The organism is Streptomyces sp. NPDC048338 (genome assembly GCF_043201055.1).
Classification (GTDB): Bacteria; Actinomycetota; Actinomycetes; order Streptomycetales; family Streptomycetaceae; genus Streptomyces.
Map to the genome: position 1 here is coordinate 1 of NZ_JBICYQ010000023.1, position 56449 is coordinate 56449.

At 68.6% G+C, this 56449-nt stretch carries 55 protein-coding genes, 1 tRNA gene and 2 pseudogenes (1 of these 58 cut by a window edge); 13 read left to right on the forward strand and 45 right to left on the reverse strand.

Annotation, left to right across the window (positions count from 1 at the left end; all coding sequences use genetic code 11):
* Positions 1 to 188 precede the first annotated feature (188 nt).
* The 25 genes from ACGFZF_RS36325 to ACGFZF_RS36445 all read right to left on the reverse strand — a co-directional run bounded on the left by ACGFZF_RS36325 (position 189) and on the right by ACGFZF_RS36445 (position 26183).
* A complete protein-coding gene (locus ACGFZF_RS36325) occupies positions 189 to 635 on the reverse strand; it encodes a DUF2550 domain-containing protein (protein WP_393561425.1) in 447 nt (148 codons plus the stop codon).
* A gap of 144 nt (positions 636 to 779) precedes the next feature.
* Complete coding sequence (locus tag ACGFZF_RS36330; protein ID WP_147981248.1) at positions 780 to 1154, reverse strand: F0F1 ATP synthase subunit epsilon; 375 nt, start codon at positions 1152 to 1154, stop codon at positions 780 to 782.
* A gap of 111 nt (positions 1155 to 1265) precedes the next feature.
* Entirely contained in the window at positions 1266 to 2708 is a 1443-nt protein-coding gene (gene atpD / locus ACGFZF_RS36335; protein ID WP_393561428.1) for a F0F1 ATP synthase subunit beta, read from the reverse strand.
* Positions 2708 to 3625, reverse strand: a complete 918-nt coding sequence (locus ACGFZF_RS36340) for a F0F1 ATP synthase subunit gamma (protein WP_147981246.1) — start codon at positions 3623 to 3625, stop codon at positions 2708 to 2710. The genes atpD and ACGFZF_RS36340 overlap by 1 nt, the downstream gene beginning before the upstream one ends.
* Before the next feature lie 20 nt (positions 3626 to 3645).
* Positions 3646 to 5244 carry a F0F1 ATP synthase subunit alpha gene (gene atpA / locus ACGFZF_RS36345; RefSeq protein WP_147981245.1) on the reverse strand — a complete coding sequence of 533 codons (1599 nt, stop codon included), beginning with the start codon at positions 5242 to 5244 and terminating at the stop codon, positions 3646 to 3648.
* Between the two features lie 134 nt (positions 5245 to 5378).
* Positions 5379 to 6194 (reverse strand): F0F1 ATP synthase subunit delta, encoded by an 816-nt coding sequence (locus ACGFZF_RS36350; protein WP_393561431.1) that lies wholly within the window; start codon positions 6192 to 6194, stop codon positions 5379 to 5381.
* Complete coding sequence (locus tag ACGFZF_RS36355; RefSeq protein ID WP_147981243.1) at positions 6191 to 6736, reverse strand: F0F1 ATP synthase subunit B; 546 nt, start codon at positions 6734 to 6736, stop codon at positions 6191 to 6193. Before ACGFZF_RS36355 ends, ACGFZF_RS36350 begins: the two co-directional genes overlap by 4 nt.
* A gap of 42 nt (positions 6737 to 6778) precedes the next feature.
* Entirely contained in the window at positions 6779 to 7036 is a 258-nt protein-coding gene (atpE, locus tag ACGFZF_RS36360; protein ID WP_093874070.1) for an ATP synthase F0 subunit C, read from the reverse strand.
* A 90-nt stretch (positions 7037 to 7126) separates the two neighbouring features.
* On the reverse strand, positions 7127 to 7936 hold the full coding sequence (atpB, locus tag ACGFZF_RS36365; RefSeq protein ID WP_356607742.1) for a F0F1 ATP synthase subunit A: 810 nt from the start codon (positions 7934 to 7936) through the stop codon (positions 7127 to 7129).
* Positions 7937 to 8161: 225 nt separating this feature from the next.
* A complete protein-coding gene (locus ACGFZF_RS36370; protein WP_393561434.1) occupies positions 8162 to 8599 on the reverse strand; it encodes a hypothetical protein in 438 nt (145 codons plus the stop codon).
* Between the two features lie 270 nt (positions 8600 to 8869).
* Positions 8870 to 10213 (reverse strand): MraY family glycosyltransferase, encoded by a 1344-nt coding sequence (locus ACGFZF_RS36375; protein ID WP_393561436.1) that lies wholly within the window; start codon positions 10211 to 10213, stop codon positions 8870 to 8872.
* Positions 10214 to 10320: 107 nt separating this feature from the next.
* On the reverse strand, positions 10321 to 11568 hold the full coding sequence (glyA, locus tag ACGFZF_RS36380; protein ID WP_393561439.1) for a serine hydroxymethyltransferase: 1248 nt from the start codon (positions 11566 to 11568) through the stop codon (positions 10321 to 10323).
* Positions 11569 to 11716: 148 nt separating this feature from the next.
* Complete coding sequence (locus tag ACGFZF_RS36385) at positions 11717 to 12361, reverse strand: protein-tyrosine-phosphatase (protein WP_393561441.1); 645 nt, start codon at positions 12359 to 12361, stop codon at positions 11717 to 11719.
* Positions 12358 to 13005 (reverse strand): L-threonylcarbamoyladenylate synthase, encoded by a 648-nt coding sequence (locus tag ACGFZF_RS36390; protein WP_147981236.1) that lies wholly within the window; start codon positions 13003 to 13005, stop codon positions 12358 to 12360. Before ACGFZF_RS36390 ends, ACGFZF_RS36385 begins: the two co-directional genes overlap by 4 nt.
* Before the next feature lie 53 nt (positions 13006 to 13058).
* On the reverse strand, positions 13059 to 13904 hold the full coding sequence (gene prmC / locus ACGFZF_RS36395; protein ID WP_393561443.1) for a peptide chain release factor N(5)-glutamine methyltransferase: 846 nt from the start codon (positions 13902 to 13904) through the stop codon (positions 13059 to 13061).
* 44 nt (positions 13905 to 13948) lie between these two features.
* A complete protein-coding gene (gene prfA / locus ACGFZF_RS36400) occupies positions 13949 to 15025 on the reverse strand; it encodes a peptide chain release factor 1 (RefSeq protein WP_356779492.1) in 1077 nt (358 codons plus the stop codon).
* A gap of 114 nt (positions 15026 to 15139) precedes the next feature.
* Positions 15140 to 15358, reverse strand: a complete 219-nt coding sequence (rpmE, locus tag ACGFZF_RS36405) for a 50S ribosomal protein L31 (RefSeq protein WP_147981233.1) — start codon at positions 15356 to 15358, stop codon at positions 15140 to 15142.
* Between the two features lie 242 nt (positions 15359 to 15600).
* Positions 15601 to 16695: an LCP family protein gene (locus tag ACGFZF_RS36410; protein WP_393561519.1), complete on the reverse strand. Its 1095-nt coding sequence runs from the start codon at positions 16693 to 16695 to the stop codon at positions 15601 to 15603.
* A gap of 216 nt (positions 16696 to 16911) precedes the next feature.
* Positions 16912 to 18927 carry a transcription termination factor Rho gene (rho, locus tag ACGFZF_RS36415; RefSeq protein WP_393561446.1) on the reverse strand — a complete coding sequence of 672 codons (2016 nt, stop codon included), beginning with the start codon at positions 18925 to 18927 and terminating at the stop codon, positions 16912 to 16914.
* A 382-nt stretch (positions 18928 to 19309) separates the two neighbouring features.
* On the reverse strand, positions 19310 to 20227 hold the full coding sequence (gene thrB / locus ACGFZF_RS36420; protein WP_393561448.1) for a homoserine kinase: 918 nt from the start codon (positions 20225 to 20227) through the stop codon (positions 19310 to 19312).
* Between the two features lie 312 nt (positions 20228 to 20539).
* Positions 20540 to 21610 (reverse strand): threonine synthase, encoded by a 1071-nt coding sequence (gene thrC / locus ACGFZF_RS36425; RefSeq protein ID WP_393561450.1) that lies wholly within the window; start codon positions 21608 to 21610, stop codon positions 20540 to 20542.
* Between the two features lie 6 nt (positions 21611 to 21616).
* Entirely contained in the window at positions 21617 to 22909 is a 1293-nt protein-coding gene (locus ACGFZF_RS36430) for a homoserine dehydrogenase (protein WP_187282894.1), read from the reverse strand.
* A 105-nt stretch (positions 22910 to 23014) separates the two neighbouring features.
* A complete protein-coding gene (gene lysA, locus ACGFZF_RS36435; protein ID WP_393561453.1) occupies positions 23015 to 24406 on the reverse strand; it encodes a diaminopimelate decarboxylase in 1392 nt (463 codons plus the stop codon).
* Between the two features lie 10 nt (positions 24407 to 24416).
* Positions 24417 to 25547 (reverse strand): ArgS-related anticodon-binding protein NrtL, encoded by a 1131-nt coding sequence (nrtL, locus tag ACGFZF_RS36440; protein WP_393561455.1) that lies wholly within the window; start codon positions 25545 to 25547, stop codon positions 24417 to 24419.
* Between the two features lie 111 nt (positions 25548 to 25658).
* Positions 25659 to 26183: a response regulator gene (locus ACGFZF_RS36445; RefSeq protein ID WP_393561456.1), complete on the reverse strand. Its 525-nt coding sequence runs from the start codon at positions 26181 to 26183 to the stop codon at positions 25659 to 25661.
* A 110-nt stretch (positions 26184 to 26293) separates the two neighbouring features.
* Between ACGFZF_RS36445 and ACGFZF_RS36450 the strand changes: the two genes are divergently transcribed.
* Positions 26294 to 26365: transfer RNA gene (locus ACGFZF_RS36450), tRNA-Arg, on the forward strand.
* 199 nt (positions 26366 to 26564) lie between these two features.
* Here ACGFZF_RS36450 and ACGFZF_RS36455 read toward each other — a convergent pair.
* From ACGFZF_RS36455 to ACGFZF_RS36510, 12 genes are all read right to left on the reverse strand, one after another.
* A complete protein-coding gene (locus ACGFZF_RS36455) occupies positions 26565 to 27452 on the reverse strand; it encodes a nuclease-related domain-containing protein (RefSeq protein WP_393561458.1) in 888 nt (295 codons plus the stop codon).
* A 76-nt stretch (positions 27453 to 27528) separates the two neighbouring features.
* Complete coding sequence (locus ACGFZF_RS36460) at positions 27529 to 28902, reverse strand: tyrosine-type recombinase/integrase (RefSeq protein ID WP_393561460.1); 1374 nt, start codon at positions 28900 to 28902, stop codon at positions 27529 to 27531.
* Positions 28899 to 29069: a helix-turn-helix transcriptional regulator gene (locus tag ACGFZF_RS36465; RefSeq protein ID WP_393561521.1), complete on the reverse strand. Its 171-nt coding sequence runs from the start codon at positions 29067 to 29069 to the stop codon at positions 28899 to 28901. Before ACGFZF_RS36465 ends, ACGFZF_RS36460 begins: the two co-directional genes overlap by 4 nt.
* Positions 29070 to 29080: 11 nt before the next feature.
* On the reverse strand, positions 29081 to 30484 hold the full coding sequence (gene repSA, locus ACGFZF_RS36470; RefSeq protein WP_393561462.1) for a replication initiator protein RepSA: 1404 nt from the start codon (positions 30482 to 30484) through the stop codon (positions 29081 to 29083).
* A complete protein-coding gene (locus ACGFZF_RS36475; protein WP_393561464.1) occupies positions 30481 to 30720 on the reverse strand; it encodes a hypothetical protein in 240 nt (79 codons plus the stop codon). The genes repSA and ACGFZF_RS36475 overlap by 4 nt, the downstream gene beginning before the upstream one ends.
* A gap of 279 nt (positions 30721 to 30999) precedes the next feature.
* The gene (locus tag ACGFZF_RS36480) at positions 31000 to 31548 is read right to left on the reverse strand and encodes a GGDEF domain-containing protein (RefSeq protein WP_393561466.1); all 549 of its coding nucleotides are present in this window, start codon (positions 31546 to 31548) and stop codon (positions 31000 to 31002) included.
* A 5-nt stretch (positions 31549 to 31553) separates the two neighbouring features.
* The gene (locus tag ACGFZF_RS36485) at positions 31554 to 31874 is read right to left on the reverse strand and encodes a SpdD-like protein (protein ID WP_393561468.1); all 321 of its coding nucleotides are present in this window, start codon (positions 31872 to 31874) and stop codon (positions 31554 to 31556) included.
* An 11-nt stretch (positions 31875 to 31885) separates the two neighbouring features.
* Positions 31886 to 32044 (reverse strand): hypothetical protein, encoded by a 159-nt coding sequence (locus ACGFZF_RS36490; RefSeq protein WP_393561470.1) that lies wholly within the window; start codon positions 32042 to 32044, stop codon positions 31886 to 31888.
* Between the two features lie 19 nt (positions 32045 to 32063).
* Entirely contained in the window at positions 32064 to 32252 is a 189-nt protein-coding gene (locus ACGFZF_RS36495; RefSeq protein WP_393561472.1) for a mobile element transfer protein, read from the reverse strand.
* A 20-nt stretch (positions 32253 to 32272) separates the two neighbouring features.
* Positions 32273 to 32944 carry a DUF2637 domain-containing protein gene (locus ACGFZF_RS36500; RefSeq protein WP_393561474.1) on the reverse strand — a complete coding sequence of 224 codons (672 nt, stop codon included), beginning with the start codon at positions 32942 to 32944 and terminating at the stop codon, positions 32273 to 32275.
* 77 nt (positions 32945 to 33021) lie between these two features.
* On the reverse strand, positions 33022 to 34371 hold the full coding sequence (locus ACGFZF_RS36505) for an FtsK/SpoIIIE domain-containing protein (RefSeq protein ID WP_393561477.1): 1350 nt from the start codon (positions 34369 to 34371) through the stop codon (positions 33022 to 33024).
* 2 nt (positions 34372 to 34373) lie between these two features.
* The gene (locus tag ACGFZF_RS36510; RefSeq protein ID WP_393561479.1) at positions 34374 to 34703 is read right to left on the reverse strand and encodes a hypothetical protein; all 330 of its coding nucleotides are present in this window, start codon (positions 34701 to 34703) and stop codon (positions 34374 to 34376) included.
* A gap of 153 nt (positions 34704 to 34856) precedes the next feature.
* Here ACGFZF_RS36510 and ACGFZF_RS36515 point away from each other — a divergent pair, with 153 nt between their 5' ends.
* The 5 genes and pseudogenes from ACGFZF_RS36515 (at position 34857) to ACGFZF_RS36535 (ending at position 40038) form a co-directional block, all read left to right on the forward strand.
* The gene (locus ACGFZF_RS36515; protein WP_386542454.1) at positions 34857 to 35723 is read left to right on the forward strand and encodes a GntR family transcriptional regulator; all 867 of its coding nucleotides are present in this window, start codon (positions 34857 to 34859) and stop codon (positions 35721 to 35723) included.
* Entirely contained in the window at positions 35710 to 36402 is a 693-nt protein-coding gene (locus ACGFZF_RS36520; RefSeq protein WP_393561482.1) for an HAD family hydrolase, read from the forward strand. The genes ACGFZF_RS36515 and ACGFZF_RS36520 overlap by 14 nt, the downstream gene beginning before the upstream one ends.
* Positions 36403 to 36723: 321 nt before the next feature.
* The gene (locus tag ACGFZF_RS36525; protein WP_393561484.1) at positions 36724 to 37998 is read left to right on the forward strand and encodes a DUF262 domain-containing protein; all 1275 of its coding nucleotides are present in this window, start codon (positions 36724 to 36726) and stop codon (positions 37996 to 37998) included.
* Between the two features lie 2 nt (positions 37999 to 38000).
* Positions 38001 to 39086: an MAE_28990/MAE_18760 family HEPN-like nuclease gene (locus ACGFZF_RS36530; protein ID WP_393561486.1), complete on the forward strand. Its 1086-nt coding sequence runs from the start codon at positions 38001 to 38003 to the stop codon at positions 39084 to 39086.
* A 260-nt stretch (positions 39087 to 39346) separates the two neighbouring features.
* Positions 39347 to 40038: pseudogene (locus ACGFZF_RS36535) on the forward strand (transposase).
* Between the two features lie 247 nt (positions 40039 to 40285).
* Here the strand turns inward: ACGFZF_RS36535 and ACGFZF_RS36540 are convergent.
* Both ACGFZF_RS36540 and ACGFZF_RS36545 read right to left on the reverse strand, forming a co-directional pair.
* A complete protein-coding gene (locus ACGFZF_RS36540) occupies positions 40286 to 42400 on the reverse strand; it encodes a DNA methyltransferase (protein ID WP_393561488.1) in 2115 nt (704 codons plus the stop codon).
* Positions 42401 to 42404: 4 nt separating this feature from the next.
* On the reverse strand, positions 42405 to 43283 hold the full coding sequence (locus tag ACGFZF_RS36545) for a hypothetical protein (RefSeq protein ID WP_393561490.1): 879 nt from the start codon (positions 43281 to 43283) through the stop codon (positions 42405 to 42407).
* A 649-nt stretch (positions 43284 to 43932) separates the two neighbouring features.
* On the opposite strand from ACGFZF_RS36545, the gene ACGFZF_RS36550 reads away from it, so the two are divergent.
* On the forward strand, positions 43933 to 44310 hold the full coding sequence (locus ACGFZF_RS36550) for a hypothetical protein (RefSeq protein ID WP_393561492.1): 378 nt from the start codon (positions 43933 to 43935) through the stop codon (positions 44308 to 44310).
* 176 nt (positions 44311 to 44486) lie between these two features.
* Positions 44487 to 45326 (forward strand): hypothetical protein, encoded by an 840-nt coding sequence (locus ACGFZF_RS36555; RefSeq protein ID WP_393561493.1) that lies wholly within the window; start codon positions 44487 to 44489, stop codon positions 45324 to 45326.
* 67 nt (positions 45327 to 45393) lie between these two features.
* Here the strand turns inward: ACGFZF_RS36555 and ACGFZF_RS36560 are convergent, their stop codons facing one another.
* The 3 genes from ACGFZF_RS36560 to ACGFZF_RS36570 all read right to left on the reverse strand — a co-directional run bounded on the left by ACGFZF_RS36560 (position 45394) and on the right by ACGFZF_RS36570 (position 47827).
* A complete protein-coding gene (locus tag ACGFZF_RS36560) occupies positions 45394 to 46506 on the reverse strand; it encodes an endonuclease NucS domain-containing protein (RefSeq protein ID WP_393561495.1) in 1113 nt (370 codons plus the stop codon).
* 131 nt (positions 46507 to 46637) lie between these two features.
* The gene (locus ACGFZF_RS36565) at positions 46638 to 47060 is read right to left on the reverse strand and encodes a hypothetical protein (protein WP_393561497.1); all 423 of its coding nucleotides are present in this window, start codon (positions 47058 to 47060) and stop codon (positions 46638 to 46640) included.
* A gap of 8 nt (positions 47061 to 47068) precedes the next feature.
* The gene (locus tag ACGFZF_RS36570; protein WP_393561499.1) at positions 47069 to 47827 is read right to left on the reverse strand and encodes a hypothetical protein; all 759 of its coding nucleotides are present in this window, start codon (positions 47825 to 47827) and stop codon (positions 47069 to 47071) included.
* 234 nt (positions 47828 to 48061) lie between these two features.
* On the opposite strand from ACGFZF_RS36570, the gene ACGFZF_RS36575 reads away from it, so the two are divergent.
* From ACGFZF_RS36575 to ACGFZF_RS36595, 5 genes and pseudogenes are all read left to right on the forward strand, one after another.
* Positions 48062 to 49651: an aldehyde dehydrogenase family protein gene (locus ACGFZF_RS36575; RefSeq protein ID WP_393561501.1), complete on the forward strand. Its 1590-nt coding sequence runs from the start codon at positions 48062 to 48064 to the stop codon at positions 49649 to 49651.
* A complete protein-coding gene (locus ACGFZF_RS36580; protein ID WP_393561503.1) occupies positions 49648 to 50175 on the forward strand; it encodes an SRPBCC family protein in 528 nt (175 codons plus the stop codon). Before ACGFZF_RS36575 ends, ACGFZF_RS36580 begins: the two co-directional genes overlap by 4 nt.
* Positions 50176 to 50274: 99 nt before the next feature.
* Positions 50275 to 52197, forward strand: a complete 1923-nt coding sequence (locus tag ACGFZF_RS36585; RefSeq protein ID WP_393561505.1) for an NAD(P)-binding domain-containing protein — start codon at positions 50275 to 50277, stop codon at positions 52195 to 52197.
* 49 nt (positions 52198 to 52246) lie between these two features.
* Positions 52247 to 52447 (forward strand): annotated as a pseudogene (locus ACGFZF_RS36590) (YdeI/OmpD-associated family protein); the annotation flags it as partial.
* 285 nt (positions 52448 to 52732) lie between these two features.
* A complete protein-coding gene (locus tag ACGFZF_RS36595) occupies positions 52733 to 53338 on the forward strand; it encodes a DNA-binding response regulator (RefSeq protein ID WP_393561507.1) in 606 nt (201 codons plus the stop codon).
* A 14-nt stretch (positions 53339 to 53352) separates the two neighbouring features.
* On the opposite strand, the gene ACGFZF_RS36600 is transcribed toward ACGFZF_RS36595, so the two are convergent.
* The 3 genes from ACGFZF_RS36600 to ACGFZF_RS36610 all read right to left on the reverse strand — a co-directional run.
* Entirely contained in the window at positions 53353 to 54546 is a 1194-nt protein-coding gene (locus ACGFZF_RS36600) for a histidine kinase (RefSeq protein ID WP_393561509.1), read from the reverse strand.
* A 148-nt stretch (positions 54547 to 54694) separates the two neighbouring features.
* Positions 54695 to 56305: a SagB family peptide dehydrogenase gene (locus ACGFZF_RS36605; protein ID WP_393561511.1), complete on the reverse strand. Its 1611-nt coding sequence runs from the start codon at positions 56303 to 56305 to the stop codon at positions 54695 to 54697.
* A 30-nt stretch (positions 56306 to 56335) separates the two neighbouring features.
* On the reverse strand, positions 56336 to 56449 hold the 3' end of the coding sequence (locus ACGFZF_RS36610) for a TOMM precursor leader peptide-binding protein (protein WP_393561513.1). The gene runs 2160 nt beyond the window's last position; the window shows 114 of its 2274 coding nt (coding positions 2161-2274); its start codon lies beyond the right edge, outside the window; its stop codon occupies positions 56336 to 56338.

Genomic DNA, 56449 nt, shown 5'->3' on the forward strand with positions numbered 1-56449 from the left:
GGGGGGGGGGCCGGTGTCGACCCCCGGCACGGGCCCTTGGGCCCGCGTTTGGTATACGGCGTTAGCCTATCTAGGGGCCGGGGCCGGGGGCGGGGGGGGGGGGGCGGGCCCCCCCCCCCGCCCCCCGCTTCTCGCACGTCCGTGTCCGTACCGGGCGACCACCGAGCCCCTTCGGGCGAGGTGGAGCCTCAGGCGACGTTCACCCGCTGGCCGGGCGGCGCCGCTTCCAGCCAGGCCAGGAAACCGGTGAGGGCGTCCTCGCTCATGGCCAGCTCCAGCCGGGTGCCGCGGTGCATGCAGCCCTGGATCACGGCGTCGGAGAGGAGCGCGAGCTCCTCCTCGCCCTCGGGCATCCGGCGCTCCAGGACCTCGATCGCGGAGCGCTCCAGGATCCGGCGCGGGCGCGGCGCGTAGGAGAACACCCGGAACCAGGAGACCTGGTCCCCGCTGTAGCGCGCGACGCCGTAGACCCAGCCCTTGCCGGAGGGGTCCGGCTCCTCGGAAACGTTCCAGCGCAGCGAACAGTCGAAGGTGCCGCCGGCCCGCTGGATCAGTCTGCGGCGCAAACCGAAGACGAAGAGCCCGATCACCACCAGTGCGACGACCAGGCCGCCCAGGAGCAGAGCGAGGAACATCTTCACCGACCTCCTCGCTGCGTCCCGTGACCGGCTCCGCCGGCGTAACCGAATACGACCTGCATCTGCATCGCCTCAGCCGCGACACGGTCTGGAGAATTCCAGCCGTGCCGCGGCTGAGGGCACAACTCTCGGTGCGGTCCGCTAGTGGACCGCTACCGCACGCAACCGGACATCGGCGCGTCGCTCGGCGGCGGCGTCCGACTCCGACTTGGCGCGCTCCAGCGCGCGCTCGGCGCGCTGGGCGTCGATCTCGTCCGCCAGCTCGGCGATCTCCGCGAGCAGAGAAAGCTTGTCGTCGGCGAACGAGATGAATCCACCGTGCACGGCGGCGACGACGGTGTTGCCCTCGCTCGTACGGATGGTCACCGGGCCCGACTCCAGCACACCGAGCAGCGGCTGGTGGCCGGGCATGACGCCGATGTCGCCGGAGGTGGTACGCGCGATGACCAGGGTGGCCTCGCCGGACCAGACACTCCGGTCCGCGGCGACCAGCTCGACGTGCAGCTCAGCAGCCAAGGGTGGCTCCTCGGGTCACCACCCGGCGGTCGTGCCGGGTGTTGGGGTCAATTCTAAGGGGCGTGAAGAGGGGGACGGGACGAACCCGCCCCCCTCACGAGAGCACGGGGCTCAGGAGACGCCGAGCTCCTTGGCGTTGGCCTTGAGGTCCTCGATGCCACCGCACATGAAGAACGCCTGCTCGGGGAAGTGGTCGTACTCACCGTCGCAGATCGCGTTGAACGCGGCGATCGACTCGTCGAGCGGAACGTCCGAACCGTCCACACCGGTGAACTGCTTCGCCGCGTGGGTGTTCTGGGACAGGAAGCGCTCGACACGGCGGGCGCGGTGGACAACGAGCTTGTCCTCCTCGCTCAGCTCGTCGATACCGAGGATCGCGATGATGTCCTGGAGGTCCTTGTACTTCTGCAGGATTCCCTTGACGCGCGTGGCGGCGTCGTAGTGGTCCTGCGCGATGTAGCGCGGGTCCAGGATCCGGGACGTGGAGTCCAGCGGGTCCACGGCCGGGTAGATGCCCTTCTCGGAGATCGGACGGGAGAGAACCGTCGTCGCGTCGAGGTGGGCGAAGGTGGTGGCCGGAGCCGGGTCGGTCAGGTCGTCCGCGGGGACGTAGATCGCCTGCATCGAGGTGATCGAGTGACCACGGGTCGACGTGATGCGCTCCTGGAGGAGACCCATCTCGTCGGCCAGGTTCGGCTGGTAACCCACCGCGGAGGGCATGCGGCCGAGCAGGGTCGAGACCTCGGAGCCGGCCTGCGTGAAGCGGAAGATGTTGTCGATGAAGAACAGCACGTCCTGCTTCTGCACATCGCGGAAGTACTCCGCCATGGTCAGACCCGCGAGGGCCACGCGCAGACGGGTGCCCGGGGGCTCGTCCATCTGGCCGAAGACCAGGGCGGTCTTGTCCAGAACGCCGGCCTCTTCCATCTCGACCATGAGGTCGTTGCCCTCACGGGTGCGCTCGCCGACGCCCGCGAAGACGGAGACACCGTCGTGCAGCTTGGCCACACGGACGATCATCTCCTGGATCAGAACGGTCTTGCCGACACCGGCGCCACCGAACAGACCGATCTTTCCACCCTTGACGTACGGGGTGAGGAGGTCGACGACCTTCAGGCCGGTCTCGAACATCTCGGTCTTGGACTCGAGCTGGTCGAAGGCCGGGGCCTTGCGGTGGATCGTCCAGCGCGGGGCGTCCGCCACGGTGGAGGCGTCGTCGTTCAGCACCTGGCCGAGCGTGTTGAACACGCGACCCTTGGTGACGTCGCCGACGGGCACGGTGATGCCGGCGCCGGTGTCGACCACCGGGGCCTGGCGGACCAGACCGTCGGTGGGCTGCATCGAGATGGTGCGGACGAGGCCGTCACCGAGGTGCTGGGCGACCTCGAGGGTCAGCGTCTTGGTCGCGCCCTCCTCGGCCGGGTCCGGAACCTCGACGTTCAGCGCGTTGTAGATCTCCGGCATCGCGTCGACGGGGAACTCCACGTCGACGACCGGGCCGATGACCCGGGCGACGCGGCCCGTGGCGGCGGCCGTCTCAACAGTGGTCGTCATTACTTGTCACTCCCCGCGGTCGCGTCGGCCAGGGCTGCGGTGCCACCGACGATCTCGCTGATTTCCTGGGTGATTTCGGCCTGGCGGGCCGCGTTGGCAAGTCGGGAGAGGTTGTTGATCAAGTCTCCCGCGTTGTCGGTCGCCGACTTCATCGCACGACGCGTGGCGGCGTGCTTGGAGGCAGCCGACTGGAGCAGCGCGTTGTAGATCCGGCTCTCGACGTAGCGCGGCAGAAGGGCGTCGAGGACGTCCTCCGCCGACGGCTCGAAGTCGTACAGCGGACGGAGCGTGTCCTGCTCGCCCGCCTCCTTCGCCACCTCGTCGAGGCTGAGGGGCAGCAGCCGGGCCTCGACCGCCGTCTGCGTCATCATCGAGACGAACTCGGTGTAGACGATGTGGAGCTCGTCCACGCCGCCCTCGGCCGTGTCCTTCTCGATCGCCTCGATCAGCGGAGCCGCGATCGTCTTGGCGTCCGCGTACTCCGGCTGGTCCGTGAAACCGGTCCACGAGCCGGCCAGCTTGCGCTCGCGGAAGTTGTAGTGCGCGATGCCACGTCGGCCGACGACATAGATGTCGACCTGGCGGCCCTCGCCCTCCAGCTTCCTCGTCAGCGCTTCCGCCGCCTTGATGGCGTTGGAGTTGAAGGCACCGGCCAGACCACGGTCGCTCGAGAGGAGCAGGACCGCGGCGCGGGTCGGGTTCTCCGCCTCGGTGGTCAGCGGGTGCTTGTCGTTCGCACCCGTGGCGACCGCGGTGACCGCGCGGGTCAGCTCGGTCGCGTACGGGGTCGACGCCTGCACCTTGCGCTGCGCCTTGACGACGCGCGAGGCGGCGATCATCTCCATCGCCTTGGTGATCTTCTTCGTCGCGGTGACGGATTTGATGCGACGCTTGTAGACCCGGAGCTGCGCTCCCATGAGTCAGGTCCCTTCCGTCGTCACTTCGAGACGTTGACGGCAGCGGAAGCGTCGTCGCCCAGCAGCTTCCCGTCAGAGGTCTCGAACTGCTTCTTGAACTCCGCGATGGCGTCGGCCACGGACTGCAGGGTGTCGTCCGACAGCTTGCCGCCCTCACGGATGGAGCTCATGAGACCGGAGTGGCTCTGGCGCAGGTACGCCAGGAGCTCGGCCTCGAAGCGGCGGATGTCGGACACCGGGACGTCGTCCATCTTGCCGGTGGTGCCGGCCCAGACCGAGACGACCTGGTTCTCCGTGGGCATCGGCTGGTACTGAGCCTGCTTGAGCAGCTCGACCATCCGCTGGCCACGCTCCAGCTGCGCCTTCGACGCGGCGTCCAGGTCGGAACCGAAGGCGGCGAACGCCTCCAGCTCACGGAACTGGGCCAGGTCGACACGGAGGCGACCGGAGATCTGCTTCATCGCCTTGTGCTGGGCGGAGCCACCGACACGCGAGACCGAGATACCGACGTTCAGGGCCGGACGCTGGCCGGCGTTGAACAGGTCGGACTCCAGGAAGCACTGGCCGTCGGTGATGGAGATGACGTTGGTCGGGATGAACGCCGAGACGTCGTTGGCCTTCGTCTCGACGATCGGCAGACCGGTCATCGAGCCCGCGCCCATCTCGTCCGAGAGCTTCGCGCAGCGCTCGAGGAGGCGGGAGTGCAGGTAGAAGACGTCACCCGGGTAGGCCTCACGGCCCGGCGGGCGGCGCAGCAGCAGCGACACGGCGCGGTAGGCGTCGGCCTGCTTCGACAGGTCGTCGAAGACGATCAGGACGTGCTTGCCCTGGTACATCCAGTGCTGGCCGATGGCGGAGCCGGTGTACGGCGCCAGGTACTTGAAGCCGGCCGGGTCGGACGCCGGGGCGGCGACGATCGTCGTGTACTCGAGCGCACCGGCCTCCTCCAGCGCGCCGCGCACGGACGCGATGGTGGAGCCCTTCTGGCCGACGGCGACGTAGATGCAGCGGACCTGCTTGTTCACGTCGCCGGAGCGCCAGTTGTCACGCTGGTTGATGATCGTGTCGACGGCCAGCGCGGTCTTGCCGGTCTGACGGTCGCCGATGATCAGCTGACGCTGACCGCGGCCGACCGGGGTCATGGCGTCGACGGCCTTGTAGCCGGTCTCCATCGGCTCGTGGACCGACTTGCGCTGCATGACGCCGGGCGCCTGCAGCTCGAGGGCGCGGCGGCCCTCGGTCGCGATCTCGCCGAGGCCGTCGATCGGGTTGCCGAGCGGGTCGACAACGCGGCCGAGGTAGCCCTCGCCGACACCTACGGAGAGGACCTCACCGGTGCGCTGCACCGGCTGTCCCTCCTCGATACCGCTGAACTCGCCGAGGACGATCGCACCGATCTCGCGCTCCTCGAGGTTGAGGGCGAGACCGAGGGTGCCGTCCTCGAACTTCAGCAGCTCGTTCGCCATGGCGGAGGGCAGGCCCTCCACCTTCGCGATGCCGTCGCCGGCCAGGCTGACCGTTCCGACCTCCTCGCGCGAGGCCGCGTCCGGCTGGTACGACTGGACAAAGTTCTCCAGCGCGTCCCGGATCTCCTCCGGCCGGATCGTGAGCTCCGCCATCTGGGTTCCCTGCTCTCCTTGTTGGGCCCGAAGTTTCTTAGGGGTCTGGGGGCCGACCCCCAGGAATCTTCTGCAATCTCTGCACGGCCCAACCGGGCCGCTGGTCATGCTTGTTCTTTTGGTGGCTGCTGCCGTCAGCCGGCCAGTCGCCGGGTCGCCTCGTCGAGGCGCTCCGCGATGGTCCCGTTGATGACCTCGTCGCCGACCTGCACCGCGATCCCGCCGAGGACCGAGGGGTCCACGTCGAGGTTCAGGTGCATCTCGCGGCCGTACAGCTTGGCCAGGACGGCACCGAGGCGCTGCTTCTGCTGGTCGGACAGCGGCACCGCCGTGGTGACGACCGCGACCATCCGGTCCCGGCGCGCCGCGGCGAGCTTGGAGAGGGACTCGAGTCCCGCTTCCAGGCTACGTCCACGCGGCTGCGTCACGAGACGGACGACCAGACGCTCGGTGACCGGGTTGGCCTTGCCGCCGAGCAGGCTGCGCAGCAGCTCGCTCTTGGCGGACGCCGTGGCGGCCTTGTCCGTCAGCGCCGAGCGGAGCCCGGTGCTGGAGGAGACGATCCGGCCGAACCGGAACAGCTCGTCCTCGACGTCGTCGAGCGCGCCGGCCTGCTGCGCCGCGGTGAGGTCGGCGGTGTTCGCCAGCTCCTCGACCGAGTCGACCAGGTCACGCGACTGCGACCAGCGGGAACGCACCATGCCGGACACCAGGTCGACGGCCGGGCCGTCCACCTGACCGCCGAGCAGTCGCCCGGCGAGCTCGGCCTTGGCCTCGCCCGCCTGCGCCGGGTCGGTCAGGACCCGACGCAGCGACACCTCGCGGTGGAGCAGCGCGGTGACCGCGGCCAGCTCGCCCGCGAGCTTCGCGGCGTCGACCGAGGTGTTGTCGGTCAGCGCGTCGAGAGACTCCCGCGCGCCGGCCAGTGCCTCGCGGCTCGCTCCGTTCATCGGACGGCCTCGGCCTTCTCCTCGAGCTCGTCGAGGAAGCGGTCGATCGTGCGGCTCTGGCGGGCGTGGTCCTCGAGGGACTCACCGACCAGCTTGCCGGCCAGGTCGGTGGCGAGCTTGCCCACGTCCTGGCGCAGCGACGTCGCCGCGGCCTTGCGATCGGCCTCGATCTGCGTGTGGCCGGCCGCGATGATCTCCTCGCGCTGGCGCTGGCCTTCCGCCTTCATCTCCTGGATGATCGCGGTGCCCTGCTCCGTCGCCTCCTGGCGAAGACGCGCGGCCTCATGGCGGGCCTCGGCGAGCTGGGCCTTGTACTGCTCCAGCACACTCTGGGCCTCGATCTGGGCCGACTCGGCCTTCTCGATGCCACCCTCGATGGCCTCGCGACGCTCGTCCAGAACCTTGTTGATGTTCGGGAGGAGCTTCTTGGCGAGGAAGCCGAAGACGATGACGAAGGCGATCAGGCCGATGACGAGCTCGTCAAGATGCGGGATCAGAGGAGGCTGGGGCTCCTCCGCCTGCGCAAGAAGCAGAGCGTTCACATCAGTGCCTTCCGTAAAAAAGGTTCGGGCTGTCGGTCCGGCTTACTGGTAGACGAAGCCCATGACGATGCCGATGAGGGCGAGCGCCTCACAGAACGCGAAGCCCATGATCTGGTTGGTGCGGATCAGACCGGCAGCCTCGGGCTGGCGGGCGAGGGCCTGCGTACCGTTACCGAAGATGATGCCGACGCCGACGCCGGGGCCGATCGCGGCGAGGCCGTAGCCGATCGAGGCGACGTTGCCGACGACGTTCTCCTTGGCGCCGGCGGCGAGGTTGACCATGTCGAGAGCAGCGGACATGCCGTTACTTCCTTCTCTTTCAATGACCCGGTGGGGGTTGGCCACCGGACGACAGTTGGCTTGGGGGTGGTGCGGCGGGTCCGGTCGGGCTCAGTGGTGCTCGGCGAGCGCGCCCTGGACGTAGCTGCAGGCCAGGAGGACGAAGACGTACGCCTGGACGGCCTGGATGAAGAGCTCGAAGGCGGTCATCACGAGGACCATCACGAACGAGGCGCCGGCGTAGATGAAGCCCAGGCCGTTCATGAGGTACCAGGTGGCCAGCGAGAACATCACGATGAGCAGGTGACCGGCGAACATGTTCGCGAACAGTCGCACCGCGTGCGTGAAGGGCCGGATGAGGAGGTTCGAGAAGAACTCCAGGACGACGACCATCGGCAGGATCGCGCCGAGGGACTTGTCGTAGCCGACGATGTTCTTCCAGCCGCCGACGAAGCCGTGCTTCTTGAAGGTCAGCGAGACCCAGAGGACGTACACGATCAGCGCGAGACCGGCCGGGAAGGCGATCAGCGAGGTGACCGGGAACTGGGCGAGGGGAATGATCGACCAGAGGTTGAGCATCCACACGAAGAAGAACAGCGACACCATCAGCGGGACGTACTTCTCGCCGTCCTTCTTGCCGATGATCTCGTAGACGATGCCGCGGCGCACGAAGTCGTAACCGGCCTCGCCGACCATCTGCATCTTGCCGGGGATCAGCTTGGGCTTGTTGAAGGCGGCCCAGAAGAACCCGACGACCACGATCGAGCCCAGGATCGCGAGCAGCATGGGCTTCGTGAACTCGAAGCCGCCCCACGTGGCGATCGGCTCGTACATGAACGTGTGCAGGCCCGGCGCCGGGAAGCCGCATCCACTGAAGATGTGGCAATCCGGGTCGAAGGCAAGCGTCTGGTCAGCACTCACCGCGGGCTCCTTCAGCGTGGCGCATAGGTACGGCAACCTCGTTGTGTCGGCGCGGCACGCAGCCGCGGGTCGGCACTGGACTGGTCTTACGGATAGGGGGGCGGCGGTTCGGCGTCGAGCCTCGCGCTGGGACAGGCGTCAGCTCGGATGCCCGCGCCCGCAATGCCGCAGTTGGCATCGGACGATAGCAGGAAGCCGAAGGCGTCTTTATCCCGGCCCTACCCCTCACGACGACGACCCCGTCTTCTTGGGCTTGTCGCCGTTCGAGGAGTCGGGGTCGACGTAAAGGATCTTGGCCTTCATGTAGGCGCGGGCCTGTGCCGCGATCCACACGATGGTCACTGCGAGCAGCGTGAAGGCGAACGCCTTGAAGTCGAACCAGGTGGTGTTCTTCAGCAGGGCCATCAAAATGAACAGCAGCAGCAGCTGGGCCGTGTAGAGCATCAGCCCCATGGCCTGGAACAGGTGCGGGAGCGACTTCGCGGTCCTCTGGAGCACCACGAGCCCGATGCCCATGAAAGCGATGACCACGACGCAGCCGAGGACGGCGCCGAGCACCCCTTCGCCGCCGGCGACCACGCCGCTGATGACCGCGGCGATCGCGCCGGTGGCCGCAGCGGGAATGGCAGCTGACAGAAGGATGCGTGCGTCGTTGGACGGCATGGCGGTGTCTCCGCTTGCTTGGTGGGGGCAGTCGTGCAGGGGTGTCGTCGAGGACGAGCCTAGGCCCGGTCCGAGGTGTGTCTCGGGGCCAACAGACCGTCGCACTACGGTCTTTCGGCTCTGTCGCCGGGTCTCGTGAACCGTATCACAAACTATTTGAATAGGTCTTTACCCGTGGGTGTGCGGACTGTCACACATGAGAGGTACCCCGCGCGTGTGTGCGCGACGGGACGTCGAGTTGTCTGGTAATGCGCCCGTGCGGGGCATTCGTCAACTCGGCGTTCCGGCCTTCCGCCGGTCGGTGAAGCGCGACCGGTGGCCGATGGCGGTCGACCCGTTGACCCCGGCCGGCACCGGAATGCGCTCGGGGCGCTCCTCCAGAGGGCCCTGAGGGCTCCCAGCGGCCCCGGAGACGGCCGCGGAGGCGGCCTCCGGCTGGACGGGACGGGAGCGGCGGTACCGGGGCGGCACGAAGGACTCCGCCCATCTCGGCGCCCGCGGCGCGAAGCGCGGCAGCAGGAGCAGCACCAGACCGAGCGCGCTCATGAAGACGACCGTCAGCACGATCCACATCGACGTGGAGTGCACCGAGTACGCGAGCGTGCCGAAGGCGATCAGCGCCGACCAGAAGTACATGATCAGCACGGCCCGGCTGTGCGAGTGGCCGATCTCCAGCAGCCGGTGGTGCAGATGGCCGCGGTCGGCCGCGAACGGGGACTGCCCGTTCCAGGTGCGGCGCACGATCGCCAGCACCAGGTCGGCCATCGGGATCGCGATGATCGTGAGCGGCAGCAGCAGCGGGATGAAGACCGGCAGCGCGGCGTGGGTGGCCTCGCGGGTCGAGCCCTCGAACAGCCTCAGGGTGTCGGGGTCGACCTGCCCGGTGATCGAGATCGCCGACGCGGCCAGGATCAGGCCGATCAGCATCGAGCCGGAGTCGCCCATGAAGATCCGGGCCGGGTGCATGTTGTGCGGCAGGAAGCCCAGGCACATGCCCATCAGGATCGCGGCGAACAGCGTCGCGGGGGCGGCGGCCTCGATCATGTAGCCGTACCAGAGCCGGTAGGCGTACAGGAAGAACGCCGTCGCGGCGATGCAGACCATGCCGGCTGCCAGGCCGTCCAGACCGTCGACGAAGTTCACCGCGTTGATGGTGAGGACCACCAGGGCGACCGTCAGGAGCGTGCCCTGCCACTGGGTCAGCGCGACCGTGCCGACACCGGGGATCGGCAGCCACAGGATCGTCAGACCCTGCATGACCATCACGCCGGCCGAGATCATCTGCGCGCCCAGCTTGATCAGCGCGTCCAGTTCGAACTTGTCGTCGAGGACGCCGATCAGCCAGATCAGGGCGGCACCGGAGAGCAGCGCGCGAGGCTCGTTGGAGAGCTCGAAGACGCTGTTCAGGTTCTGCAGGTGGTCCGCCACCAGCAGTCCGGTGCACAGCCCGAAGAACATGGCGATGCCACCGAGCCGCGGAGTCGGTTCTCGGTGTACGTCGCGGGCACGGATCTCCGGCATCGCCCCGGTCGCAATGGCGAACTTCCGCACCGGACCGGTGAGCAGATAGGTCACCGCGGCCGTGACACAGAGCGTCAGCAGGTAATCACGCACGGGCTGCCCCACAGGAATCGCTGGCCATCTCAGCCCCACACCCTAGCCGGGCCGTCCCTGTGCTTGAGGACATCCGACCGGTGCGTACGGTTGCGCTGTGAGGCCCGTCACCCTCCATACGGGGGAAATCCACCCGTAAGGGAGCGGACTTCCGCGCGCACGCGGGCCGCCTCCGTGGCGTCCTCGCGCAGCGCGAGCGCGAACAGCGCGGCGATCCGGGCCATCTCCGGGGCGCCCATGCCCTGCGTGGTGACGGCGGCGGTGCCGAGGCGCAGTCCGCGACCGTCCCCGTACGGCAGGGCGCAGGTGTCGAGCACCACGCCGGCGGCGGCCAGCCGCATCCGCGCCGTGCGGCCGTCGACGCCCAGGGGCGAGGGGTCGGCGGTGATGAGGTGGGTGTCGGTTCCCCCGGTGGTGACGGCGAATCCCTCGGCGGCGAGCGCCGCGGCGAGCACCTGGGCGTGCGCGACCACCTGATGGGTGTACGTGGCGAAGGCGGGGGCGGCCGCCTCGCCGAAGGCGACCGCCTTGGCGGCGATGGTGTGCATCTGGGCACCGCCCTGGGTGAACGGGAAGACCGCCCGGTCGACCCGCTCGGCCAGATCGGCCCCGCACAGGACCATGCCGCCGCGGGGACCGCGCAGCACCTTGTGGGTGGTGGCGCAGACGACGTCGGCGTACGGGACGGGGCTGGGCGCCGCTCCCCCGGCGACCAGCCCGATCGGGTGGGCGGCGTCGGCGATGAGGTAGGCGCCGACCTCGTCGGCGATGTCGCGGAAGACCGCGTAGTCGATGTGGCGGGGGTAGGAGATCGAACCGCAGACGATCGCCTTGGGGCGGTGGTGGCGGGCCAGCGCGGCGACCTGCTCGTAGTCGATGAGCCCGGTCTCGGCGTCGACGCCGTAGGGCACGAAGTCGAACCAGCGCCCGGAGAAGTTCGCGGGCGAGCCGTGGGTGAGGTGGCCGCCGTGGGCGAGCCCCATGGCCAGCACGGTGTCCCCGGGCCGCAGCAGGGCGGCGTACGCGGCCAGGACCGCGGAGGAGCCGGAATGGGACTGGACGTTCGCGTGCTCGGCGCCGAAGAGGGACTTCGCCCGGTCGACGGCGATCCGCTCGGCGGCGTCGGCGTACTCGCAGCCGCCGTGGTGGCGGGCGCCGGGATATCCCTCGGCGTACTTGTTGGCGAGCGGGGAGCCGAGCGCGGCCAGGACCGCGGGCGAGGTGAAGTTCTCGGCGGCGATCAGCTGGAGGTCCTCGGTCTGCCGGCGCACCTCCCCGAGCAGCACGTCGGCGATCTCCGGGTCCTGCCGGCGCAGGACGTCGAGTTCCTCTTCGGGTGGAGCGGTGACCGGCATCTGTGGCTCCCGGCGTGGGCTGGGCTTCAGCTCCAATGTAGGCGGGTCGCCCCGGCTCCGCCCGCCGTTCACCCGCGGCTGGGCCGTCCGGCCCAAGCCGGCCGGCCGCTCCCCTCGTCCGCCGCTGCCGCCCCGCGCGGGGCGGCCGTCAGCGCCGTGCGGAGACGCCGGTCAGCGCCGTGACGACCGGGTCCAGCGCCTGGTTGATCTCGTCGCCGATCGAGCGGAAGAAGGTGATCGGGGCTCCGTACGGGTCGTTCACCTCGTCCGCCTCCAGGTTCGGGGCCAGGAGCCACCCGCGTAGAGCCGCGGCAGCACGGACCAGGGCGCGGGCGCGTTCGACCATGCCCTCGTCCCGCGGATCCGGGAGCGTCGCGGGGTCTATCGCGCGGACCAGCCGGGTGAACTCCTTCAGGGTGAAGGTGCGCAGGCCCGCCGAGTGCCCCATCGAGATGACCTGGGCCCGGTGGTCGCGGGTCGCCGTCAGCACGAGGTCCGCCCGGATGACGTGCTCGTCCAGCAGCTCGCGGCCCGTGAAACCGGTGGCGTCCGCGCCGAAGTCGGCGAGCACCAGCTCGGCGTTGGCCTCCATCGGAGCCCCTTCGTGGCCCCAGGTGCCCGCGCTCTCCACGATCAGGCCGCCGCCGCGCGGGTCGCCCAGGCGGTCGCACAGGGCATGCCGCGTCAGCCGCTCGGTGATCGGCGAGCGGCACACGTTGCCGGTACTGACGTGGAGGATGCGGAAGGAACTGCTCTCCGGCCCCGCTATGCCACGCCCCTCAGGGGCCGTCAACTGGCCACCTCGAGGTCGGGTACCACCTTGCGGAGCTCCTCCGGGGACAGCGCGCCCTCACGCAGCAGCACCGGGACCTTGCCGGTCACGTCGACGATGGAGGAGGGCACGATGCCGGGCGTCGGGCCGCCGTCCAGGTAGACGGACACGGAGTCGCCGAGCATGCCCTGCGCCGCGTCGCAGTCCTCCGGAGAGGGGTGTCCCGTCAGGTTCGCCGAGGACACGGCCATCGGACCGACCTCGGTCAGCAGCTCGATCGCGACGGGGTGCAGCGGCATCCGGATCGCGACGGTCCCCCGGGTGTCGCCGAGGTCCCACTGGAGCGACGGCTGGTGACGCGCGACGAGGGTCAGCGCGCCCGGCCAGAACGCGTCGACGAGCTCCCACGCCTGCTCGGAGAAGTCCGTGACGAGCCCGTGCAGCGTGTTCGGGGAACCGATCAGCACCGGCGTGGGCATGTTGCGGCCCCGGCCCTTGGCCGCCAGCAGGTCCGCGACGGCCTCCGAGCTGAAGGCGTCCGCGCCGATCCCGTAGACGGTGTCGGTGGGCAGCACGACCAGCTCGCCGCGGCGGACGGCGGACGCGGCCTCGCGCAGACCCGTCACGCGGTCGGTCGCCTCGTTGCAGTCGTATCGCCGAGCCATTTAGCGGGCCTCCCAGTTCGTGGTCACTACGGGGTCTCTCGGGCAGGGGGACATCATGGCGTCGCCTTGCGGGCGGTCGCGAAGCGCGGCCGGTTGTTCAGGTCGGGGTGGTCGGCGGCGTCCGCCCAGCCGGCCTCCTCGTTGAAGATCCACGGCACCTGGCCGCCCTGCGTGTCCGCGTGCTCGATGACCACGAGACCCCCCGGGCGCAGCAGCCGGTGCGCGGTGCGCTCGATGCCCCGGATGGTGTCGAGACCGTCCTCGCCGGAGAACAACGCCATCTGCGGATCGTGGTCACGGGCCTCGGGCGCCACGTACTCCCACTCGGTGAGCGGGATGTACGGCGGGTTGGAGATGACGAGGTCGACCTGGCCGTCGAGCTCCGGCAGGGCACTCAGCGCGTCGCCCTGGTGGACGGTGACCCGGGAGCCCTCGGCGTTCTTCCGGGTCCACACCAGGGCGTCGTCGGACAGCTCCACGGCGTGCACGCGGGACCGCGGCACCTCCTGCGCCATGGCGAGCGCGATCGCGCCCGAGCCGGTGCACAGGTCGACGATCAGCGGCTCGACCACGTCCATGGCGCGCACGGCGTCTATGGCCCAGCCGACGACCGACTCCGTCTCCGGACGGGGCACGAAGACGCCGGGCCCCACCTGGAGCTCCAGGAAGCGGAAGAACGCCCGTCCGGTGATGTGCTGGAGCGGCTCACGCGCCTCGCGACGGGCGATCGTCTCCCAGTAGCGGGCGTCGAAGTCGGCGTCCTTGACGTTGTGCAGTTCCCCCCGCTTCACGCCGTGCACGAACGCGGCGAGCTCCTCCGCGTCGAAACGCGGTGAGGGCACGCCGGCGTCGGCCAGCCGCTGGGTGGCCTGGGCCACCTCGGCAAGCAGCAGGTTCACGCTGGTCCTCCGTGGTGCGGGGTGGGGCTGACGGGCTCGTGCGCTCAGGCCGCGGCGAGCTTGGCGGCCGAGTCGGCGTCGACGCAGGCCTGGATCATCGGGTCCAGGTCGCCGTCGAGCACCTGGTCCAAGTTGTACGCCTTGAAGCCGACGCGGTGGTCCGAGATGCGGTTTTCCGGGAAGTTGTACGTCCGGATCTTCTCGGAGCGGTCGACGGTGCGGACCTGGCTGCGGCGGGCGTCCGCGGCCTTGGACTCGGCCTCCTCCTGGGCCGCGGCGAGCAGCCTGGAGCGGAGGATACGCATGGCCTGCTCCTTGTTCTGGAGCTGGCTCTTCTCGTTCTGGCAGGAGGCCACGATGCCGGTCGGCAGGTGCGTGATGCGCACCGCGGAGTCGGTCGTGTTGACGGACTGGCCGCCGGGGCCGGACGAGCGGTAGACGTCGATCCGCAGGTCGTTCTGGTGGATCTCGACGTCGATCTCCTCGGCCTCGGGGGTCACGAGGACACCGGCCGCGGAGGTGTGGATCCGCCCGGCGGACTCCGTGGCGGGCACGCGCTGGACGCGGTGCACCCCGCCCTCGTACTTCAGCCGCGCCCAGACGCCCTGGCCGGGCTCGGTCGCGCCGTTGCCGCCCTTGGTCTTCACGGCGACCTGGACGTCCTTGTAGCCGCCGAGCTCGGACTCGGTCGAGTCGATGATCTCGGTCTTCCAGCCGACGCGCTCGGCGTAGCGCAGGTACATCCGCAGCAGGTCGCCGGCGAACAGGGCGGACTCGTCGCCGCCCGCGCCGGCCTTGATCTCGAGGATGACGTCCTTGTCGTCGCTGGGGTCGCGCGGGACGAGCAGCAGACGCAGCTTGTCGGTCAGCTCCTCGCGCTGCTTCTCCAGCTCCTTGACCTCGGCGGCGAAGTCGGGGTCGTCGGCGGCCAGCTCCTTGGCCGTCTCGATGTCCTCGGCCGACTGCTTCCACGCCTTGAAGGTGCCGATGATCGGGGTCAGCTCCGCGTAACGCTTGTTGAGCTTGCGCGCGTTCGCCTGGTCGGAGTGGACCGAAGGGTCGGCGAGCTTCTTCTCGAGGTCGGCGTGCTCGCCGACCAGGTCCTCGACCGCTTCGAACATCGGGTGCTCCTGGGGTGGATTCGTGAGGGGGGCTGCGGGAAAACCTGCGGGGACGGCAAAGCGCCGGTCCGGTCCCCCCGTACGGGAGCGACCAAGGACCGGCGCAGTGACGTGCTACTTCTTGGCCGCACCCTTGCCGAAGCGGGCCTCGAAGCGGGCGACGCGGCCGCCGGTGTCGAGGATCTTCTGCTTGCCCGTGTAGAACGGGTGGCACTCGGAGCAGACCTCGGCACGGATGGTGCCGTCGGTCAGCGTGCTACGGGTGGTGAACGACGCGCCACAGGTGCAGCTGACCTGGGTCTCGACGTACTCGGGGTGGATCTCGCGCTTCAAGGTGTCTCCTAGTTTCGGGAGGGCGCCGGGTCGCCGTGCGGGATGCACATGCGTGAACCGGGGCCGACGTACCAGTCTGCCAGGACCGGCCGTATCTCCCAAAACCGGGTCCGGTGCGAAACTATTCCGGCCACGGCCGGAGCGTCGCCGCGACCGGGTCCCGGAGCGGATCGGGGGCAGCACGGGGCGGGGCGGGAGCGGTGCGGGGCGGCCCGGTGCGGTGCGGGGCGCGGGTGCGACGGCTACCGGACGACGCCCTCGGCCTTGCCGGTGGCCGCGTCCTCGGTCGCCGAGGCGGGGATCGGGCGGTCCGCCTTGAGCGCCTTCCAGACCTGGTCGGCCTCGGCCTGCAGGGGCACCACCCGGTTCGGGTCGGCGGGGTCGTACTCGACCGGCATGGTCACCATGTCGACGTCGTCCGCGCCGATCTTGCCGAGGCCGCGGGCGAAGCCGAGGAGCTCGTCGACCGAGTCGAGCTCGGAGTCCGGGGTGATCGCCTTGGTGGCGGTGTCGGCGAGGCCGAGGAGCTTCTGCGGGCTGCTCAGCACGCCGACGTCCTTGACCTGCGCGATGAAGGCCTTGATGAAGGCCTGCTGGAGCTGTATGCGGCCGAGGTCGCTGCCGTCGCCGACGCTCTTGCGGGTGCGGACCAGGCCGAGGGACTGCTCGCCGTCGAGCGTGTGGGTGCCCGGGGCGAGGTCGAGGTGGCTCTTGGCGTCCTTGATGGGGACCGTGGTGGTGACGTCGACACCGCCGAGCTTGTCGATGAGCTTCTTGAAGCCGCTGAAGTCGACCTCGATGTAGTGGTCCATGCGGATGCCGGACATCGACTCGACGGTCTTGACGGCACAGGCCGGGCCGCCGACCTCGTACGCGGTGTTGAACATCGCCCGGCCGTCGCCGGGGACGGTGCCGCCCCCTTCGTCGGTGCACTTCGGGCGGTCGACGAGGGTGTCGCGCGGGATCGAGACGACGCTCGCCTTCCGGTGGCCCTCGTAGACGTGCACGACCATCGCCGTGTCGGAGCGGGCGCCGCCCTCGTCCCTGCCGTACGCGCCGTTGTCGCCGGAGCGGGAGTCGGAGCCGAGGACGAGGATGTCCATCGATCCGTTGTCGACGTTCTCGGGGCGGTCGGCGCCGAGCCGGGTGTTGATGTCGACGCCCTTCAGGTTGCCGTTGAGCTTGAGGTACGTGTACCCGAGCCCGGACCCCCCGACCACGACGAGCACGGCGGCGCCCCAGGCGGCGACGATCGCCGCGCGCCTGCCGCGGGTGAGCGGCTTCCGGCGGCGGCCGCCGGTGCCACGTATGCGGGCGTTCCTGGACTGCTCGGTCATCATCTACCTCAGGTCTATGGTTCACCTTCTGTGACGGCGAAGCACCCGAAAGGGTTGCATAGTCCTCTGTGAGGTTTCGATGAGTGAAGAAGCGCGACGGTCCGCAACGCACGATGCCCACCGTGCCAGGCACGGTGGGCATCGTGTTCTTTGCGCAGGTCGCGGCGGGGATCACGGGCCCGGAGGCCGGATCACCGCCGCGTGACGGAGATCTCGTCAGTCGTTGTTGCCTGCCGACGGGGTCGTCTTCTGGATCTGCAGCAGGAACTCGCCGTTCGACTTCGTCTGCTTCATCTTGTCGAGCAGCAGCTCGATCGCCTGCTGCTGGTCGAGCGCGTGCAGCACGCGACGCAGCTTCCAGGTGACGGCGAGCTCGTCGCTGCCGAGCAGGATCTCCTCCTTGCGGGTACCGGACGCGTCGACGTCCACCGCCGGGAAGATGCGCTTGTCGGCGAGCTTCCGGTCGAGCTTGAGCTCCATGTTGCCGGTGCCCTTGAACTCCTCGAAGATCACCTCGTCCATGCGCGAGCCGGTGTCGACCAGCGCGGTGGCCAGGATGGTCAGCGAGCCGCCGTCCTCGATGTTGCGCGCGGCACCGAAGAAGCGCTTCGGCGGGTAGAGCGCGGTCGAGTCGACACCACCGGACAGGATGCGGCCGGAGGCCGGGGCGGCGAGGTTGTACGCGCGGCCCAGGCGGGTGATCGAGTCGAGCAGGACGACCACGTCGTGACCCAGCTCCACGAGACGCTTGGCGCGCTCGATGGCCAGCTCGGCGACCGTGGTGTGGTCCTCGGCCGGACGGTCGAAGGTCGAGGAGATGACCTCGCCCTTGACCGACCGCTGCATGTCGGTGACCTCTTCCGGACGCTCGTCGACCAGGACGACCATCAGGTGGCACTCGGGGTTGTTCGTGGTGATCGCGTTGGCGATCGCCTGCATGATCATGGTCTTGCCGGTCTTCGGCGGGGCCACGATCAGGCCTCGCTGGCCCTTGCCGATCGGCGACACGAGGTCGATGATCCGCGTGGTCAGCACACCCGGGTCGGTCTCCAGACGGAGGCGGTCCTGCGGGTAGAGCGGGGTCAGCTTGTTGAACTCCGGGCGGCCACGGCCGGAATCGGCGGCCATGCCGTTCGCGGAGTCCAGACGGACCAGCGCGTTGAACTTCTCGCGGCGCTCGCCCTCCTTCGGCTGACGCACGGCGCCGGTGACGTGGTCACCCTTGCGCAGGCCGTTCTTGCGGACCTGGGCGAGGGAGACGTACACGTCGTTCGGGCCGGGCAGGTAGCCGGAGGTCCGGATGAACGCGTAGTTGTCGAGGATGTCCAGGATGCCCGCGACGGGGATCAGGACGTCGTCCTCGTTGACCTGGACCTCGGGGCCGCCGAAGTCCTCGCGGCCACGACGGCCACGACGGTCGCGGTAGCGCCCGCGACGGCCACGACGGCCGCTCTCGTCGTCGAAGTCGTCCTGCGGGCCGCTCTGCTGACCCTGCGGGCCGCCCTGGCGCTGCTGACGCTGGCCGCCCTGGCCACCGCCCTGCTGGTCGTCGCCACGGCCGCGGTCACGGCGGTCGCGCTGGCGGTCGCCGCGCTCCCCGCGCTCGCCGCGGTCACGGCGCTCGCCGCGGTCACGACGGCCACGGCCCTCGGCGCCGTCGACGGCGGCCTCGGCCTTGCCGTCACCGGACGCGTCGGTACGGGTCTCGGTCCGCGTCTCGCCCTTGGCGGCCTGGGCGGTCTCCGCCTTGGCCTCGCCCTCCGGCGCGCCGGCCGGGGCGGTGGCGCGGCGGCGACGACGCTCGCCGGCCGGCTGGTCGTCGCTGGCGGGCTGACCGGGGATGTCGATCTGCTGCTGGGCGACGGCCTTCTCGGCCTTCTCCGCCTTGGGGGCGGCGCTCTCCGGCGCGGCCTCGACCGTGCGGGCCTTGGAGGTGGTGCGGCGCTTCGGCTTGCTCTCGGCCGTCTCGGCGGAGGTGGCCTTGGCCGGGGCGGAGCCTCCGGCCTGCGCCTCCTTGATGACCTCGATCAGCTGGCTCTTGCGCATCCGCGCAGTGCCCCTGATGCCGAGGCCGGACGCGACCTGCTGCAGCTCGGCCAGGACCATGCCCTCAAGGCCGGTGCCGGAGCGGCGGCGCCGTGCGGTGGTGCCGGTGGCAGCACCTGCGGCGGGCGCGGTGGCGTCGACAGTGTTGTCGGCAGTCACGCCCATCAGATCGGTGGTGTCGCTCACGAAGGGTCCTTCCCTGGAGCGGACGTCGGCCATCTGGCTCGGCGACCGGTTGTGCTGTCCGACGGCGATCCTGCTTGTGGACCGTGTCGGGGCGGTGGTCCCGCCGGGTGCGGCGGAAGAGAAAAAACGTGCTGTGGGTCCGGCCCGAGGCCCCCTGCTCGGCCCTCACCGTGGGAGAGCGAGGGGTGTCGTGCCGGTTCCGGAGCGTGCTCAAAACTGCTCAGGCAGGCTGCTCAGGCAGTTGAGGAGGCTTCCGGAAGAATGGGTGGTCCCTGATGGGGACACTCCGCACCGCGCCACAAAGACCTCGGGTGCAGACTTGAGGTTAACACTACCGGCTCCAACAAACATTCCCCCTCTCCATCACCGGCAATCCCGCGCCCTACGGGGCGAGCGGCAGAACACTCGCTCCGGACGCGTCGAGGTCGAGCCGGTTCGCGGCCCATCCGTCGCCTGCCAGTCGGGCGACCTTGTCGGCCGTCCCGTGTTCGGCCAGCGCGAGCACCGTGGGGCCCGCGCCGGAGATGACCGCGGGGACGCCGTCCGCCCGCAGTCGGTTCACGAGCGCGATGCTCTCCGGCATCGCGGGCGCCCGGTACTCCTGGTGCAGCCGGTCCTCGGTGGCCGCGAGCAGCAGCTCGGGGCGGCGGGTCAGAGCCTCCACGAGGAGCGCGGCGCGCCCGGCGTTGGCCGCGGCGTCGACGTGCGGGACCGTACGGGGCAGCAGGCCGCGGGCGGTCTCGGTCAGCACCGGCTTCCCGGGGACGAAAACCACCGGAACGATGGAATCGGAGGGGGCCATCCTGATCGCCCGGGCGGCGCCCGACTCGGTCCAGGCGAGGGTGAATCCGCCGAGCAGACAGGCGGCGACGTTGTCGGGGTGTCCCTCGATCTCGGTGGCCAGTTCCAGCAGGGCCGCCTCGTCGAGGCGGGCGTCCCCGCCTATGGTCACGGCGCGGGCGGCCACGATGCCGGCGCAGATGGCGGCGGAGGAGGAGCCGAGGCCCCGGCCGTGCGGAATGCGGTTGGCGCAGACGACCTCGAGGCCGCGCGGCTGCCCGCCGAGCAGGTCGAAGGCGGTACGCAGCGAGCGCACGAGCAGGTGGCTCTCGTCGCGCGGGAGCGTGTCGGCGCCCTCGCCGGCGATGTCGATGTGCAGCCCGGAGTCGGCGACCCGGACGACGACGTCGTCGTAGAGACCCAGCGACAGGCCGAAGGCATCGAAGCCCGGGCCGAGGTTGGCGCTGGTGGCGGGAACGCGCACCCTTACGGCGGCGGCGCGGAACGCGGGACCGGCCATCGCTCGATGACTCTCCTTGACTCTGACTGCGGGATTTACAAGAGAAGTACCTGGGACCCGGGGGCCGTTTCTGCCTCGGGGGCGACAACGGCAACGACACCGCGCATATGCAACGGGGCGGGTTCGGTACAGCCTATCGAAGGAAGGTTCTGTGGCGACATAGGGCGCACAGGAGGCGCACGATGCGTGTCGCGAGCCTTCCTGTGCGCCTATGTACGTTCCTGGTCGGGTTTGCCTCCGCGGGGAATCCCCTGGTGGGAGCCACCGGGGGTGCCGCGGAGGCGGACCCGACCGGATCTCGCGGGACCGGAGTTACGCGAGACCGAGGCGCTCGGCGGCGGCCGCGGCGTCGACCGGGACGGTGACGGGCTGGGGCGCGCCGGCGACCGCCCAGTCGGGGTCCTTCAGGCCGTTGCCGGTGACCGTGCAGACGATGCGCTGGCCCGGGTCGACCTTGCCCTGCTCGGCGGCCTTCAGCAGGCCGGCCACCGACGCGGCCGAGGCGGGCTCGACGAAGACGCCCTCCTGGGAGGCCAACAGGCGGTAGGCGCGCAGGATCTCACGGTCCGTCACCTCGTCGATGAAGCCGCCCGACTCGTCGCGCGCGGCGATCGCGTAGTCCCACGAGGCCGGGTTGCCGATGCGGATCGCGGTCGCGATGGTCGTCGGGTCCTTGACGACCTCGCCGCGCACGAGCGGCGCCGAGCCGGATGCCTGGAAGCCCCACATCCGCGGCCGGTGCGTGGACATCGCGTCGGCGGCGTACTCGGTGTACCCCTTCCAGTACGCCGTGATGTTGCCGGCGTTGCCGACCGGCAGCACGTGGATGTCGGGGGCGTCGCCGAGCGCGTCGACGATCTCGAACGCGGCGGTCTTCTGGCCCTCGATACGCACCGGGTTGACCGAATTGACCAGAGCCACCGGGTAGTTCTCGGAGAGGCTGCGCGCCAGCCTCAGGCAGTCGTCGAAGTTGCCGTCGACCTGGAGGATCTTCGCGCCGTGCACGAGGGCCTGGCCCATCTTGCCGAGCGCGATCTTGCCCTGCGGCACGAGGACGGCGGACACCATGCCGGCGCGCACCGCGTAAGCGGCCGCGGACGCCGAGGTGTTGCCGGTGGAGGCGCAGATGACGGCCTGCGCGCCCTCCTCCTTGGCCCGGGTGATGGCCATCGTCATGCCGCGGTCCTTGAAGGACCCGGTGGGGTTGGCGCCCTCGACCTTGAGGTGCACCTCGCATCCGGTGCGCTCGGAGAGCACCTGAGCGGGGACGAGCGGCGTGCCCCCCTCACGGAGCGTGACGACGGGCGTCTTGTCCGTGACCGGAAGGCGGTCCCGGTACTCCTCGATGATGCCGCGCCACTGGTGGGTGCCCTTGCTGGTCATGGGTCCTTACTCCCCTTCAACACGCATGATGCTGGCGACACCGCGCACGGTGTCGAGCTTGCGCAGCGCCTCGACGGTCCCGGAGAGGGCGGCGTCGGGCGCGCGGTGGGTGACGACGACGAGGGAGGCCTCGCCGTCCTTGCCCGTCTGGCGGACGGTGTCGATGGACACGCCGTGCTCGGCGAAGACCGTCGCGACCTGGGCGAGGACGCCCGGCTTGTCGGCCACGTCGAGGCTAATGTGATACCGCGTCACGACCTCGCCCATGGGGCTCACGGGCAGCTGGGTGTACGCGGACTCGCCGGGGCCGTTGGCCTCGTTGAGCTTGTTCCGGCACACGGCGACGAGGTCGCCGAGTACGGCCGAGGCGGTCGGGGAACCGCCGGCGCCGGGGCCGTAGAACATCAGGCGTCCGGCGGCCTCGGCCTCGACGAAGACCGCGTTGTACGCCTCGCGGACGGAGGCGAGCGGGTGGCTGAGCGGGATCATCGCGGGGTGCACGCGCGCGGTGACGGACTCGCCGTCGGCGGAGCGCTCGCAGATGGCGAGCAGCTTGATGGTGCAGCCCATGCGCTTGGCGGAGGCGAAGTCCGCGGCGGTGACCTCGGTCATGCCCTCGCGGTAGACGTCGTCGAGCCGGACCCGGGTGTGGAAGGCGATCCCGGCGAGGATCGCGGCCTTGGCGGCGGCGTCGAAGCCCTCGACGTCGGCGGTCGGGTCGGCCTCGGCGTATCCGAGGGCGGTCGCCTCGTCGAGCGCCTCGGAGTACCCGGCGCCGGAGGTGTCCATCTTGTCGAGGATGAAGTTCGTCGTCCCGTTGACGATGCCCATCACGCGGTTGATCTTGTCGCCGGCGAGGGACTCGCGCAGCGGCCGGATGAGCGGGATGGCGCCGGCGACGGCGGCCTCGTAGTAGAGGTCCTGGCCGTGCTGCTCGGCGGCGGCGTACAGGCTCGCGCCGTCCTGGGCGAGCAGCGCCTTGTTCGCCGAGACGACCGAGATGCCGTGCTCGAAGGCGGTGGTGATGAGGGAGCGGGCCGGCTCGACACCGCCGATGACCTCGACGACGACGTCGATGTCGCCCCGTTTGACCAGGGCGGTGGCGTCGGTGGTGATCAGCTCGGGCGCGATGCCCTCGCGGACCTTGTCCGGTCGGCGGACCGCCACGCCGGCGAGCTCGACCGGGGCGCCGATGCGCGCGGCGAGGTCGTCGGCGTGCGTCGTCATGATGCGCGCCACCTCTGAGCCGACCACACCACAGCCCAGCAGCGCCACCTTCAGCGGACGCGTACGCATCATCCGACCTCGTTTCTCGTACTTCTTCGTATCTCTACGGTGGGAACCAGTCTCACTCACCGGACGGAGGTTTCTGCCCTCCGTCCGGATCCTGAGACATCTATTTCATCACCCGACATCGAGACGCAGGAGATCTTCCTCCGTCTCGCGCCGGACGATCACCCGGGCCTCGCCGTCGCGGACGGCGACGACGGGCGGGCGGAGCGCGTGGTTGTAGTTGCTGGCCATGGAGCGGCAGTACGCGCCGGTCGCCGGTACGGCGATCAGGTCGCCGGGCGCCAGGTCGGCGGGCAGGAAAGCGTCCTTGACCACGATGTCGCCGCTCTCGCAGTGCTTGCCGACGACCCGGGACAGCATCGGCTCGGCCTCGCTGGTCCGTGAGACGAGCGCGACGCTGTACTCGGCGTCGTACAGCGCGGTCCGGATGTTGTCGGACATGCCGCCGTCGACGCTCACGTAGGTCCGCAGCCCGTCGAGGGGCTTGATCGTGCCGACCTCGTAGAGGGTGAACGCGGTCGGACCGACGATCGCGCGCCCGGGCTCGACCGAGATGCGGGGCGTGCGCAGCCCGGCGGCCTCGCACTCGCGCGTCACGATCTCGGTGAGGGCCTTGGCGATGTGGTGCGGCTCGCGCGGGTCGTCCTCGGAGGTGTAGGCGATGCCGAGCCCGCCGCCGAGGTCGATCTCGGGCAGCTCGACGCCGTGCTCGTCGCGGACCTCGGCGAGCAGCTGGACGACACGGCGGGCGGAGACCTCGAAGCCCGCCATGTCGAAGATCTGCGAGCCGATGTGCGAGTGGATGCCGATGAGCTCCAGGCCGTCCAGGCGCAGCGCCCGACGCACGGCCTCGGCGGCCTGGCCGCCGGCGAGGGCGATGCCGAACTTCTGGTCCTCGTGCGCCGTGGCGATGAACTCGTGGGTGTGCGCCTCGACGCCGACGGTGACCCGGATCTGGACGCGCTGGCGCTTGCCGAGGGCCTGGGCGATGTGGGCGACGCGGACGATCTCCTGGAAGGAGTCGAGGACGATACGGCCGACGCCGGCGGCGACGGCGCGCTCGATCTCCTCGGGGGACTTGTTGTTCCCGTGGAAGGCGATGCGCTCGGCCGGCATGCCGGCGTCGAGGGCGGTGGCCAGCTCGCCGCCGGAGCACACGTCGAGGTTCAGTCCCTCTTCCTTGAGCCACCGCACGATCGCCCGGGACAGGAACGCCTTGCCCGCGTAGAAGACGTCGGCGTCCTTGCCGAAGGCGTCCGCCCAGGCGCGGCAGCGGGCGCGGAAGTCGGACTCGTCGAGGAAGTAGGCGGGGGTGCCGAACTCCTCGGCGAGCTCGGCGACCGTCAACCCGCCGACGGTGGCGACACCCTGCTCGTTCCGCTCGACCGTCCGGGCCCAGACCTTGGGGTCGAGCCGGTTCAGGTCGGTGGGCGGCGCGGTGTAGTGCCCCTCGGGGAGGACGTCGGCGTGGCGGGGCCCTGCGGGGTGGGCGGAACGACTCATGTCTGCTCTTTCAGATCCGATCGGGTGCGCTGATGCCGAGCAGGGACAGGCCACCGGCGAGCACCGTCCCGGCGGCTTCGGCGAGCGCGAGCCGGGAACGGTGGGCGGCCGAGGGTTTCTCGTCGCCGCGGGGCAGCACCGTGTGCTGGAAGTCGAGCAGCACGTCGGCGACCGCCTCCAGCTGCCGGACCACCCGGTCGGGCGCGCGATACCGGGCGGCGGCGGCGAGCACGGCGGGCTGATCCCCGAGCACGGCGACGAGGCGACGGGCGTGGGGGGGTTGGGGGTCTTGGGCGGGGGCGGGCCGGTCGGAGGCCGGGGCGGGCCGTTCGGCGGCGGATCCCGGCGCCTCGTCCCCGGCGGGGGCGAACCCGAGCTGCCGCGCGTTGTGCAGGAGGGCGCGGACCCGTGCATGCGCGTACCGGACCCGGAAGAGGGGGTTCCCCTCCTGCTGCCGGAGGAGTTCGTCGCCGAGGCGGGCGGTGTCGTGCGCGGCGGCGGAGAGAAGCCCCCACCGGGCGGCGTCCGGACCGAGCCGGTCCAGCAGCTCGCGGGCGGTGTACGGGACGGGCAGCGGGACCACGTCGGCGACAGCGTGCCGCTCCCCCGCCTCCGGCGCCTCGGCTCCGGGCCGTGCGCCGAGCAGCCCCCACTCGGGGTCGTCGGGACCCTCGCAACCGACCTCGACCCGATACCCCTGGGAGACGAGGATCCGGCTCGCGGCGTCGGCGACGACGGCGGCCCGCAGGTCGGCGCGGTGGACGAGCCGCGCGGTCGCGCCGTGGGGCTCGCGCCACCCGTAGCGCCGACCCTCGCGCAGGATCTCGCGCACGAGGGCCTGCTCCGCGTCCTGCCGCAGCGTGAAGTTCAGGAAACCGGCGCCGGTGACGTCGACGGCGGCGAGCCCGGGGCTGTGTTCGAGGCGTTCCTTGAGGATCCCGGCGACGTCCAGGGGCCGGCGCCCGGCGGGGCGGGCCAAGGTGAGGGCGATGTTGCTGGCGTAGTCGCCGCGCCCTCCGGGCCGGGACCGCTCGACCTTCACGCGCTCGGGCAGATCGCCCGCGTCGACCCGCAGCGCACCGTCGTCGACCGCACGGCGCACGGCGTGCAGCACGGTGAGGGAGAGGTCCGCGGGGGTCACGGGACCAGCGTAGGGGAGAAGGGGGGGCCAAAAGCGAACCGGTTTCGCCATGCGGGCACCCGGCACTCCCGGGCCTCCGAACAGGGATCCGTACGCCCGGTCCCGACGCGACTAGATGTGCTGCCCGGGAAGGTTCCGGCTCTCCGCGCGGCCGACCCCGTGTCTGCCGTCGACACCAGACGGCCCCTCCTGACCGTCCCGGCGCTCACGCCGGTCCCGGTGCATGAGCTGCCGCACGACGCGGACGAGCTCGGCGGGTTCGAAGGGCTTGGCGAGGAAGGCGTCGACACCGACGGCGAAGCCGCTCTCGGTCTCGTACTGGGTGCAGGCACTGACGATCGCGACGGGCAGATGACTGGTCCGCGGATCGGAGCGCAGCCGCTCGGCGGTGCGTAGGCCGTCCAAGCGAGGCATGACGACGTCCAGGGTGACGACATCAGGACAAACCTGATGAACGACATCCAGACACTCGGCACCATCGGCCGCGGTCACCACCTCGAAGCCCTCGAGCTCGAGATTGACCCTGATCAACTGCCGGATCACCCGGTTGTCATCGACAACGAGCACCCGCCCGGACACGCCTGACACACGACGAGAGTAGGTCGCGCCGCGGGGCCGCGTCCGTGTTTTGCCCACTTCCGACCCGTGCGGGGGAACGAAGCCCCCGTGACGCGACGGAAATACCTGTTCACGGGCACCGCTCCGATGCTGGTAGGGTTCTACCCGTCGCCGCTGAACGCGGCAACGCCCCCGTAGCTCAGGGGATAGAGCAACGGCCTCCGGAGCCGTGTGCGCAGGTTCGAATCCTGCCGGGGGCACTTCGCAGGAAGTGCCTAGAGACCCCGCCACCAGCAGAGATGCTGAGGACGGGGTCTTCTTGCATGCGCAGGCGTGCGCGGGGCTGGGCGGGCGTATGACAGGGTCTGTGGACGAGGCGTGGACGGGATCTTGGGGGCGTCGCCGCAGGTGAGGTCCAGGCGAGGACAGAGACGGCCGGCCCGCTGAAGGGCACGGGACTCAGGCCTGGCTCCACGCCTGACGATGACGAGCGACGCTGTACACCTGCTCGACCTGGTCAGCCGTCAGTGCCCCTGAGAGCGGCGCCAGAGCAGCGACTTGGCGCTCCTGGTACACCCGGACGCTGAGTTGCGTGGCGACCACCTTGAGGTCGGTGACGCCGACGAAGACGAGGACCGGTTCAACCGGTACAGGGAATCCGCAGTACTGCTCCAGCACCCGGACCACACGCTTGGCCTCTGCTCGGCTCTTGCGGACGTAAGGCGCCGGCTTGCCGTGATTGACCTTCACCGCGTCGTCGCCGACCCATACGGCCTTGTCGTGGTGATGTTTCGTGTTGATGCTGAACACTCCTCCAGGGCCGATCAGCAAGTGGTCGACGTCCACACGGTCACCCAAGGGAATCGAGTGCAGGACCCGCCAGCCGTGCCGCTCCAACCGGTTCAGCTCGCCTCCCACGCGCTTCTCCCCCGCCAGTCCTTTCCGCCACGAGTCCCACTTGCTAGGGCGCCGCAGGAGCCGTGAGACGACACGCTCCATGAGACCCGGGCCAGACTTGTCGAGCAGGTCACGAAGGGCTTCACCGGGACGGTTGGCGGACAGGTCGTCGGCCGGCAGCAGAGGCGGCAGCACCGGACGGGCTTCAGCCCCAGATGTCCCCTGTGGCAAGTCCGATGCGGAGACCTTCCGTAAGCGGTGCGTCAGCGCGGCGATCACGTCATCGCGATACTCAGCAACCAGGACGGTGATGTCCCCCGTCGTCACGTCCGCCCAACCGACCGCTGCACCATCGGGCAGATTCGCATACAGGCGATCATGTCCGTACCGCTTCCATCGCGTGATCTCCAGCTCCACGAGCCCCCCTCGTCCGCTCTCCGCTCGCAGCATCGCAGTGGGTAGGGCTGAAAACGAGTGAGGCCCCGGACAAGATGTCCGGAGCCTCAATGGGGTGATGCACAGTGCTTCACTCGTACTCGCGAAGAAGATCCTCAATGCGCCGGTTGGCGACGTCCTGGCGCCCGTCGAGGCACTTCGCGTAGCGGGTCAGCAGTACCTCCACGCTGTTGCCGGCGCGCTCGGCCACCTCGGTCGGGTCGACGCCCGCGTTGAGCCAGGTCGACAGTGCCGAGTGCCGAAGGTCGTACGGCCGACTCGCGAGCGGCGAGGCCGCGATGGCCGGCGGGAGCGCGAGGAGCCTGGCCTCCTGCCAGACGCGGTAGTAGGTCGAGGAGGGGACCACCGAACCCTTCTCGCTGAAGAACAGTCGACCGTCGTCCGCGGTGCCGAAGACGGTCAGATGCTCACGAAGAACGGCGACCAGATGCGGGGGGATGGGCACCCTGCGGATGTCCTCGGTCGGCCGGTTCTTCAGGCCGCGGTCGTCGTGCGTCTCTCCCGAATCGGTCCACTGCTTGCCCACCGACGGACGGGTGCGGTGGAGCAGGGCCGAGCCCCAGCCCTGCTCGGGGAGGACCAGGTCCGTCTCGACCAGGCCGACGGCTTCTGCCGGCCGCAGGCCACCGAAGTACATCGCGGCGAACAGGCCGACGAGCCGACGGCCGCGGGCACGCCGGTACCCGCCCACGTAGGAGACGGCTGTCAGGAGGTTGCGGGCCTGCTCCGGGTTGGCGACGATGCGCGGGTCGACCTGGTTGGACACCTTCGGCTTCTGCCAGCGAACGGCCGTGATCGGGTTCTCGCGCAGCTCCCCCAGGTCCACCGCGTAGTTCGCGGCGTTCACGAGCGTCCGGCGCTTACGTCGCACGGTTTCCGCTGCCGCCGCGGTCCCATCGAGCTTGAGCTTCAGAGCGTCGAGCACGGCGCGGGCGGTGGCGGGCTCGGCAAGATCGGCAAGCGGCCGAGACGCCTTGGACACCCAGTGAAGGACGTTGCTCACGTCGTCGGGCACCTCTCGCCCATCAGGCCCCGGCAGTACGAAGGCCCAGTTGCGCAACGCTCTACGGACTACCTCGTCGGATGGCCGGCCGGGACGCTCAGTGAGGAGTTCCACTGTCACGCTGGTAAGCGATTCATTGATGCCGTCCCGCGTATTGGGGGCGGCATGCGGCCACTTCATGGCGAGATACCTGAGAGCGAAGTCGTACCACGTCACCGCGGACTTCTTCTCTTCCATGGAGGCCGGGAGACCCGATTCCGAATCGAACTCCTCGCCGTCTCGCATCGCACGCATGAGCTTCGTGCGGTAGTGATCGGCAAGCGCTTTGGTCCGGAACGATTCCGAGAACACGTTGCCCGCCACAGACCAACGGGCACCGTATGAAGGCGTCTTGGTGTCGCGCTTCCGGACACCCCACACCTTCACATCGAGGGACTTCACGCCGCTGCCTCCAACTGTCGGAGCCACGTGGAGAAGTCGCTCCTCCAGACTCGGAGTTCTCCATTGGGGAGCTTGAAGGCGGCCGGCCCCTGCCCCAGCTCACGCCATCGGTAGAAGGTCCGTCGCGAGACCCCACCCAGCTCGGCGAGGATCTGCGGGACGGTCATCAGCTCGTCCTTCACGACAGCTCTCCTTCCAGTTCGGACAGTTCGGCACGGATCTCGCGGGCGTGGTCACGGTTGTGCTGGATGTCGCGGTGGATGTTGGCGGCGAGCCAGGATTCGCCGGGTGTGTGGCCGTGGCCGGCGTAGGTCCAGTGGGCGACCACGAGCACGGTGGCTTCCGGGTCGTCGTCGGGGTCGGGGAGGCCGAGTGCGGTGCGCTGCTGGGCGGCGCGGTAGTCGGCGCGGACCTGGCGTAAGGCGCCGAGGGTGGTGGAGTAGCGGCGGGATTTGGTGGAGAAGTGGCCGCGGAAGCCGAGCATGTGGGCCCAGGCCAGGAGTCGCCGGTCGGGGTAGGCCCGGTCGAGGTCCATGCACGCTTCCATCAGGCGCCGGGGATGGTCGGGGACGTCGAGGAGGATCAGGGCTTCTCTGTTGCCCACGCGGTGGTCCACGGACCCGGTGGTCTCGGCGGCCTTGGTGGCGTACTTGGCGACGTAGGCGGCGACGGCCTGTTCGGTGAGGTCTTCGCCCTGGCCGAAGGCCTTGATGGGCTGCACGTCGAGCTGCGTGCCCCAGGTGAGCTTCACGTCCTGGTCCACGCCGAAGTCGGGCGCGGCGGGGACGACGACCTGAGCGCGGGCGGCGGCGGCGCGGATGGCGTCGGTGAGGAGGTCGAGGGTGGCCCAGGTCGGGGGCGGGGTGTCGGGGCCTTGGGGGCCGTCGAAGCGGATCACGGCGTGGAAGTGGACCGCGCCGCGTTTCTGGTACTCGGCGACCTTGCCGAAGGAGACGCGGGACTGTTCGCGGGCAGCCTTCTGGGTGAGGCCGGCACGGCGGGCGATCTCGCGACGGAGGTAGATCGTGAAGTAGCGCCACAGTTCGGAAGCGTGGTTGTTCCACAGCACCGCACCCGCGTAGTCGTATCGGTCGGGGTGGAGCGGGGTGCCGAGTTCGGGCGCGTCCTCCTGGTGCTGGATGCCGCAGCGGCACGGCCGGCTGCCGGGCCGGTTGTGGACCGGGCCGAAGGACGGGGCTGTGAGGGTGGCAAAGACGCGGGGGTGGTCACGGATGGTTTCGGGGGTGCCCTTGTCCGGGTTGCCGACGAGGCCGGCGCGGATCAGGTGGTAGGTGTCGCCTGCGTAGGTCCAGGCGCAGGACGGGCAGCGGGAGGCGCGCCGGTTGCCGCAGGCGACCCGCAGGACTCCGCCGGGCTCGGTGTCGGTCGAGTACGCGTGGAGCACGGTCCGGGTGGACGGGTCGAGGAGCTTGGTGCCGCCGGACAGGCGGATGGGGGCGGCGCATCCTCCGGTGCGGCGGAGTTGGTCGGTGAGGCGGTCGAAGCCGGGGGACCCGGCCACCCGGAGCAGATCGCTCAGAGTGGCCGGGTCCAGGCCCGCCAGAGTGGCGGCGTCGGTCACTTGCTCCCCTTCTTGTGAGCGCGGCCGTGGTGGGCGGTGTAGTCATCGACGAGGGCGGCGACGTCGCGGGAGCCGCGGGCGCTATCGGACTGGCCGCAGCTGCCGCAGTGGTAAGAGCCGGCGGGCTCGCTGGCGGTCCTGGTCGACCAGGCGGCGGGGTCGTCGTGGAAGCGGTAGATCGGCTCGGCCTCGACGTGCAGGCCGGGGCTCTCCTTGCTCGGCGTTAAGAAGCCCACGGCGGTTACCGCCCCGTGCGGACGAGATCGGCGCGGACGGTGTGACCGAGGCCCCGGCAGGCAGGGCAGTGGACACGGATGGTGTTCCGGATGCCGTCGACGGCCGGAAGGCCGGTTGTGATGGTGACGGTGGCAAAGCCATCGCAGTCGCGGCACACACGCCGGGGCTGGGTGGTCTGGGGCATGATGAGCTCTCCCTTTCGGGTCCTTTGGATCTGGGATGGGTTCAGGCACCCGGAGCGGCGGAAGTTTGGCGACCGAGGCCGCTCCGGGGGCCGCTTAGCGTGTGTTGCGCCTGCCGTGGCCCTTGGCCGCGTACATCGACATGTCGGCGGCGGACAGCGCGTCCGTGAGGATCGGGACCGGCAGGTGTCTGCGGTGGCAGTGGCCGACCGAGGCCGAGACCCGCAGGGTGTGCCCGCTGTGGGTGACCGGCTGGTCCAGCGCGACCTGGAGAGCCGGAAGGCCGGCGGTGTGGGCAGGGTCGGCGACGATGGCGGCGAACTCGTCTCCCCCGAGGCGGGCGGCGATCCCATGCCGTCCGCACCAGGCCGTCAGGCGATCGGCAGTGGCAGCCAGAACCGTGTCACCGGCGGCATGACCGTGGGTGTCGTTGACGGCCTTGAAGTCGTCCAGGTCGACCAGGACCACGAGCGCGTTCGTGTGCCGGGACATGAGGTGTTCGGCCCGAGCGGTCCAACCGGCGCGGGTGTGGAGGCCGGTCAGCGGGTCTCGGCGGGCCGTGGCCAGGCGGCGGACGAGCAGGCTGCCGTGGAAGGCCCAGCCCAGGGCCGGTAAGCCCGCAGCCGCGATCGTGTACGTGTCCATGACGGTCACCGGCCCTGCTGCATGTCGCGGACGAGCAGCCGCAGGACGACAGCGATGACGGCGACGGAGACGCCGGTGATGGCGACCGCCAGGAGGAGCGAGACGAGGACGGTGCCGACGACCAGGACCACAGCCCCGCCACCGGCCGCCAGGGCAAGAACACTGCCCGGGGTGAGCTGGACCGTCGTACGGGTCGAGGCGGCCCGCATCGGAGCCTGGCCGTGGTTGCAGGCCGCGGGCTCGACAGCAGTTGTCGGGGCGGGCGGCGCGAGCGGGGTGGTGTGGCCGGTCGGGAGCGGGTTGACCGGGACGTGCGGTCGGAGCATGGCGGGTCTCCCTACTTGGTGATCGTGTGGTCGATGAGCGGGGCGAGGACGCTGTCGGCGAGGAGGTAGCCGCCGAGGAGGATCACGGCGACGAGCCACCAGGGCGGGCGGATGAGCTTGATGCCGAGGGCGCCGACGACGATCAGGGCGAGCCAGAGCGGGACGTCCATGACGCGAACTCCTTGAGGGTCAGCGCGGGTTGCAGCGGTGGGTGCGGGCGGCGAGTTCGGCGGCGGCGCGGGTGTTGTAGTCGGCCGAGAAGTCGCAGCCGGGGGCTGTGCACACGGCGGTGTGCTTGGTGCGGCCACGGCCGTCTCGGTGGGTGCCGACGCACACAGGTCCGAAGCGGGCGATGTTGTGGAAGCGATTCGGGCGCACAGGTCTTACTCCTTCCTGGGTCAGGCGAGCTGGAGGGCGATCGAGTCCGCCAGCGCGGACGGGATGCCGAGACGGCTGCGAAGAGTGGCCGCGTCGATCGGGGCACCGGTCTGGGCGTGATGGGCGTCCGCGATCTTCCGGGCATGGTCGAGCAGTGCCGGCGGAACGGTGACGGCAGGCGCCTGCGCTACGGGCTCCGGCGGGACGTCCTGCCGAGCGGGTCCGGCCGGCGGGAGCTCCGGGGCTGGTTCGGGGGCCCGCTCCACCGTCAGATCCGGCAGAGCTTCGCGTTCGGTATCGACCGCAGGCTCAGCCTCTGGCTGCGGCACATCGGTAGGTGAGTGGGCCAGGAGCGTGCCGCCGAGGAAGGCGAGCGCGGGCCATCCAGCGACGAGGATGCGCAGCCAGGGCGGTACGTCGGTCATGTCGAGCATTCCGGCGGTGGCGACGTTGGCACCGAGGGACGCGATCAGGGCGATGGCGAACCAGAGCCAGGCATCACGGTTGCCCCCATCAGCTCGCATCCGGCGCCAGGCGGCGACCAACAGCAGGTCGACGCTCACCGGGTAGGCCCACGCCTTCCAGCCGTCTTGTCCGGCCGCCGCAGCCAGGTCGTGCAGATGGGAGAACGACAGGGCTCCGGCGATGACGGCCTGGATGAGCACGGCGTCGAAGCGGAGGGTTCGGGACACGGGTCACCTCCTTACGGGCATGGGTCGGGTAGGGACCTGGCGCGAGATGGTCACGCCGACCAGAGAGGGAAGAGGCGTCAGTCGGTCGCCGGGATCGGCTTCACCAGCGGGATCGGCCCGTGGACCTCGACGGGAACGCGGACCACCGGCCGGTAGGGGGCGAGGCGCGGAACGGCGGGCGTCAGGTGCGCGTACTCCACGCAGATCGCGGCTGCTTCGGCTGAGCTCAACTCGGGCGTACGGATGCGGGACCAGCCGCCGGACGTATCGCCGGCCACTGCGACGCCGGGCCGGTCCGGCGGGATCGTCAGTACGGTGACCACGGCGTCCGGGGCGATGTCCCCCACGCCCATCTCGGCGGTCTGCTTGTCATTGACCCGGTGGACGACCCGGCCGGTGAGCTGGGCACGGAGCGCGGTGGCACCCTTGCCCAGGTCGGAGCCGAACCGCTGCCCGCAGACCTCCAGGAAGATGCCGGCCGCCCGGGCCATCTGCCCGAGCCTGATCAACTGGGTGACCATCCGGTCCCGGCGTTCCTCCTCCTTCTTGGTCGCGACGAGGAACAGCTCCGCGACCTCGTCCACCAGGACCACGACCGGCACAGGCCGGAGCTCTTCCGGCAGGGCCCAGATGTCGGCCGCCCCCTGCTCGCTCAGCAGGTCGAAGCGGGACTCCATCTCCCCCACCAGTGCTTCCAGGAGACCGTCGGCTTCCTCGGGCGCGACCGCGAGGGCCGACAGGCGGGGCGCGTAACCGCGCTGCTCGACGCCCCGCTTGCAGTCGATCCCGACGAGGGCGACGGGCAGCCGGGCGAGCCCCGCGATCAGGTTGCGTTGATACATGGACTTGCCCGACTGGTTCGCGCCGAGCGTCAGCGCGTGCGGGACCTTCAGGTAGTCCCGGACGAACGCGGTGCCGTCCTCCCGCAGCGCCACCGGGACCGCCATCGACCCGGTAGGAACCCGGCGCGGCAACGTCACCCGACGCAGCACGTCGTAGCCGGTCATCCGCAGTTCCACGAATCCCGGCTTCGTCTCCATCACGTTGACCGAGTGGACACCCCAGGCGTGCCGCAGCCGTTCGGATGCCGCCATCACGTCGGCGGGCTCCAGGCCGGCCGGGAGCCGGAGCGTGACCCGCATCCCGGTCGAGGAACCCCGCACGCGGCGGACCTTCGGCGGTACGGGCTGGACATCAGTGCGGCGGGCGACGGTGCGGACCATGAACGCCCGCAGGCGGGACGGCTGCACCGTCAGACCACACACATCCATGGTCGAGCGGTAGGTCGCCGCGAACCGCACGCCGGCGACAGGCAGACCCACCAGCGACCAGTACACGCGCGGCGCGCGGACCTTCGCGTAGCCGAGACCACCACCCGCGCCGGCGAGCGGGAGGCCGACCTCCCATAACGTCGACAGGTCAGTCACGGTCAGACCCCGGTCGTGAGGGCGACGGCGCGGAACGAGATGCCGTGCCGGGTCTGGCCGTTGAACGTGTTCTCCCAGTCCCGGGCCTTGAGCCCGATCACCGACACCGGCATACCCGGCGCCAGGCCCTCCGGGAGGCCGGTCTCCGGGATGGTCACCTGGTAGAGGTTGCCCTCTCCCTCGTCCGAGATGAGAAGTCCGACCGTGGAGAGTCCGGCACCGGTCTCCCGGTCCATGGCGCGCTCACCGGTCTGCTTGCTCACGAGCTTCGGCGTGGGAGCGGTCGCGACGAACACCACGGCGGTCGACGTGTCGATCTTGAAGGACGGCATGGTTGTTCTCCTTGGAGATGGCAGGAAGGATCGAGATGACCAACTTGGCTAGCTAGGTTGGTCACATCTCGAAGGTAGGAGACATGGCTAGCCATGTCAACAACATGACTGGCGTGACTGTCCTGCCTGGGAGGTCTCGCCTACCATCGACCCATGACCTTCGTCCCCGAGCCGCTAGACCCCGACGACGACCGAGCCCCCTACGAGCAGGTGGCCAGCAGCCTCAGCGCCGCCATCCGTACGAGGCGGCTCGGCCCGGGCGAAAAGCTCCCGTCCCACGCCAAGCTGACGGAGCTTTACGGGTTCGCCCGGGCGACGATTCAGCGCGCGTTGCGCGACCTCGAAGACGAAGGGCTCGTGGTCTCCCGCAAGGGCAGTGGCGTCTACGTCCGCAACCGGACCGAGAGGCCGGCGGGACTGCGGCCGTACGTCGAGCAGGCATTCGCCAAGGACCATGTGACGATCGACTTCGCGGGGTTCTCCAGCGAGACGCTGCACGGCGCGCTACAGGAGCCGCTCGACAAAATCCGCGTTGGCCGACTCACGCCGTCGAGCATCACGATGCGGATACTCGTCCCGGACATGTCCGTGCCGCAGGCCGCGCCAGTACGCATGGAGGATGGGGCAGATGACCAGCGGCTTCGCGACCGCATGCATGACATCATGGTCAGCTACACCCGAAGCATCCGGGACGCCATCGCCGAGCTGGAACACCTCGGCCTGGTCGCCGAGACCCGGATCAGCGTCCGCGTCCACAGCGGTACGCAGTTCTTCAAGCTGTACGTAATCAACAACGAAGACGCGTTCTTCGGGTACTACCCGATCCGCCCCAACAAGGTGGTCGCGCAAGGCGAGACGCTTGAGATCTACGACCTGGTCGGCAAGGACACCACGCTCTTCCACCACTCGATCAACGACGGCGAGTCCTCCAGCGGAGCGCAGCAGGTGCAGCAGGCCCGCATGTGGTTCGACAGCGTCTGGGAGACCATCGGAAGGGACTTCGACCTTGACGCACGATGACCAGCTCTCGGACATCCTGGCGAACGCACGCGTGATCCTCCTCGACTTCGACGGGCCCGTGTGCGACGTGTTCGCTGGGTCTCCCGCCCCCGAGGTCGCGAAGCAACTGACGGCACTTCTCTCCGTCCAGGACGCGTCCGCGGGCACCAGGGCCGCCGCGACCGACGATCCGATCGAGGTCCTTCGTATCGCCCACGAAGCGAACGCCGAAGTGGGCCAGCAGGTGGAGGAAGCCCTGACGGCCGCAGAGGTCGAAGCCGTCGCGGTGGCCGGCCCGCCGACCCGGGGGTCAGTGGAGGCCCTCCAGGCCGCACGCTCCTCAGGACGAGCCGTTGTGGTGGTGAGCAACAACTCCGCCGACTGCGTTGAACGCTTCCTGGAGCTGCACGGCCTGGAGGAGTACGTAGCGAAAGTCGTCGGGCGACCGTCCGGGCAGCCCCACTTGATGAAGCCCAATCCGTTCCCGCTCATCACCGCGGCCGAGCAGGTGCACATGGACGTCACGAACTGCACCCTGATCGGCGACTCGCTCACGGACATTGAGGCCGCTCATGCAGCCGGTACGACGGTGATCGCCTACGCCAACAAGCCTCACAAGGCTGACCTGTTCGCCGATGCTCATGCGGACGTCATCACAGAGGACATGCAGGCCATCGCCGACGCACTCACACCGGCGTAGCCCAGGAGCGCAGGGGAGCTGTTACAGGTTTCTCTACCTCATCAAGTGCGGCTCGCTCCGCTCCCCGCGCGCGGCCCGGCCCCCGGCCAGGCCTGCGCTCCAGTCTCCGCCCCGCTCCAGCCCGGCCAGCACCCGTGCCGCGCAATGCAGAGCCAGGACAGGAGCACCGGAGCCAATTTTAGATATTTTTAACCCATATTGTCCAAATTGATCTCACCGAGATCGCTCATTTGTGTGATACAGACTGCCCCTAACTGCCTTTACCATCTGCTGAAGACAGCTCATCTCGAGCGATCGGCAGAGAGCGAACGGTGGCATCACATGGCGGAGCAAAATTCCCGACCTCAAGCTCACGATCAGGGCCTTTTCACCGTAGAGGAGCATGCCACCGCAAGGCAGTCGCCAATCCTTCTACCTGGTGAACGAGTCAACTTCAACGAAAGTACCGACCAGAGAATAGACGAAGCCGCGAAGTACAGGCAAAGCGATTTTCGTATCGTGACGGAACAAGCCCGTTACCAGGTCGCTCAGATTCCCGACCTGGTGGCCGGGAAGGAGTGGAATCTCAACCCAGATTTCCAGCGCCGCCATCGATGGAACCCCGATAAGCAATCTAGGCTCATCGAATCCATCATGCTTAACGTGCCCATTCCTCCGATTTTCCTTTACGAGGCAGAACTGAGCAAGTTCGAAGTCATGGACGGCCTTCAGCGTCTAACTGCCATTTCGGAGTTCTATAAAGATAGCTACGCCCTCCGCGATCTCCAGTATTTCCCACAGCATAACGGTAAGCGCTACTCCGACTTGGACGAAATGTCACAACGCGGTATCGATCGCCGCTACCTTAGCGCTGTCATTCTGTTGCATGAAACTGGCGGACCGTCAGGCCGCGAAGCAGACCTACTGAAACAGCTCGTCTTCGAGCGCATCAATAGCGGTGGCGTAGATCTGACTGCACAGGAATCCCGGAATGCCCTGCTGCCGGGTCCTATGAACCGCCTGTGTCTCGATTTGGCTGAGACGCCTAGTTTTCGCCGCCTCTGGGGTATTACGACTACAAGCAATGAAGAAGAGGGCGAAGGCGAATCGTCACCTGAAAATCATCCCTATTACCGATCGATGTACGACGTCGAATTGGTGCTGCGGTTCTTCGCATATCGGCAAAGATTGATTGCTGGGTCGCGTAACCCAAGGAATCTGAAACTCTTCCTTGACTCCTACCTCAAGGCTGCGAACGGGTATAAGCCCGAACTTCTGACCAAGCTGGGAGCATTGTTCGTTCAAACCTCTGATCTGGTGGAGCAAGTCATGACCCACCGTGCCTTCTGGCTAAAGCGCTTCCGGAACGGGCAGTGGCAATGGATTGAAGAGCCGGCCATCGTTGCGTACGAACCTCTGATGCTTGCTTTTAGTCAAAGGCTCTCACGAAGCACCGAGCTAGTGGATAAGCGACTCGCAATCCGTGAAGGGATCGACCGGTTCTACGAAGAAAACGGAGATCGAATCGACGGTCGCAGGGTCAATACTCGCGACCTAGCCGAGCGCAACAAACTTTACCTTAGTTTTCTTGACGGCCACTTGGACGGCCGGAGCTGAGCATGCATGGAATCTTGAAGGCCGCTCTCGCGCGCTTCGACGAAATCCTCTCAGCTTTGGAGTTCGACGAGAAGCTGCAGTCACTAACAGAGACAAGGGAATCAGCACGAAACTCGGAATGGCGCCGCCTCGTCTACTCGGGCTCTATTATCAATCTATATGGATGCCTCGAGCAGTTTGTGGATGACATCATCGCGCGTTACGCATCCCTGTGTGCCACCTTTTTTCCTGTGTACGCAGACTTGCCCGAGAACATTCAAAAGGCCCATGACAGCCAAGCCCGGCAACTGCTTACCAGGGATAGCGGGGGCCGTCTAGATCGAGACAATATCGATGAGATGCTACGCAGTTTGGCATCATGCCTCGACGGGGCGGAGGACTACACCCTCAGCGGAATTGCGCTCAGCTTCCATGACAGGAATCTTAAAGGCGACATGATGTCAGATTTGCTGAGAAGAGTAAATGTAAGTTTCAGCGACTCAATCGGTAAGATCGACATCAAGACGCTGCAGGATGGAGTCCTATCCGGACTGTACAAGGATATCGAAAGCGTTCTAGCGGACTTGGTCAGTCGTCGAAATGAAATCGCGCACGGAGACTACGTCGATCTGGCTAGTTCCGACATCCTCACGGCAATCTGCGAGGTTCTCAAGAAGCTGGTCACCGCGATATTCGATGAGATTAGAAAAGCCACCTTCCTACATCTGTCGCCGGCGCTAGTCGGTTACGTCAAGCAGTACTACGCGAAGCCAATGGCTCATATCATTGTTCTGGAAGCCACGGAAATCTCGGTGGGTGACACGGTCTTCGGCATCGAAAAGGGATCTTCAAGACTGCGTGCAGCAAAAATCCGCACCCTAAAAGACGAGGACATGGAAGCGCATTGTCTGGCAAAGGATGCGCTGCAAGCAGAGGACGGTTGCATCGGAATGACGTTGACGCCGGATGTAATCTTTGTTGGGAAAGTTGGTTCTCTCAGCACAGAGCTCTCCGCCCTCCTCGCAGATGCGGAGTTCCTTGATTCCCTTTCCAATGAAACGTCAGACGAGCTCGACAGCGGTCGGCCGCAGGAGACAGCAAGCACCTGATCAGCGCGCCAACGGCATCCTTCTTCGAGGTCATCAGCGCCGCTGCCGATGCCAACAAACTTGCACAGAACCTCGTCCTGGTCGACGGCATCTCGCCCGTAACTAGCCGTCTTCGCAGGGCCCCGAGAGCGCGAGTTGCGCAGGTGGCGTATCCGGTCAATTCCAGCAAGGAAGCAGGGGGACCAGCAAAGCTCGGTCTCTCATGACAGCTCCCCAAGAGGTCCTAACAGAAGTTGTTGATCATGTGACTTTCGGTTCGGATGGTCGTTGGTCTGGACGTGGGAAAACGCCAGTCTCGGCCGTGGACCGTGTCGGATGAAGTGTGGTCGTTGATCGAGCCGTTGCTTCCTGAGCGGGCTCCGAAGCAGGTGGAGGGGCGTCCTCGGGTGCCGGACCGGCAGGCGCTCTGCGGGATCCTGTTCGTGCTGCATACCGGGATCCAGTGGGAGTACCTGCCGCAGGAGTTGGGCTTCGGGTCCGGGATGACCTGCTGACGGCGTCTGGCCGCCTGGAACGATGCCGGCGTGTGGGATCAACTGCATCGGCTGCTGCTGAAGAAGCTGCGGGCCGCGAAGAAGCCGGACAACTCCTCCCACGTCAGGGCAGCTCGACGGGGCCCAAAAGCGATCCAGTCCCCCTCGCCGCCTCGCTGACCGGTGGCAACCGCAACGACGTCACCCAGCTGATACCCCTGCTGGACAAGATCCCGTCGGTCGCCGGCCTGGTCGGACGGCCGCGCCGCCGACCCGACAGCCTCCTCGGCGACCGCGGCTACGACCACGACAAGTACCGCCGCCTCGTCCGGGCCCAGGGCATCAAACCGGTGATCGCCCGCCGCGGTGTCTCGCACGGCTCCGGCCTCGGAGTGCACCGCTGGGTCGTAGAGCGGACCATCGCCTGGCTCCACGGCTTTCGACGCCTACGCGTAGCCATCAGCCACCTGACGTTATAGAAAACCGTCGTGGCTGAAGCGGTCGGCTCCGCGACTTTAGCCAGCCACGTTGGCGCGAGCCTCGAAGATCATGGCCCCAACGTCGTGCTTAGCGGGCAGGTCCAGAGACTGCCCGACGCGCCGGAAGCTTACGGGGCCATGATCACTCGCGCCAAAGCAGCTCCCGGCCAAAGTCGCTACGCCGACCTCGCGTATCAGTGCCGGCCGAAGCGCCACTGGTCACCGCTGAACCACAAAGCTCATCGTGTTAGCCGCTGACACTCGCGCCGCAGAGACGAACCACGCTGCTGCTCGTCAAAGACTCAGCCAGCTCTGCCAGGTCTGAAAGAGTCCGTCCCTGACCGAGCGTGTAAGTCGCGAGCACATGCCCACGGATTACCGATTTCACGTCTCCGATGCCAACCTGAATACCTGCCTCCTGCAGTTCACGCAGTAGCCTCTCTCCTCGTGCCGCTGCAGCCTCAGGCGAGTCGGAACCAGCAGGAATTTCTTTCCTTTTCCTGCATACAATGATCGAGTCAAGATTCGAGGGTTCATTTCCACCCTTCGTGACACTCGTACTCATCTCACCCTTGATGGGTTGAATAGCCGTAACCCCAAGGCCGGCGTTGAACAGTGCCTCCACAAGGCTTACCCACCCTGTCAATCGAGCCTGGTGGAATGTGAAAGCCAACAAGCCTCCCGGCTTCAAGATACGCTCGCATTCCTTCCAAACACGCGAGATCGCATCACCGAACTGCCGCGGATCAGCGCTCTGCACCTCTTCCGTACTTCTCGTTGTCTGGGCAAACGATGGGTATCCCGAGAAGGGTTCCATCCCCATGAGCCAAGCGTGGAAGAAATCGGCAAGTTCCGAGTAGTGAACGTTATCCATGTAGGGTGGATCAGTCACGATGAGGTCCACAGACCCTGAAGGCAGATCAGTGCGCGACGAATCGCCGTTCCGGAGGTAAACCTGCCTGCGTCCCAGCCCCTGCTCCGGCCATGCTTCGAGGGGTTTCACCTCGAACGGGACGGACAAACCCGCGGTCCTCTGTACAGCGCCATTAATCAGCACCTGGTCAAAGGGCTCAGTCTTGTAATCGTGTGCACGAATAATGCGGCTACGGAAGAGCGTAGAAAATGATCCAGACGACGCAGGTGTGCCCCAAGGGTGCGCCTCGAGCGGCGTACGCTCAGGTTTGAGGATGTGATGACTGAACATGTGCCTGACCGCACCTGTCCCTTCCCCCTTGAAGGAACAGAACATGTTGTTAAATTCGAGCGTTCCTGAGAATAGTGCAACTAGCGCCTCTCTCTCGGCATCGCCCGCGCTTACGTCACGAATCGCAGAACCGAGCAACCCCAGCGAATAAAGTTGCCGCTCGTTAAAGAATTGACGCCATTCCGTAAATCCCCACCTCATCGCCTGGCGGGTATTCTCTCCCAGCTCAAGTTGACCGACCGGCAGCACGAGGTCACATTCATTTGTTTGCAAAAGGTTAATGCACTCTGTATACAGAGACCTATCAAAGGCATTGATGGGTTCGTATCGCTTCTTCCCATCAAACCCTAGAACAAGCTTTGCATACATTTCACGCTCTGGAGTTTTGCCATCCAAAGCATCAAGCACCTTGGAAGTGTGCCCGTTGGGGCACGTAACTAGGGTGCGATTCACTGCGCCAACGCGCTCAAACTTGTGACCATTGCGGCATTCTGCTGATTCAAAGTCGTATCGTCCAGCTTGCACGTCCAAGCATACCGGGCAAACGATTTGCGCTTCAGGAACCCTTTTAGGGTAAGCGTGTTGCGAGAAAACATGAGTCGAGAAAAGGCGGGTTCTCGCCTCGCATTGAGGGCAGTTGGCTACTGTGACCCAGAAGTAGTAGAGAACCGGCTCACCGCTTTCAGCGCGATGAACGCGATCAATCTCTTCACGGCTTTTTGACTCGACAAGCTTAAAGGCTCGGCGCAACTCAGAAATGTCCCACTGCTGCACAGCTTGGCGTTGCACCAGTGTTGCAACCGGATTGATATCAGAACCGATGACGCTTGCGCCCATTTTAGCTGCTTCGACAACAGTCGTACCGGAACCCGCGAACGGATCAAGTACAACCAGACCATCAAGATTCACAGGACTGCTATAAGTCTTAAGGGCGTCGCCGTCTGCTTCAGTTACTGCAGCCGCAATGATGCCGCGGAACACACTCCCCAGACGCTTGGCCCACCATTTATGAGTACTCGTAGCTGGCCGATGAACTTCCTTACGCCATGACTCGTTCTCCGCGATCTTGCTGAGCTCGGCCGCAGGGAACCCCGATTCCAGCGCGGACGAGCTCGGGATGCCCCGATGAAATGGCAAGGCAGCGTCGAAGAGAGCCAAGTGATCAGAATGGTTCATCGTTCTCATCCAGTAGGGACTGTCGTGGGATACGCCTCACGGGCTTCATGCCAACTTCACCAGCCGGATCGCTCTTTACCCTAAACGCAGTGAAGGCGCGAGTGAATCCGGCTGTCGGATTATCCGCCAACTCCGTGCGCAATGAGTTATCGCGGAAGTCGAAGGTGTACTTAGCTGCAATCTTATCAGCATCGGCCCGAACCAAGGAGCCGACCTCCCTTAGATGATCAGCCCCGTCAAGCATTTCGTCTTTTGGTGCGATCAATGTGCAATTCGAGGTAAGGCCATCCGCCAACGCGTAAGGTGTGGGAGCGACATACATTTTTCGATCGCGTACCAGGATATCACCATAGGATCCGAAATCACGGAAGCTGTCATTCTTATGGACATAGTCATGTTGAGCGTTCAGGAAATCGCCATGACAGATTACTAGGTCAAGAACCGGGAACTGATCTCCCTCGAATCTTTTCGGGTAGCGCCCGAAGATGTAGTAAACCGATCTCCCTTCATGCATGCCTGTCGCGAGCTGACTATTGCAGTCGAAATCTACCTGCCTCCCGGGAGTCTCCAACCCCTTCACCTCGAATCCTTCGAGGTAGTCAGCCATGATGTAGTCAGGGTATTTGTTCCGCTTGGCTACTTCCCATGAAAATCCTGTTTCGGTGATTCGGTCACCGACCCAATCCTGAAAGTGGAACTCTTTGTCCCGCCTGCTTCTGCGGTGAATCAATTCACCACGCTGCATGGCGTCGTAGCAAGAGATAAAAATTGAGGCAACTGTCATGATTGTCACGATTCGCCCTTTTACGTCGTCCCGTACCCCACCCTCGACTTGCCGGGCAACACTAATGGCATCGTGGACCATGCGTGGACGGATCGCGTCCTTCAGAAAGCGCCCAAGGCGGCGACCTGCTACTTCTCCTAGGATCGCAACGCCCTCCGGAGCCGTGTGCGCAGGTTCGAATCCTGCCGGGGGCACTTCGCAGGAAGTGCCTAAAGACCCCGCCACCAGCAGAGATGCTGAGGACGGGGTCTTCTTGCATGCGCGGCGTGTGCGGCTCGGAGCGGGCGTATGACGGGGTCTGTGGACTACTAGCGGCGAACGATGTGCTGGGTGTGCAGGGCTCCTGTGCGCTGCGTCCGCCAGGGGGGCAGCCCGGGGATCAGCGGCATCGCAACCGGTCGCCGATGGCGGCAGCGACCGGAGCGACGTCGGGTCGGTGAGGCGGTCAGTCAGTCGGTCGGTCCGGATCGTCGGCGACCTGGGCTTCAGTGCGAGCGCAGCGAGCCCCTTGGGGGTGAACGCCGGGCGGAAGATCTTCGTATGGATCCGGGGGTGCCGCGGTGTTGGCGGAGCGGTGGCAAGCGGGGCCGGGCGGGAACGGTCAAGTCCTGCTGGAGCGTCCTGTGTTCGTGGCAGCGGCGCGCCTTCGCGTGGCTGCGCTCCCGTCTCGCCTCTGTCGGTCGTCGGCGGCGGGCGGGCCTCATCAGTCGACCCAGTTCTCGGAGGTTCCATGAAGTCCGTCATCCGGAAGTTCGCCGGTTTCGCGGGGGTGGGCGCCGCCGTCGCGGCCCTGTCCGTGACCGGTGCGTCCGCGGCCCAGGCGGAGGGCTCCACCCACGGGTGTCCGTACCCCTACGTGTGCTTCTACGTGAGCAACAGCGCCCTGAACGCGGGCACCCCGATATCGAAGTACAAGGACGTCACGAGTTCCTATCAGGCGGTCACGCCCCGGCCGCACTACGGGGTCATGAACACCCGGAACGACGACGTGGTGTACCTGCGGCTCCAGAGCGGGGGTTCGATCTGCCTTCCGCCCAACACCTCGACGGTGTTCGCCGACGCCTATGTCGTCAACGGGATAAGGATCTCCAGCAGCGCCACGTGCTGAATCCGTGCGAACGGCCGGCGGGGCTTTGTCCGTTCGCGCCACGAAGGCCCCGGGAGGAGTCCCGGGGCCCCACCCCGGACACCTTGCGGTCCGCCTCTCGGCGGACGCTCCCCGCGGGCTGAACAGAGCCGCAGGGGGACGGAATGTGTGTGGCCCCACCATCCGGTTGCGGCAGCATGGCCGCCATGGGCCTTGAGGTGATAGGCGCGCTGGCTGCGGCCGGGGTCGCGTTGATCGGGATTCCGGCGAGCATACTGATCGGCCGCTGGCAGATGAAGGCGGCTCTGCGCGCGGCGGAGGCCACCAGCAGGGCGGGGCTGGCACAGGCCGAGTCCGCGTACCGCGCCGCCTTGGACGCCGTTGGCGCCCAGGCGAGCGCCGCGCACGTGCAGTGGCGACGCGGGGTCCAGCGGGAGGCGTACGCCTCCTTCCTCCTCGCGGCGAACCGCGTCCAGGAGCAGGGCGAGCGGTTCGCCACGGACAACGAGCACGGTCTGTCGGAGGAGGGCATCAGGGCCGGGAAGGCCGCCGTGGACGATGCGCTCGCGACCCTCAAGGCGGCTCAGACGATCATCGAGCTGGAGGGCCCCGACGAGGTGGCCGCCCCTGCCGCCGGAATGGCGGACGCGGCCCAGATGATGGGTCATCACCTCGGCCGGCAGGCGACGTACGAGAGGGCATGGGGCAAGCTCAGCCGTCTGACCGATGACCAGACGTCGGGCGTCAGGGTTCCGGCCGCACGGCTGCTGGAGGCGTTCGTCGGCTTCCGCTCCCGGCGCCCGTCGGGACTCGATGAGCCGGATGGGCAGGCGGAGCGAGCCTGTCGGGACGCCTGGCGGGAGTTGCCACCCGGTTCGCTGGACGACGACGAGTTCGCGGCCTTGTTGGAGGGGTGGTCGTCTCGTCCCCCGACCTCCAGCGGCTCCTACCTCGATGCCGTCAACCGCTTCAGTGAGGCGGAAGCGCGCTTCATCCGTGCAGCCAAGATCGAGCTGCACAGTCGATCCGCTCCGTGATGCCTGGCGTGCTGCCTCCGGCTAGCCCCGCGCTCCGGCACCGGCCCGTGCCGGCAACCCCCGCGTCTCAGAGCTCCTCCGTGAGGCCGAAGTGGCGGGAGACCTCCTCGATCGTGAAGCGGGCCCGGAGCTTGCAGGCCGAGTTCTGGTTGGCGAAGAAGCCCGGGCGCCACAGTGCCTGGTCGCGGGGGACGGCGCGTTCCCAGGTGACGGGGACGATCCATTCGCGGCGGTCCTCGTCCGCGCCGTCCGCCTCGTCCCCGGCCCGTCGGTAGGTGCCCTTCAGCGGGAGGTCCGCCATTCGGCGGGGCTCGCCGTCGACGTCGAGGAGGGCGTCGGCGAACGGCTGCGGTTCGCCGGAGACCGTGCCGACGCCCACGTAACCCGTCCTGGGGATGTGCGTGAACACCCGGGCCCCGAGCGGCAGGGAGCGGAGCGTGCGGGAGAACCAGTCGCCGCCGCCGGCCGAGACGAAGCCGTGGCGCAGGGCGTCGTCCCAGTCCCGCCCGGCCGGGTCGTCCCCGAACGAGACGTACCAGTCCGTCCCGTTCCACGGCTCCTGCTTGCCGCGCCGCTTGCCGCCGGCCGGTGGTGCGGCGGTCTCCGTCTCGTCGATGAGCCAGGTGCGCGCCAGGTACGAGCGGCCCTCGTCCTCGAAGTAGCGGAAGAAGAGCACGTTGACCGGTACCTGGAAGCCGGACGCCAGGTAGGTGACGATGCGTTCGGTCGCCGGGTCGATCTCGCTCGCCACGACGGTCAGGGCGTGGTTCGCGTTCAGCACCTCCGGCGGGCTGCCGCCGAACCGGAGCGCGAACGCCTCGTCCAGCTCCGCCGGCAGCCCCCGCCCGCGGGCGTACGAGGCGTAGATGTCGCGGATCTGCTCGTTGGTGAGGTCCTGGACCCAGGAGCCGTAGTCGAGGACCTGCGCCACCACCTCGCGGGGCGTGCGGTCCCGCTTGAGTTCGAGGACGTGCAGGCCGCCTTCGGCGTCCATCCCGAGCAGGTCGACGACCTTGCCGTACTGGGTGGTCACCTGCCGGCCGATCAGCAGGAGCGGGGACCCGAGGATGCCCGGGTCGGCCTCGATGAGCTGCTCCAGACGGGATTCCAGGGGCATGGCCCGGGTGGCGACGCGTACGGGTGTGTCGTCCACCCGCCACAGTCCGAATTCGAGCGGCATGTCCCGTCCCCTTCCGCTCGGTTCACGCCCCTGCGGGTTCGGGTCAGGGCACGATCGGCCGAGCGGGAGTCAGTATGCCCGTCCGCGGGCGTCGGACGGGCCCCTCGGCGAGCCTCCCGCTCCGGCGGGCCTCAGAGCCCCAGGTGCTTGGTCATCGCCCTGATGTCCGCCTGGTCCTTCGTCCGGCCCGAGCGGAGTTTCCAGGCGAGGACCTCCGGCAGGGGGCAGAAGGGGATGCCCTGGATCATCTCGGCGCCGTCGATCAGCGCGTCGGTGTCGGGGCCTCCCGGGAGCCAGTGGTCGAAGACCTCGACGGTGCCGTCGAAGAGCGGCACCACGAGGCCGTGGCCGGAGGCGGCCGGGGTGGCCGGGGCGAGGGTCAGGGCGATCTTCCAGGCGTCGCCGCGCGCCACGACGTCCAGGTCGCTGACCTCGTCACGGAGGCCGTGGGCGAGGAGCGGCCCGCTTCCCGCCACCACGTAGTCGGTGGGGGGCAGTTCCAGGGAGAGCAGCCGGTGGACGAGTGGGTGCCGCCTGAGCTCCAACGGAACCACCGAACCTCCTACAGGGCGGACAGCCCGACCGCTGTGCGTGCCGCCATGCTCATGGCCGCCGCAGCGAGGACGCTGACCAGCGTACCGACGAGGAAGTACTTCGAGGCGTGATTGACGTGGTCGACGGGGGCGCGTGCGAGTGCCTTGGCCGCCAGGACGAGTGCCGCCGCCTCCGGCTGGCCGGCCGCGAGGAAGAGGAACAGGATCCCGCGTTCGAAGAGGCCGATGTTCCGGCCGCCGCTGTCGATCAGCTGGAGGGCCATCGTCTTCGCGGGCCCGGCGGCCAGGGCGTGGATCTCCCGTTCCACCGGGTCCGTCGCGGCCTTCACGAGGGACCCTCCGCCGAACACCGCCAGCAGCATGGCGGAGACCATCACGGTCACCCGGTCGCTCAGGAGCAGCCGGTTGCCGAGGTCCACCGTCGTCGGGGCAGCCGCCCAGAGCCCGGTGAGCGCCGCGAGCCCGATGACGAACGTGCCGCTCCTCCTCGCGCTGCTCATCGGCCCGAGGGTCACCGGGGTGGTGACGGAGAAGCCGAGGGACAGGGTGCCCGGGCGGTGGAGGAGGATCGCCGAGCCCAGGGCCAGGAGTCCGGCCGCCGCGAAGGCGATCCAGGGCTTCGTCTCGTGCCGGTACGGGGCGATGGCGTATCCGCCGTACGCGAGCGTGAGGAGGATCGCCGGCCAGGGTCGGTCCCTGAACCAGTCGCGTTCCCACGAGACCACCAGCGGCGCCGCGAGGCCGAAGAAGACCCGTGCCGTCTCCATGCCGTTCCCTCCCCCGAGGTCCGACCGGACGCGTCGATCGCGCCGACTGCCGAGTCTAGTCAACTGCGGTGCACCGATCGGCAGTTCACGAGGTGAGGCACGTGGCGGACCGCCCGGTGTCGGTTCCATCGCTTCGATAAGGAGGCCTGATCCGGAGCGCATTGTCGCCCCCTCCCCGTCGCCCTAGCGTGAACGGAAACGTCAGCCGTATTCGGACTGACCGAAGGAGGCGAAATGAAGTTCGGGGTATATCCGGCCTACATCGGTGGCCAGGACATCACCGGCGACAATCCGCAGTTCGTGCACACCGTGACGGCCCGTGCCCTGATCGAGGACACCTTCCCCAGCCTGCGTCTCAAGCGCGACCTCGATCTGGGGATCGTCAGTCCGGATACGGCCGGGGAACAGGTCGTCGGAGCCTGTGTGGTGGCCGACGAGACCATGGCGCGACAGGCGCTGGAGGCCGCCGCACGGGCCGCCGCCGAGTGGCGGCTGGTGCCGCTGGAGCGGCGTCTGGAGGTGGGGCGGCGTATCGGTGAGCGGCTTCTGGAGCACCGTGCGCCGCTCGTCGAGATCCTGGTCGCGGAAGGGACTCCCCGGGACGCGGCCGAGGGAATGCTCACCGGAATTCCGTTCACCAGCTGGAGCAAGGAGACGCTCGAATGGTGTGCGGAGCAATTGGAGTTCCGGCGCCGTGACGGCGAGCGGGAGATGATTCTGCGGCGCCTTCCCGACGGCGTCGTGTGCATCAACCCGCCGCAGAACGCGGCGACCGTGAACGCGCTGAACGGCCTCACCGCCCTGCTCGCCGGCAACACCGTGGTGGTGCGGGCGCCGCGCGGCGTCGCGCTCAGCTGCATGTACGCGATGCGCGAGGTCGTGGCCCCGGTGCTGGAGGAGATGGGCGCGCCTGCCGGTACGGTCAACGCGTTCTGCGGGGCGCCGATGCTGGAGACCTGGCTGGCCAGCGAGCACGTCGACGACGTCCTCTACTTCGGCGGCAGCAAGAAGGGCCTGGAGTTCGAGGCCGACGCCGTCGCGGCGGGCAAGAAGCCGATCCTGGAGCTCGCGGGCAACGACTGCTGCGTGGTGTGGCACGACGCCGACCTCGACGCGGCGGTGGAGTCCATCACGCAGTTCTTCCTGAACTCCGGCCAGATCTGCAACGTGCCCAACCAGGTCGTCGCCCACCCGGCGATCGCCGACGAGCTGATCGCCCGGGTCGTCGAGGCCACGGCCGAGATCAGGCCCGGCTTCCCCGACGAGCCCGGTGTGGTGCTCACCCCAGTGCTCGGCGTCGACTGGTTCTACGGCTGCCTGGGCGAGGCGCTCGCCAAGAGCGCGAAGCTCGTGCACGGCGGACGCCGGCTGGAGGTGGACGGGACGCCGTCGAGCACGGGGTTCTTCGTCGAGCCGACCGTCGTCCGGGTCGACGGGATGCGGGGTGCCCGGTCGCTCTCCGTCGTACGCGACGAGACCTTCTTCCCGCTGCTTCCGATCATCGTTCCGGAGGCCGGTTCCTCGGACGAGGATCTCCTGGTCGAGGTGCTCGAGTTCGTCAACTCGAACGCGTACGGCCTGCGCAACTCCGTCTGGTCCGGCGACCCGGAGATGGTCGGGCGCTTCCTGGACGGGGTCACCAACGCCGGAAACCTGAAGATCAACGACTCGCACAGCGGCTTCGTCCCCTTCCTGCCCAACCAGGGCGGCCCGGGCCTCACCGGCGGGGCCTTCGGAGAGGCGAGCCACCCGATGCTGCGCACCACACGGCTGCAGGGCGTGAGCATCCTGCGCCCGGCATCCGACAAGGAGCATGCGTCATGACCACCCGCGTACTGAAGGTCACGGTGCCGGCGACGGCCGCCGAGGTGATCGAGCGCCTCGCCGACCAGAAGGCGTTCCCCTCGTACGCCGAGGACATCGTGTCCGTCTCCGCCGACGGGGACGCGGCCGGTGCGGGAGACGGAAGCGGGGGCGGGGACGGGCGGCAGGCCTGGGTGCTCGCCTTCCGCGGCGGTACGGCCTGCTGGGTCCAGGACGTCCGGCGCACCGGTCCGGAGGGCGAGGGTACGCACCGGATCGCCTTCGAGCAGGTCAGCGGGGACTTCCAGGAGCTGAAGGGGTCCTGGACGAGCACCGACGTCCCCGGTGGCGGCAGCGAGGTCGCCTTCGAGATCAACTACCGCACGAGCGTGCCCCATCTCGCCGGCGCGATCGACTCGGCCGTCGGGCACATCCTGGTCCGCAGCGCCCACCAGGTCGTCACCGCGGTCGCCGGCGGTCCCGTGCGGGTCACCGACGGCCACTACTACCTCGGCGACCCCACCGAGCACCTCCGGCAGTCCTGACCACACCGGTCGGCGGACCGGACCCAGCACCTCCGGCAGTCCTGACCACACCGGTCGGCAGCACCGGCCGGCCTCGGCCCACAAGGAGAAGCACACACCATGGAGAACGTCTGCATCATCGGAGCGGGCTGGTCGGGACTCGCCGCCTGCCAGGTCCTGCACGAACGCGGGATCCCCTTCGACGCGTACGAAGCCGGCTCCCAGGTCGGCGGCAACTGGCGCTACCTCAACGACAACGGGATGTCCTCGGGATACCGCTCCCTGCACATCAACACGTCGAAGAAGCTGTCGGAGTACCGCAGCTACCCGATGCCGAAGGACTACCCGCACTACCCGGACCACGTCCAGATCGCCCGCTACCTGGACGACTACGTCGACCACTTCGGCTTCCGCGAGGCGATCGCCTTCCGCACCCTGGTCACCCATGTGGAGCCCGCCGAGGGCGGTGGCTGGACCGTCACCGCGCGCCACCGCGACACCGGCGAGGAGACCGTGCGCCACTACGGCTCGGTGATCGTGGCCAACGGCCACCACTGGGACCCGCGCGACCCCGAGCCCGCGTTCCCCGGCGCGGACGGCTTCACCGGCACCCAGATCCACTCGCACTACTACAAGGTCCCGGACGAGTACGCCGGCAAGCGGGTGCTCGTCCTCGGCTTCGGCAACTCGGCCTCGGACATCGCGGTGGAGACCTCCACCGTCTCGGAGCGCACGTTCCTGTCCATCCGGACCGGCGGCTACGTCTTCCCGAAGTTCATGTTCGGCAAGCCGGGCGACGACATGATCAGCCCGTTCATCACCCGGGTCATGCCCCGCGAGACGCAGCGCTGGGTGATGGCCGCGCTGCTGCGCATGACGATCGGCAAGGTCACCGACTTCGGCCTGCCCGAGCCGGGCCACAAGCTCTTCAACTCGCACCCGACCGTCTCGGAGTCGCTGCTCCCCCGCCTCGGCCACGGCGGCCTGTCCGTCAAGCCGAACGTCTCCCACTTCGACGGCGACACCGTGCACTTCACCGACGGCAGCAGCGAGGTGATCGACGCGGTCATCTACAGCACCGGCTACAAGGTCAGCTTCCCGTTCCTGGACGAGTCCGTGATGGCCCCGACGGACAACGACGTCTCCCTCTTCCACCGGGTGGTCGACCCGCAGCACTCCGGTCTGTACTTCGTCGGCCTCTTCCAGCCGCTGGGCGCGACCACGGTCCTCGCCGAGGCGCAGTCGCAGTGGGTGGCGGACCTGCTCCAGGGCCGGGCGGCCCTGCCGTCGGCGGAGAAGATGCGCCGCGAGATCACCGGGTACAAGGAGAAGCTCGCCAAGCGCTACATCACCTCGAAGCGCCACACCATGCAGGTGGACCACTATCCGTACCTGGCCGAGCTGCGCGGGGTGCGGCGCCGCGGTGCCCGGCTGGCGAAGAAGGGGCGCGGCGCGGCCGTGGAGCCGGTGCTCGTCGACTACCGCCCCGAGGAGGTGTCGATCCGCATCGACGCCGCTCCCGAGGTGGTGTGGGACCTGATCAGCGACGTGACGCGGATGGGGCAGTGGAGCCCGGAGTGCCGTCGCTGCTACTGGCGCGGCTCGAAGCGCGGGGTCGGCGCGCGCTTCATCGGGATCAACCGGCGTGGCCGGGTCTTCTGGATCACCTCCAACACGGTCGAGCAGTCGGAGCGCGGCAAGTCCTTCGCGTTCCACACCACCACCAACGGGGTGCGCTGGGGCTACCGGCTGGAGCGGGACGGGCGGGGCGGCACGCTGCTCACCGAGGTGTGGGACGTCTCCGGGCAGAACGCGGGCCAGCGCAAGCGCACGGCGTCCTTCGCCGAGATGATGCTGGGCGGCTACGAGAACCACACCGAGGAGCTGCGCGAGGGCATGCTCAGGACGCTGGAGCGCGTCAAGGCCGAGGCGGAGGCGCAGGGCCGGCCGCTCAACGCCGTACCGGACGCGGAGCGCTCCACCCCGACCACCACGACCGCCGCGGCCGCGGAACGGAGCGTGGAGGTGGACACGGCCGCATGACGACGGACGGTGGGCCGCCGCGTACGCGCCCCAGAGCACCGCGGAGGTCCCGTCGGACCTGCGGGCCGCGCTGGACGCGGCGCCGGGCGCGGCGGCCGCCTTCGAGGCACTGAGCAGGAGCAACCGCTACCAGATCCTGCTCCAGGTGGAGAAGGCCGTACGGCCGGAGACCCGGGCCCGGCGGATCGCCGGGTACGTCGATCGGCTCGCGGCGGGCGACCCGCCGTACGGGCCCCGGAAGCGGGCCTGAACCCGTGGTCCGGCCGGCCCCGCGCCCGCCGGACACCGCGGCCGCTTCCCCGTCGCCGTCGGGCGCCCCCTCCCCCATCGTCCGTCGGGCACGGCCGGACCCTCCCCCGCGGTGAGCGATGTGGTCAGGAGCGAGGGCTTCCGCGGCGGCACCCGTGTCCGTACCCACCCGCTGACCTGGGAGTACACCGCCAACAAAGGTCGATTATCCGCCAATTCGCCCTTCCCCCAGTAGCATTCACCTCGCGAACGGGCCTCACGGGGGGTCCGTGAGGGGGGACTTACTGTGATCCGAGTGCTGCTCGCGGACGACATGCTGATGCTGCGGCGGGCCCTGGTATCGCTGCTGGAGCTGGAGGACGGCATCGAGGTGGTCGGTGAGGCGGACAACGGGGACCGGGTGCTCCCGGTCGCGTTGGAGACCCGGCCCGATGTGGCGGTCCTGGACATCGACATGCCCGGCATCGACGGCATCCGGGCCGCGGAGCTGCTCAGCCGGGAACTGCCGGCCTGCAAGACGATCATCCTGACCAGCCTCGGCAGGCCGGGGAACCTGCGTCGGGCGCTGGAGGCCAAGGTGTCGGGGTTCCTGCTCAAGGACGCCGACCCGACCCGGCTCGCCGCCGCGATCCACCAGGTGGTCGCCGGGGAGCAGGTCGTGGACCCGCAGCTCGCGCTGGCCACGCTGCAGACCGGTGGCAGCCCGTTGAGCGCGCGGGAGAGCGAGGTGCTGCGGCTGGCGGCCCAGGGCCTGGACGCGCCGGAGATCGCGCGGAAGCTCTTCCTGTCCGCGGGGACCGTGCGCAACTACCTGACCACGGTGGTGACGAAGCTCAACGCCCGCAACCGCATGGACGCGGTCCGCATCGCCCGGGACGCCGGCTGGCTCTGACGGGATCCCGCCCCTCAGCCCTCCGCCGGCGCGAGGTCCGGTCCGGCGTCCTCGGCGGCGGGGGCCGGGGCGTCCTCCGCCGGGACCGTTCCGGTGGCGGCCTGGGCCGGGAGGTCCACCGCGAGTTCGAACCAGCCGTCCGGGCGGACGCGGCAGGAGAGCCGCCCGCCCAGCGCCTCGGCGCGGATGGCGAGGCTGCGCAGCCCCACGCCGCCCGTGACGCCCTCGCCCTCGGGGCAGTGGGAGGCGTCGCGGTCGCGCAGACCGTCGTTGGAGATGCACAGCCGGACGATCCCGTCCTCGTGCCGCGCCTCGATGACGCAGTGCTGCGCCTTGCTGTGCCGCAGCAGGTTCGTCACGCCCTCGCGCAGCACGGTCGCGAGGACCGTGTCGACGGAGGCGTGCAGCGGTTCCTGGGTGACGCGGATGTCGGTGCGGATGCCCACCGCGCGCAGCAGCGAACCGGCCGACTCCACCTCGCGGTTGAGGTTCATCTGTACGTAGCTGCTGGCCACCGAGCGGACGTCGGTGAGGGCCTGCCGGGCGGTCTGGACGATCTCGGTGATCTCCATCTCGGCCCGCTCGGGCGCCACCCGTACGAGCCGGTGGGCGAGTTCGCACTTGAGCGTGATGGTGGAGAGGCTGAATCCGAGCAGGTCGTGCAGGTCGCGTGCGAAGCGGAGACGTTCCTGCGTGACGGCCAGCCGGACCAGTTCCTCGCGCGCCGCCTGCACTTCGCGGATCAGGCCGGACAGCCGGCTGAGGCCGTAGACCACCAGGCCGGTGAGCATGGTGGCGACCGTGTTGTAGGCGAGCTGGCCGACCCCGTACCCGACGGCGAACTGCACGACGCCGGTGGCGACGATGACCGCGGCGAAGGCCGCCCAGCCGACCGCCGACCTCAGCACGAGCAGGGAGGACGCGGCCAGGAATCCCGGCATGCCCAGCCAGGCGGCACCGAACAGGGCGAACGGGGCGAAGGTGAGGACCGCCTGGAAGGCGAGGGTCGCCCGCCGGTAACGGGCCGCCCGCGGTATCCAGTCGGGGAACGAATGGCTGAGCTGGACGGAGAGCAGCATCAGCATCAGGACTCCGCACAGGGCGAGTTCACCGGCTCCGAATCCGCCGCGCACCGCGTAGGTCAGGGCGACGGCGAAGAAGCAGAGGATGACGACGACGGTGATGGTCCCGGCGACGCGCGGCGCCAACTCACCTCCCTCGGTGACCCGATGAGTGAGAAATGCGTCTGAATCGGCGGGGCGTGACCATCGCACAGGGGCTCCCTACTCGACTGCGTTTTCGCACGGGAAGTGCAGCATAGGCGGAGTAGGTGACGTACAGGGACGGTATCTCCGGTCAAGGGCGTCTCGTGGCGGCTCCGCCGGACTCGGCCGGAACCGCTCCGGTCGGCACGGCGGCGAGGACGAACTCGCCGACGCCCGACTCGGCGCGCCAGTCGAGTCCGAAGGCGCGGGCGGAGGTCGCGGTGTCGCCGAACGCCAGGGCGCACGGGCCGATGCCCATGGCGGTGGAGACCAGGTAGAGCGTCTGCTGGAGCGCTCCGACCTCCTTGAGCAGCACGCTGTAGGCGATGCCGGGGAAGGCGACGTTCATCCGCCGGAATCGGGCGGTCATGCTGATCAGTACGGGCGGTTCCTCGCTCAGTCCGGCGTTCGCGCCGGCCTCCTCCAGCAGCGCGTCGACCAAGGCCGGATCCGTGCGCAGCGGGAAGAGGGTGTGGGCGGCCGGATCGTAGTGGTAGGCGCCGCGCGGGAGTTCGCCGGAGCCGGCGACGGTGACGTACAGCTCCAGCGGGTAGACGGAGCCGGCGCTCGGGTAGGGGCGGCCGGCCGCGGGCCGGGCGCGAGCCGTGCGGTACAGCAGCTCGCCCAGCTGGGCCAGGGAGAGCGGGAGCCCGCCGTCGGCGCGGACCGACCGGCGGGACTCGAGGACGGTGGTGAGCCGTGGGTCGCGGGCGAGGACCAGGTCGAGGTCGGGCACCGGGAGGACCAGGGGCACCGCGTCGGAGTCCGGGTGCTCCCGGGCGTCCTTCGGCGCCTCGGCCGTCCCGCCGGCCAGTCCGAGCGGCTCGTCGTGCAGGCCGGGCCTGCTGCGGTTGTGCAGCATCAGCTCGCGCGGCGACCAGTGCTCCAGCGCGGGGTCGCGGTCCTCGGCGAAGGCGAGGGGGTGGGGGTGGGACTCCGGGTCCCAGGGACCGCCCGCGGCGCCGGCCGCCGGCCCCGTGGCGCCGTCCCGGCCCGCGCCGGGGGCCGCCGCGCGCGCGGCGGCGCGGCCCTCGGCGCCGGCCGGGTCCGCACCGGCGCGGCGGACGGCGGGCACGAGCATGCCCGCCGCCTCCAGATAGCCGACCGCCGTACGCACGACGTCGAGCGGCACGTCGAGCAGCCGGGCCGTCTCGCGGACCGAGGCGGGGCGGACGTAACAGCTGACCAGCCACATGGCCTGCGGGGTGTGCAGCAGCACCCGGTGCGAGCTGAGCGGCGATTCGAGCACCATGTCGCGGGATCCGACGCGCAGGGTGGCGAACCGGGAGAGCCGGTGGACGCCGTCCGGGGCGGCCGACCGCGGGGTGAAGCGGGCCTCGCGCACGATCGGCACGACGGACATCTGCTCGGTGCCGTCGGCGAGCGCGAGCGTACGGATCACGGCGTGCCGCACCGCCTCCAGGGTGGAGCGCAGTGCGGCACGGCGAGGGTCTCCCGGCAGCGAGCGGGTGTCGCTGAAGCCGGGCAGGACGTTGTCGAGCGACACCGGGCCGTACGTCATGCGTTCGAGGGCCCGGGAGACCACCGGGTCGGCCATGGGGAGCCGGATCTCGTCCCATCGGGTGCTGACCAGGCCCGTCCCGGGATCGTCCGCCACCGTCTCCACCGTGGTGTCCTCACGGAGCGACCAGAGTTCGATGAGCCGGGTGTCCCGCGGTGCGGGCGGAGCGGAAGACTTCATGACCGGGACCTCACGGGTGGCGCGACGGTGTCACAGGAAGAGCGGGACCGGGTTGAGGTCCTCGTAGCGGGTCGGGGTGGCGAGGCGGCCCAGCCGGACCGGTACGTCGAAGAGCCGGCCGGGGGCGAAGCGGGTCCAGAAGGT

What these genes read in the sequence shown, in the direction of transcription:
- ACGFZF_RS36325 (WP_393561425.1), bottom strand. Translation starts at nt 635, where the DNA reads ATGTTCCTCGCTCTGCTCCTGGGCGGCCTGGTCGTCGCACTGGTGGTG.
- atpD (WP_393561428.1), bottom strand. Translation starts at nt 2,708, where the DNA reads ATGACGACCACTGTTGAGACGGCCGCCGCCACGGGCCGCGTCGCCCGG.
- ACGFZF_RS36340 (WP_147981246.1), bottom strand. Translation starts at nt 3,625, where the DNA reads ATGGGAGCGCAGCTCCGGGTCTACAAGCGTCGCATCAAATCCGTCACC.
- atpA (WP_147981245.1), bottom strand. Translation starts at nt 5,244, where the DNA reads ATGGCGGAGCTCACGATCCGGCCGGAGGAGATCCGGGACGCGCTGGAG.
- ACGFZF_RS36350 (WP_393561431.1), bottom strand. Translation starts at nt 6,194, where the DNA reads ATGAACGGAGCGAGCCGCGAGGCACTGGCCGGCGCGCGGGAGTCTCTC.
- atpE (WP_093874070.1), bottom strand. Translation starts at nt 7,036, where the DNA reads ATGTCCGCTGCTCTCGACATGGTCAACCTCGCCGCCGGCGCCAAGGAG.
- ACGFZF_RS36370 (WP_393561434.1), bottom strand. Translation starts at nt 8,599, where the DNA reads ATGCCGTCCAACGACGCACGCATCCTTCTGTCAGCTGCCATTCCCGCT.
- glyA (WP_393561439.1), bottom strand. Translation starts at nt 11,568, where the DNA reads ATGCCGGTCACCGCTCCACCCGAAGAGGAACTCGACGTCCTGCGCCGG.
- ACGFZF_RS36390 (WP_147981236.1), bottom strand. Translation starts at nt 13,005, where the DNA reads ATGGCTCGGCGATACGACTGCAACGAGGCGACCGACCGCGTGACGGGT.
- prfA (WP_356779492.1), bottom strand. Translation starts at nt 15,025, where the DNA reads ATGTTCGAAGCGGTCGAGGACCTGGTCGGCGAGCACGCCGACCTCGAG.
- ACGFZF_RS36410 (WP_393561519.1), bottom strand. Translation starts at nt 16,695, where the DNA reads ATGACCGAGCAGTCCAGGAACGCCCGCATACGTGGCACCGGCGGCCGC.
- thrB (WP_393561448.1), bottom strand. Translation starts at nt 20,227, where the DNA reads ATGGCCGGTCCCGCGTTCCGCGCCGCCGCCGTAAGGGTGCGCGTTCCC.
- thrC (WP_393561450.1), bottom strand. Translation starts at nt 21,610, where the DNA reads ATGACCAGCAAGGGCACCCACCAGTGGCGCGGCATCATCGAGGAGTAC.
- ACGFZF_RS36430 (WP_187282894.1), bottom strand. Translation starts at nt 22,909, where the DNA reads ATGATGCGTACGCGTCCGCTGAAGGTGGCGCTGCTGGGCTGTGGTGTG.
- lysA (WP_393561453.1), bottom strand. Translation starts at nt 24,406, where the DNA reads ATGAGTCGTTCCGCCCACCCCGCAGGGCCCCGCCACGCCGACGTCCTC.
- ACGFZF_RS36455 (WP_393561458.1), bottom strand. Translation starts at nt 27,452, where the DNA reads ATGCTGCGAGCGGAGAGCGGACGAGGGGGGCTCGTGGAGCTGGAGATC.
- ACGFZF_RS36465 (WP_393561521.1), bottom strand. Translation starts at nt 29,069, where the DNA reads ATGACCGTCCCGCAGATCCTCGCCGAGCTGGGTGGGGTCTCGCGACGG.
- ACGFZF_RS36480 (WP_393561466.1), bottom strand. Translation starts at nt 31,548, where the DNA reads ATGGACACGTACACGATCGCGGCTGCGGGCTTACCGGCCCTGGGCTGG.
- ACGFZF_RS36485 (WP_393561468.1), bottom strand. Translation starts at nt 31,874, where the DNA reads ATGCTCCGACCGCACGTCCCGGTCAACCCGCTCCCGACCGGCCACACC.
- ACGFZF_RS36490 (WP_393561470.1), bottom strand. Translation starts at nt 32,044, where the DNA reads ATGGACGTCCCGCTCTGGCTCGCCCTGATCGTCGTCGGCGCCCTCGGC.
- ACGFZF_RS36510 (WP_393561479.1), bottom strand. Translation starts at nt 34,703, where the DNA reads ATGCCGTCCTTCAAGATCGACACGTCGACCGCCGTGGTGTTCGTCGCG.
- ACGFZF_RS36515 (WP_386542454.1), top strand. Translation starts at nt 34,857, where the DNA reads ATGACCTTCGTCCCCGAGCCGCTAGACCCCGACGACGACCGAGCCCCC.
- ACGFZF_RS36525 (WP_393561484.1), top strand. Translation starts at nt 36,724, where the DNA reads ATGGCGGAGCAAAATTCCCGACCTCAAGCTCACGATCAGGGCCTTTTC.
- ACGFZF_RS36530 (WP_393561486.1), top strand. Translation starts at nt 38,001, where the DNA reads ATGCATGGAATCTTGAAGGCCGCTCTCGCGCGCTTCGACGAAATCCTC.
- ACGFZF_RS36545 (WP_393561490.1), bottom strand. Translation starts at nt 43,283, where the DNA reads ATGGTCCACGATGCCATTAGTGTTGCCCGGCAAGTCGAGGGTGGGGTA.
- ACGFZF_RS36550 (WP_393561492.1), top strand. Translation starts at nt 43,933, where the DNA reads ATGAAGTCCGTCATCCGGAAGTTCGCCGGTTTCGCGGGGGTGGGCGCC.
- ACGFZF_RS36555 (WP_393561493.1), top strand. Translation starts at nt 44,487, where the DNA reads ATGGCCGCCATGGGCCTTGAGGTGATAGGCGCGCTGGCTGCGGCCGGG.
- ACGFZF_RS36560 (WP_393561495.1), bottom strand. Translation starts at nt 46,506, where the DNA reads ATGCCGCTCGAATTCGGACTGTGGCGGGTGGACGACACACCCGTACGC.
- ACGFZF_RS36570 (WP_393561499.1), bottom strand. Translation starts at nt 47,827, where the DNA reads ATGGAGACGGCACGGGTCTTCTTCGGCCTCGCGGCGCCGCTGGTGGTC.
- ACGFZF_RS36575 (WP_393561501.1), top strand. Translation starts at nt 48,062, where the DNA reads ATGAAGTTCGGGGTATATCCGGCCTACATCGGTGGCCAGGACATCACC.
- ACGFZF_RS36580 (WP_393561503.1), top strand. Translation starts at nt 49,648, where the DNA reads ATGACCACCCGCGTACTGAAGGTCACGGTGCCGGCGACGGCCGCCGAG.
- ACGFZF_RS36585 (WP_393561505.1), top strand. Translation starts at nt 50,275, where the DNA reads ATGGAGAACGTCTGCATCATCGGAGCGGGCTGGTCGGGACTCGCCGCC.
- ACGFZF_RS36605 (WP_393561511.1), bottom strand. Translation starts at nt 56,305, where the DNA reads ATGAAGTCTTCCGCTCCGCCCGCACCGCGGGACACCCGGCTCATCGAA.